Annotated in this window: 53 protein-coding genes (2 of these 53 only partly in view); 18 read left to right on the top strand and 35 right to left on the bottom strand. The window is 42.8% G+C overall.

Annotation, left to right across the window (positions count from 1 at the left end; translation table 11 throughout):
• Together pfkA and NST85_RS10465 are read right to left on the bottom strand one after the other, a co-directional pair.
• On the bottom strand, positions 1 to 772 hold the 5' portion of the coding sequence (gene pfkA, locus NST85_RS10470) for a 6-phosphofructokinase (protein ID WP_341189246.1). 200 nt of this gene lie to the left of the window's left edge; only the first 772 of its 972 coding nucleotides appear in the window; the start codon lies at positions 770 to 772; its stop codon lies off the left edge, out of view.
• Positions 773 to 883: 111 nt separating this feature from the next.
• On the bottom strand, positions 884 to 1,912 hold the full coding sequence (locus tag NST85_RS10465; protein WP_445671176.1) for a tetraprenyl-beta-curcumene synthase family protein: 1,029 nt from the start codon (positions 1,910 to 1,912) through the stop codon (positions 884 to 886).
• 245 nt (positions 1,913 to 2,157) lie between these two features.
• On the opposite strand from NST85_RS10465, the gene NST85_RS10460 reads away from it, so the two are divergent.
• Both NST85_RS10460 and NST85_RS10455 read left to right on the top strand, forming a co-directional pair.
• Complete coding sequence (locus NST85_RS10460; protein ID WP_341189245.1) at positions 2,158 to 3,348, top strand: MFS transporter; 1,191 nt, start codon at positions 2,158 to 2,160, stop codon at positions 3,346 to 3,348.
• 30 nt (positions 3,349 to 3,378) lie between these two features.
• Positions 3,379 to 4,026 (top strand): nitroreductase family protein, encoded by a 648-nt coding sequence (locus NST85_RS10455; RefSeq protein WP_341189244.1) that lies wholly within the window; start codon positions 3,379 to 3,381, stop codon positions 4,024 to 4,026.
• Positions 4,027 to 4,118: 92 nt separating this feature from the next.
• Here the strand turns inward: NST85_RS10455 and NST85_RS10450 are convergent, their stop codons facing one another.
• The gene (locus NST85_RS10450) at positions 4,119 to 5,141 is read right to left on the bottom strand and encodes a sugar phosphate nucleotidyltransferase (RefSeq protein WP_341189243.1); all 1,023 of its coding nucleotides are present in this window, start codon (positions 5,139 to 5,141) and stop codon (positions 4,119 to 4,121) included.
• Complete coding sequence (locus tag NST85_RS10445) at positions 5,142 to 5,960, bottom strand: DUF6492 family protein (RefSeq protein ID WP_341189242.1); 819 nt, start codon at positions 5,958 to 5,960, stop codon at positions 5,142 to 5,144.
• A 198-nt stretch (positions 5,961 to 6,158) separates the two neighbouring features.
• Between NST85_RS10445 and NST85_RS10440 the strand changes: the two genes are divergently transcribed.
• On the top strand, positions 6,159 to 6,914 hold the full coding sequence (locus NST85_RS10440) for a YheC/YheD family protein (protein WP_246054301.1): 756 nt from the start codon (positions 6,159 to 6,161) through the stop codon (positions 6,912 to 6,914).
• A gap of 92 nt (positions 6,915 to 7,006) precedes the next feature.
• On the opposite strand, the gene NST85_RS10435 is transcribed toward NST85_RS10440, so the two are convergent.
• From NST85_RS10435 to NST85_RS10415, 5 genes are all read right to left on the bottom strand, one after another.
• Positions 7,007 to 7,909, bottom strand: coding sequence for a hypothetical protein (locus tag NST85_RS10435; protein ID WP_127193804.1), 903 nt, complete (start codon positions 7,907 to 7,909; stop codon positions 7,007 to 7,009).
• Positions 7,906 to 9,012: a DNA glycosylase AlkZ-like family protein gene (locus tag NST85_RS10430; protein ID WP_127193803.1), complete on the bottom strand. Its 1,107-nt coding sequence runs from the start codon at positions 9,010 to 9,012 to the stop codon at positions 7,906 to 7,908. Before NST85_RS10430 ends, NST85_RS10435 begins: the two co-directional genes overlap by 4 nt.
• A 132-nt stretch (positions 9,013 to 9,144) precedes the next feature.
• A complete protein-coding gene (locus NST85_RS10425) occupies positions 9,145 to 10,098 on the bottom strand; it encodes a helix-turn-helix transcriptional regulator (RefSeq protein WP_127193802.1) in 954 nt (317 codons plus the stop codon).
• Positions 10,099 to 10,270: 172 nt separating this feature from the next.
• Positions 10,271 to 11,014 carry a YebC/PmpR family DNA-binding transcriptional regulator gene (locus NST85_RS10420; RefSeq protein WP_127193801.1) on the bottom strand — a complete coding sequence of 248 codons (744 nt, stop codon included), beginning with the start codon at positions 11,012 to 11,014 and terminating at the stop codon, positions 10,271 to 10,273.
• A gap of 252 nt (positions 11,015 to 11,266) precedes the next feature.
• On the bottom strand, positions 11,267 to 11,464 hold the full coding sequence (locus NST85_RS10415; RefSeq protein ID WP_127193800.1) for a cold-shock protein: 198 nt from the start codon (positions 11,462 to 11,464) through the stop codon (positions 11,267 to 11,269).
• 296 nt (positions 11,465 to 11,760) lie between these two features.
• Here NST85_RS10415 and NST85_RS10410 point away from each other — a divergent pair, with 296 nt between their 5' ends.
• From NST85_RS10410 to NST85_RS10375, 8 genes are all read left to right on the top strand, one after another.
• Positions 11,761 to 11,994, top strand: a complete 234-nt coding sequence (locus NST85_RS10410; RefSeq protein WP_127193799.1) for a hypothetical protein — start codon at positions 11,761 to 11,763, stop codon at positions 11,992 to 11,994.
• 49 nt (positions 11,995 to 12,043) lie between these two features.
• Entirely contained in the window at positions 12,044 to 12,220 is a 177-nt protein-coding gene (locus tag NST85_RS10405; RefSeq protein ID WP_170220246.1) for a hypothetical protein, read from the top strand.
• 253 nt (positions 12,221 to 12,473) lie between these two features.
• Positions 12,474 to 14,264: an oligoendopeptidase F gene (gene pepF, locus NST85_RS10400; RefSeq protein ID WP_127193798.1), complete on the top strand. Its 1,791-nt coding sequence runs from the start codon at positions 12,474 to 12,476 to the stop codon at positions 14,262 to 14,264.
• An 84-nt stretch (positions 14,265 to 14,348) separates the two neighbouring features.
• Positions 14,349 to 14,672, top strand: a complete 324-nt coding sequence (locus NST85_RS10395) for a LapA family protein (protein WP_127193797.1) — start codon at positions 14,349 to 14,351, stop codon at positions 14,670 to 14,672.
• 37 nt (positions 14,673 to 14,709) lie between these two features.
• On the top strand, positions 14,710 to 15,747 hold the full coding sequence (locus tag NST85_RS10390) for a M42 family metallopeptidase (protein ID WP_341189241.1): 1,038 nt from the start codon (positions 14,710 to 14,712) through the stop codon (positions 15,745 to 15,747).
• Positions 15,734 to 16,504 carry a hypothetical protein gene (locus NST85_RS10385; RefSeq protein WP_341189240.1) on the top strand — a complete coding sequence of 257 codons (771 nt, stop codon included), beginning with the start codon at positions 15,734 to 15,736 and terminating at the stop codon, positions 16,502 to 16,504. The genes NST85_RS10390 and NST85_RS10385 overlap by 14 nt, the downstream gene beginning before the upstream one ends.
• A 177-nt stretch (positions 16,505 to 16,681) precedes the next feature.
• Positions 16,682 to 17,122, top strand: a complete 441-nt coding sequence (locus NST85_RS10380; RefSeq protein WP_170220245.1) for a MarR family winged helix-turn-helix transcriptional regulator — start codon at positions 16,682 to 16,684, stop codon at positions 17,120 to 17,122.
• Between the two features lie 20 nt (positions 17,123 to 17,142).
• The gene (locus tag NST85_RS10375; RefSeq protein WP_341189239.1) at positions 17,143 to 21,354 is read left to right on the top strand and encodes an acyl-CoA dehydratase activase-related protein; all 4,212 of its coding nucleotides are present in this window, start codon (positions 17,143 to 17,145) and stop codon (positions 21,352 to 21,354) included.
• 353 nt (positions 21,355 to 21,707) lie between these two features.
• On the opposite strand, the gene NST85_RS10370 is transcribed toward NST85_RS10375, so the two are convergent.
• From NST85_RS10370 to hemE, 8 genes are all read right to left on the bottom strand, one after another.
• Positions 21,708 to 23,645, bottom strand: coding sequence for an ABC-F family ATP-binding cassette domain-containing protein (locus NST85_RS10370; RefSeq protein ID WP_341189238.1), 1,938 nt, complete (start codon positions 23,643 to 23,645; stop codon positions 21,708 to 21,710).
• Between the two features lie 46 nt (positions 23,646 to 23,691).
• Complete coding sequence (locus NST85_RS10365; RefSeq protein WP_127193864.1) at positions 23,692 to 24,507, bottom strand: DUF92 domain-containing protein; 816 nt, start codon at positions 24,505 to 24,507, stop codon at positions 23,692 to 23,694.
• A gap of 2 nt (positions 24,508 to 24,509) precedes the next feature.
• Positions 24,510 to 25,148, bottom strand: a complete 639-nt coding sequence (locus tag NST85_RS10360) for a fumarylacetoacetate hydrolase family protein (protein ID WP_341189237.1) — start codon at positions 25,146 to 25,148, stop codon at positions 24,510 to 24,512.
• A gap of 15 nt (positions 25,149 to 25,163) precedes the next feature.
• Positions 25,164 to 25,889, bottom strand: coding sequence for a glycerophosphodiester phosphodiesterase (locus tag NST85_RS10355; RefSeq protein ID WP_341189236.1), 726 nt, complete (start codon positions 25,887 to 25,889; stop codon positions 25,164 to 25,166).
• A 258-nt stretch (positions 25,890 to 26,147) separates the two neighbouring features.
• Entirely contained in the window at positions 26,148 to 27,467 is a 1,320-nt protein-coding gene (locus NST85_RS10350) for a CapA family protein (protein WP_307393402.1), read from the bottom strand.
• 334 nt (positions 27,468 to 27,801) lie between these two features.
• The gene (gene hemY, locus NST85_RS10345; protein ID WP_341189235.1) at positions 27,802 to 29,226 is read right to left on the bottom strand and encodes a protoporphyrinogen oxidase; all 1,425 of its coding nucleotides are present in this window, start codon (positions 29,224 to 29,226) and stop codon (positions 27,802 to 27,804) included.
• Positions 29,227 to 29,233: 7 nt separating this feature from the next.
• A complete protein-coding gene (hemH, locus tag NST85_RS10340) occupies positions 29,234 to 30,175 on the bottom strand; it encodes a ferrochelatase (protein WP_341189234.1) in 942 nt (313 codons plus the stop codon).
• A gap of 199 nt (positions 30,176 to 30,374) precedes the next feature.
• A complete protein-coding gene (gene hemE, locus NST85_RS10335; RefSeq protein WP_307393409.1) occupies positions 30,375 to 31,436 on the bottom strand; it encodes a uroporphyrinogen decarboxylase in 1,062 nt (353 codons plus the stop codon).
• Positions 31,437 to 31,645: 209 nt separating this feature from the next.
• Here hemE and NST85_RS10330 point away from each other — a divergent pair, with 209 nt between their 5' ends.
• Positions 31,646 to 32,857 carry an MFS transporter gene (locus NST85_RS10330; RefSeq protein ID WP_127195079.1) on the top strand — a complete coding sequence of 404 codons (1,212 nt, stop codon included), beginning with the start codon at positions 31,646 to 31,648 and terminating at the stop codon, positions 32,855 to 32,857.
• Here NST85_RS10330 and NST85_RS10325 read toward each other — a convergent pair.
• Positions 32,840 to 33,469: an O-methyltransferase gene (locus NST85_RS10325; protein ID WP_341189233.1), complete on the bottom strand. Its 630-nt coding sequence runs from the start codon at positions 33,467 to 33,469 to the stop codon at positions 32,840 to 32,842. The two genes, NST85_RS10330 and NST85_RS10325, sit on opposite strands and share 18 nt — an antisense overlap.
• A gap of 135 nt (positions 33,470 to 33,604) precedes the next feature.
• On the opposite strand from NST85_RS10325, the gene NST85_RS10320 reads away from it, so the two are divergent.
• Positions 33,605 to 34,750 carry a THUMP domain-containing class I SAM-dependent RNA methyltransferase gene (locus NST85_RS10320; protein WP_127195081.1) on the top strand — a complete coding sequence of 382 codons (1,146 nt, stop codon included), beginning with the start codon at positions 33,605 to 33,607 and terminating at the stop codon, positions 34,748 to 34,750.
• A gap of 135 nt (positions 34,751 to 34,885) precedes the next feature.
• Entirely contained in the window at positions 34,886 to 36,733 is a 1,848-nt protein-coding gene (locus NST85_RS10315; RefSeq protein ID WP_341189232.1) for an LTA synthase family protein, read from the top strand.
• Between the two features lie 123 nt (positions 36,734 to 36,856).
• On the opposite strand, the gene NST85_RS10310 is transcribed toward NST85_RS10315, so the two are convergent.
• The 4 genes from NST85_RS10310 to NST85_RS10295 form a co-directional block, all read right to left on the bottom strand.
• A complete protein-coding gene (locus NST85_RS10310; protein ID WP_127195083.1) occupies positions 36,857 to 37,090 on the bottom strand; it encodes a DUF1450 domain-containing protein in 234 nt (77 codons plus the stop codon).
• Between the two features lie 59 nt (positions 37,091 to 37,149).
• On the bottom strand, positions 37,150 to 37,452 hold the full coding sequence (locus NST85_RS10305; RefSeq protein ID WP_307393423.1) for an iron-sulfur cluster assembly accessory protein: 303 nt from the start codon (positions 37,450 to 37,452) through the stop codon (positions 37,150 to 37,152).
• 168 nt (positions 37,453 to 37,620) lie between these two features.
• A complete protein-coding gene (locus tag NST85_RS10300; protein WP_341189231.1) occupies positions 37,621 to 38,418 on the bottom strand; it encodes a hypothetical protein in 798 nt (265 codons plus the stop codon).
• Positions 38,415 to 39,341 carry an ABC transporter ATP-binding protein gene (locus NST85_RS10295; protein WP_341189230.1) on the bottom strand — a complete coding sequence of 309 codons (927 nt, stop codon included), beginning with the start codon at positions 39,339 to 39,341 and terminating at the stop codon, positions 38,415 to 38,417. The genes NST85_RS10300 and NST85_RS10295 overlap by 4 nt, the downstream gene beginning before the upstream one ends.
• Before the next feature lie 222 nt (positions 39,342 to 39,563).
• Here NST85_RS10295 and NST85_RS10290 point away from each other — a divergent pair, with 222 nt between their 5' ends.
• Both NST85_RS10290 and NST85_RS10285 read left to right on the top strand, forming a co-directional pair.
• Positions 39,564 to 40,304 (top strand): LytR/AlgR family response regulator transcription factor, encoded by a 741-nt coding sequence (locus NST85_RS10290; protein ID WP_341189229.1) that lies wholly within the window; start codon positions 39,564 to 39,566, stop codon positions 40,302 to 40,304.
• Positions 40,305 to 40,791: 487 nt separating this feature from the next.
• Positions 40,792 to 41,604 carry an ATP-binding protein gene (locus tag NST85_RS10285; RefSeq protein WP_341189228.1) on the top strand — a complete coding sequence of 271 codons (813 nt, stop codon included), beginning with the start codon at positions 40,792 to 40,794 and terminating at the stop codon, positions 41,602 to 41,604.
• A gap of 61 nt (positions 41,605 to 41,665) precedes the next feature.
• Here NST85_RS10285 and NST85_RS10280 read toward each other — a convergent pair whose 3' ends face one another.
• From NST85_RS10280 to htpG, 11 genes are all read right to left on the bottom strand, one after another.
• Positions 41,666 to 42,589, bottom strand: a complete 924-nt coding sequence (locus NST85_RS10280; RefSeq protein ID WP_341189227.1) for a M14 family metallopeptidase — start codon at positions 42,587 to 42,589, stop codon at positions 41,666 to 41,668.
• A gap of 13 nt (positions 42,590 to 42,602) precedes the next feature.
• Complete coding sequence (locus NST85_RS10275; RefSeq protein WP_341189226.1) at positions 42,603 to 43,232, bottom strand: TraX family protein; 630 nt, start codon at positions 43,230 to 43,232, stop codon at positions 42,603 to 42,605.
• Positions 43,233 to 43,396: 164 nt separating this feature from the next.
• Positions 43,397 to 44,215, bottom strand: a complete 819-nt coding sequence (gene racE / locus NST85_RS10270) for a glutamate racemase (RefSeq protein ID WP_211350325.1) — start codon at positions 44,213 to 44,215, stop codon at positions 43,397 to 43,399.
• Positions 44,216 to 44,400: 185 nt separating this feature from the next.
• Entirely contained in the window at positions 44,401 to 44,847 is a 447-nt protein-coding gene (locus NST85_RS10265) for a YtxH domain-containing protein (RefSeq protein WP_341189225.1), read from the bottom strand.
• A gap of 125 nt (positions 44,848 to 44,972) precedes the next feature.
• On the bottom strand, positions 44,973 to 45,401 hold the full coding sequence (locus tag NST85_RS10260; protein WP_307393450.1) for a DUF86 domain-containing protein: 429 nt from the start codon (positions 45,399 to 45,401) through the stop codon (positions 44,973 to 44,975).
• 26 nt (positions 45,402 to 45,427) lie between these two features.
• Positions 45,428 to 45,715 carry a Dabb family protein gene (locus NST85_RS10255; protein WP_127195093.1) on the bottom strand — a complete coding sequence of 96 codons (288 nt, stop codon included), beginning with the start codon at positions 45,713 to 45,715 and terminating at the stop codon, positions 45,428 to 45,430.
• A gap of 512 nt (positions 45,716 to 46,227) precedes the next feature.
• A complete protein-coding gene (locus NST85_RS10250; RefSeq protein WP_127194715.1) occupies positions 46,228 to 47,535 on the bottom strand; it encodes a 6-phospho-beta-glucosidase in 1,308 nt (435 codons plus the stop codon).
• Entirely contained in the window at positions 47,532 to 48,524 is a 993-nt protein-coding gene (locus NST85_RS10245; protein ID WP_127194716.1) for an N-acetylglucosamine kinase, read from the bottom strand. The genes NST85_RS10250 and NST85_RS10245 overlap by 4 nt, the downstream gene beginning before the upstream one ends.
• 91 nt (positions 48,525 to 48,615) lie before the next feature.
• On the bottom strand, positions 48,616 to 49,491 hold the full coding sequence (locus tag NST85_RS10240) for an AraC family transcriptional regulator (RefSeq protein ID WP_341189224.1): 876 nt from the start codon (positions 49,489 to 49,491) through the stop codon (positions 48,616 to 48,618).
• Positions 49,492 to 49,619: 128 nt separating this feature from the next.
• Entirely contained in the window at positions 49,620 to 50,495 is an 876-nt protein-coding gene (locus NST85_RS10235) for a dihydrodipicolinate synthase family protein (protein WP_341189223.1), read from the bottom strand.
• Positions 50,496 to 51,003: 508 nt separating this feature from the next.
• Complete coding sequence (gene htpG / locus NST85_RS10230; RefSeq protein ID WP_341189222.1) at positions 51,004 to 52,884, bottom strand: molecular chaperone HtpG; 1,881 nt, start codon at positions 52,882 to 52,884, stop codon at positions 51,004 to 51,006.
• A 255-nt stretch (positions 52,885 to 53,139) separates the two neighbouring features.
• Between htpG and NST85_RS10225 the strand changes: the two genes are divergently transcribed.
• Positions 53,140 to 53,976 (top strand): patatin-like phospholipase family protein, encoded by an 837-nt coding sequence (locus NST85_RS10225; RefSeq protein WP_341189221.1) that lies wholly within the window; start codon positions 53,140 to 53,142, stop codon positions 53,974 to 53,976.
• Between the two features lie 192 nt (positions 53,977 to 54,168).
• Positions 54,169 to 54,525 (top strand): helix-turn-helix domain-containing protein, encoded by a 357-nt coding sequence (locus tag NST85_RS10220; RefSeq protein WP_127194720.1) that lies wholly within the window; start codon positions 54,169 to 54,171, stop codon positions 54,523 to 54,525.
• 1 nt (position 54,526) lies between these two features.
• Here the strand turns inward: NST85_RS10220 and NST85_RS10215 are convergent, their stop codons facing one another.
• Together NST85_RS10215 and NST85_RS10210 are read right to left on the bottom strand one after the other, a co-directional pair.
• Entirely contained in the window at positions 54,527 to 55,477 is a 951-nt protein-coding gene (locus NST85_RS10215) for a hypothetical protein (RefSeq protein WP_341189220.1), read from the bottom strand.
• 120 nt (positions 55,478 to 55,597) lie between these two features.
• On the bottom strand, positions 55,598 to 57,671 hold the 3' portion of the coding sequence (locus NST85_RS10210) for a hypothetical protein (RefSeq protein WP_341189219.1). It continues 1,160 nt past the right edge of the window; the window shows 2,074 of its 3,234 coding nt (coding positions 1,161–3,234); the start codon falls outside the window, past its right edge; its stop codon occupies positions 55,598 to 55,600.

Genomic DNA, 57,671 nt, shown 5'->3' with positions numbered 1-57,671 from the left:
CACCGCGCTGAATATGTCCTAGAACGGTAGCACGTGGTTCAAGCGTAGGTTGACGCAATTTAATCGCCTCAACAACCTCTTCACCTTTGCCAACGCCTTCAGCCACGATGACAATACTATGTCTCTTACCATTATCAAAATTCTGTCTCATCCGGTCAGCCACTTCATTCAGATCAAAAGGCATTTCTGGAATAAGAATGGTCTCCGCACCTGAAGCAAGTCCAGCATGAAGCGCAATATCTCCGGCATGACGACCCATAACTTCTACGACAGAAGCACGTTCATGAGAGGACATTGTGTCACGTAGTTTATTAACAGCATCTACTACAATACTTACAGCCGTATCAAAACCGATTGTGTAATCGGTAAAAGAAATATCGTTATCAATTGTTCCAGGAAGTCCCATCGTTTTGATACCTAACTTACTCAGCTTTTCAGCACCATGATACGAACCGTCACCGCCGATAACGACTAAACCGTCAATACCGTGATCACGTAATATTTGAGCACCTTTTTGCTGACCTTCAGGTGTTTTGAATTCTAAACAACGAGCCGATTGAAGAATGGTTCCTCCACGTTGAATGATATCGCCTACACTACGAATATCCATTGAGAAGATATCGTTATTAAGCAAACCTTGATAGCCCCGTTGAATACCATATACTTCGAGTCCATAGTACAATCCACTACGAACTACGGAACGTACGGCAGCATTCATCCCTTGTGAATCTCCACCACTTGTGAGTACTGCGATTTTTTTAACTTCTGACATGATGATTCCTCCTAAAAGTTTTGTGAAGCAAAACTTAGCTTCGTAAGCATAAACCCAATTTTACGAAGTAAAATTACTTCGAAAGCATAACCTTGTTTTGTGAAGCAAAACTTATAATAATTGTTTACGAATCCATCGGCTGTTTATGAAAAAGAATACTCGCATCAACGGGCTTCTTCTCATTAACTGTTTGGACACATCTCTTATTTCCTGCTGCTGGCTAACTTTAGGATCCGATAAGTAAAGCGCCACTAATCCCTCAATAATCATTACATGAAACGACGAAGCAGGAAGACTTGCTACATCCTTACGTGCGCCATCTACAATCATAGCAATCCGAGTTAACATGGTCTCTTTATCCTCATAATAACTGCAGAAATTCAAATCCCCACCGATTTCATCTTCTTCCTGATCAATCAAGTAATCAAGCATGATATGAAGCCCGCATACATGAGGGAAATACGCATCGTGGATCACTTTAGCACTCTTCCCGTTCAATTCAGCATCACTTGCTGCCAGAAACAGCATAAATACGCCAAGAGTTGAACCGGTTGCGGCAGCGAATTCATTCCAGTGAAGCTCCGGAGTTTTCTCCTTATGTTGCTCCCACCAATCTAATAGCGCAGCTTCCCTAAGCTTTGGATCAATATGCTTGTAAACCTGAAGATCAGTATACAAACCGACAAGGTCGGTAATGTAAGGTTGTGCTGCGCTGTAACCAGGTAATTTGGAGATCCCTGAACGACAGGCTTTGACAAGAGCGACCAAATATCCTCCGTCATCCCGTTCATCTCGTAGGGCGTAATAATCTTTCAACTCAAATTCTGGATTCACAGCGTCAAGCATGCTTTGATGCAATAGCCGAAAATCCCCTGGGTCCATCGACGTACTTCTGTCACATAGGTTGTCCAAATAATCGCTAATAGTCTGAAAGGCTACAATCAAAGGAATAAGAACATGACGCTGCTCCAAATTAGCTGCAGCATAAACCGCGCCACCCTGACAGTGAAATTTCTTCGTCTCGATACTGGCAAGTGCTTGCTTCCTTAGTTCAGGGTCAGGAATATCTCCTGCAACCTTCTTCCAGCCGTCAAGTGCGTTCCGTACATCTGGCAAAATGAATTTGTATACTCGACTCATTAGCCTGAGCGGTTCACGCGGAATCTGATTTCGGCTTTGCACATGTTCAATCAATGGCCTGCCTCCACTACGTTGTTATACATAATTTAAACCATTCTATATTATAATATGTTCCAACTTTTTGCACAAATAAACAAAATCACAGCGTTTCCAATATGATATACTATCGTTGGCTCACTAGATGCGAGTTATACTCTTAGAGTCATTTCATGCTATAAATTACCTAGAACGGAGTACTGACAGAAATGAAGAAATCTTCCTTCTCTCGGCCTGAACTTACATGGCTGCGAGCTTTTACGTTCACAGTTTTTGGGACAAGCGTACTTGTAGCTTCTTATTTCCCGCTGTATTATGCCCAACTAGGATTCACCAACAGTCAGATTGGATTGTTATACGCTTTAGGTCCAATGATCTCTCTGTTCGCTAACCTCCTATGGAGTCTGACTAGTGACCGTTATCGTACAATCAAGAAGATTCTCATTCTCCTCCTCATCGGTCAAATTATAATGACAGTTGTTCTTTCAATGTCTTCTACATTTTCAGTCATTATGATCTCTATAACCATTTTCTATTTTTTCTTCTATCCTGTTTTTCCATTAACTGATACGATAGCAATTTCTACAGCTAAGCAATATGATAAAAGTTTCATCATGATCAGGATCTTTGGATCACTAGGATACGCTACATTCGCTATTGTCATCGGTTACGTTCTGACTTCTATCGGTTCTGAATGGACTCTTGCAGTATCTATGGTTATTACTGTGGCTGCACTGATTTTTAGTTTCTTTATAAAAGACCGTGTGAGTACCGTTGCAAAAGTAGATTTCTCAGGCATTTGGTCCATTCTGAAACAGAAGGAATTGTTATGGTTTTTTGGTTGTGTCTTCTGTCTTGCCTTAGGTCTACGCATGAATGATGCCTTCCTAACGATCTCTCTTCATGATCTTGGAGCAACCCAGGATCTTATCGGTTGGGCGATGCTCGCCTCGGCAATGACTGAAGTTCCTATCTTTCTGTTCCTTAGTATATATGGTGAGAAATTTAAAGAACTCCCCTTGCTAGTTTTCGCAAGTCTTATGTTCACGGTCAGATTTCTTCTGATGGGAATGACTACCTCTCCCTATGGAATCATTGGGGTGCAAATGATGCATGGCATCTCATTTGGCGTGTTCTATGTGACGGCGATCCGTATGCTTACCCGTTTGATTCCGGATGACTATCGGGCGACAGGGCTAGCCTTATTTACAATAATGTGGTCAAGTGCCTCCGGACTGCTGAGTGGAACGTTTGGAGGTATGTTATTTGAATATTCCGGGCGAACCAATTTCTATCTTGTGGCGATGGCTTTCTCTGCTCTAGCCTGTCTCGGCTTCGCTAGCCGTTATCTATACCGTAAACCTACGATCCAAAGACAGGACATAGATCTTCATTCATAAAAATATCTCAATTGAGAAAGGTGGGGTCCTATGGATTTCTCTTTATTCCGTGAAGTAGTTAAAACACGTCGAAGTATCCGTGAATTTACCGATGAAGCAGTCAGCATTACCGATATTGAGGAAATCATCGATTGCGCCCGCTATGCGCCTAGCGATACTAACTCACAGACATGGGAGTTTATTGCTGTCGTTAACCGAGATAAGATTAAGCATGTCGAGGACTTCACCTGGGAAAAGCTTCATGAAACGGCAGCGCGTGCGGAACAGAAGGGCCTCAAGCGGGAAGCAAAACTGCTCATAAAGTCGTTCGGCCCCTATGCCACCGCCTTTTCTGGTGCTCCTGTAATGATCGTATGCTTATCCACGCCCTATGCATCAAAATTCCGAGATAAAATTTTTGATCCCATTTCTTTTGTGGAACCAGAAGTGTGGGAAGAAGAAGGGTTAAAGAGCAGCTGTCTAGCCGCGCAGAACTTAATGCTTGCTGCGCATGCTAAAGGTCTTGCAACTTGTCCATTGACTGGACCTGTACTTCTAGCTGAAGATAAGCTGCGAGAATACCTCCACATCCCAGAAGATCGAGGGGTTACAATGGTCATCGCTCTCGGGTACCCTGCAATTTCACCTAAAGCCATTCCTCGCCGAGAAGTGGCAGATATATTACGAATCGTAGAATGATAACCTAACAAAAGTCCCGCCAGAATATGGCGGGACTTTTGGCATTTTACCCAGGTATCCAGGGGTCACTCCACGCCAGAACTCCTTCATGGTTATGTCGGCCCTTCGCCTTCAACTAGAATTTTTTTAATCTTACTTGCACTACTTTTCTTCGATATGAGGATCCCATCTGGACTGGCTGCCACAATAATATCAGGTACATCAATAACATGAACGGGAAATGGAAGCTCATTAACAATATGCGTATCAGGAGATAATCCCCAAATTTTCCCTTGACCTATGATACTACTATCTAAATGATCTGTTAATGCTGCCCAGCTCCCAAGGTCACTCCATTCTCCTTCATATGGGAGTACAACAGAATTGGATATGCGCTCCGCGACTTCTTGATCGAAGCTGCGTACGGGTAAACTCTCGTATACAGCCATTAAGGATTCATAATCCGTCGGCATATTTATTTGCTCCATATAGGTGAGGATTAATTTAAGGGGAAAAGCAAATACTCCGCAGTTCCATAATGCGCTTTGCTCAATAAGTGTTTGTGCCGTGTCTACATCCGGTTTCTCTATAAAACTTGAGACCTTGGAATATTCTAATGATCCTAAATTCCCACTAAGTTCTGGCAAGATATAACCATATTGCTCTGATGGATGTGAAGGCTTCGTCCCTAACAAGGCCAAATCTGCTCCTGAATCTCTTAGTATGCTAGTAAGTAACTTAAACTGATTAAAGTAGTCTTCACCCGCAAACATATCTGCTGGAGTTATCGTGATGATATCGTCGAGTTCCGCCAACCTATAGGTATGAAGATAAACCGCGGCAAGAGCGGTAGCTGTAAATGTGCCTCGTTTACATGGCTCAATAATTAGAGGCAGTTGCCCTTCAGTGTACCTGGTAATAAGATGTGCTTGTTCTTGGCTTGTAACAAAACTTGCTGATTCCCATAATCCTGACGCCGTAAGCTGTCGACACACACGCCCGATCATAGATTCTCTCTCCCCTTGAGGTGAAGGAAGAATCTCAAGAAATAACTTAGAGCGGATTTCATTAGATAATGGCCACAATCTTGTACCCGAACCACCACATAGAAATACAATGCGTATAGGTTTTGTCATTTATCTTGTCGACCTACTGTAACCCTTCCGTTCATGGAACGATAACGAACGATAGCTCAGGGCCAGCTTTTTCATTTGGGCTTGCGGTAGTGTAGATGCTTTGACTTTAAGTCCTTTATTTAGAGCATTCTTAAGAATCATTGATTTGGGGGTCGTACTGTATACATAATTGGCGTAGGTTTCATATTCAGAGAATCCGAATTGTTTCGTTTTATCGATACTACGGATGATTGCCCTATACCAAGGGAGATTGTGTTTCGCTTCAATCGTTCGTTTCAGTTGACTCAGTTTAGATTTATCAAACAGCATATAGTGGGTAACAAAAGACTTAGGTGAGGGTGCTTTTGATCCCAATAATTTTCTGTACGTGCGGAAGTATTCAGGTTGACTCCAATTGCGGCAGTAGTACAGTCCCTTGCTATGGGATAAAAAGCTGTGTGGCCGAATAAGTACGGTGTCTGCATCTATTACTAAGAAGTACTTGTGTTTACATATGGTGTCACCACTAAATTTGAGTAATTGTTGATATAACCAGCCTGAGCGTTCCCAACGTGCAGAACGATAATGAATATCTTTTTTGGAGATAGGGAGAACTTTTTTCTCATCAACGAAAATACATCCTTTGCGCTTACAAAGTGCACTAATTTTACTACCTTGAGGTGATACAACATAAATTTGACCAATCTTATGTTTCACATTACGGCGGAGACCATCTATTACATGAGGTAGTGTTGCTAAGTCCTTCTCAATCGTGGGAATGAGCACATCAATGGTGGACGAACTGTTCATCTCTTCAGCTCCACATAGAAATTTACGCATCTAGTTAGATCATTATTCGTATGCGTTTCTTTATGGTATGCAATAGTCTACTACACGGTCTGGGCGAGAACGGAGTCCATTTTTTTGTGATAATGAAGGCATTTGTTCTGTACCAAATCTATGGGTCTGCATAAGATGCATTACCTTGAAATAAGCTATTGCGTATTTATGGTGACTATGATAGGAGGGACAACAAAGTTGACAGCTAAAAGACTGATCGCAGTGCAGAGTAAATGGATCAAAACCAAAGTGTTGCTTACAAATAAATCGATAAAACCCTTCATCCCTGATACACGAAAATTTAATGCCAATAATTTAAGATCTATGATTAATCAGTATCGTATGATATACATCAAACCGGAGTGCGGGACGTACGGAAATGGAGTAATTCGTGCAGAAATCATTAACGAACAATCATATACCTACCAGATCGAGGAGAAAATACTGAAATTCAAATCGTTCACAGAGTTCCACAAGAGCCTCATAAAGCGGATTAAGAAGCGCCGGTATTTGATTCAAAAAGGAATTCATCTATTAAAACATAATCATCGTAGGTTTGATATCCGGGTTATGGTACAGGTAAATCCAAAGGGTAAATGGGAAACAACGGGGATTATTGGGCGTTTAGGACACGCACGAAAAATTGTTACGAATTACCACAGTGGGGGTAAACCTATGAGCATTGAAAGTTTACTCCGCACACATTTATCTAAAGGTGAACAGCACCATCTTCACAAAGAATTAGATACACTTGGAATAAAAATAGCTAAGCACCTTCAAAAAACTTACCCCAAGTTTCGGCAAATTGGTGTGGATGTCGGATTGGATAAAACGGTTAGCCCTCAGATCATCGAGGTGAATACAAGTCCAGATCCCTATATTTTCAACCAATTAAAAGATAAATCAATGTACCGTAGAGTCATGACTTGCCGACGCGCAAGTCTTAAGAAGTAAGGGCACTATAGGTTCCCCCGAGAAATATAAAAACGTCCACTAAATCCAAATATCGGATGGGTGGACGTTTTTATTACATTGTAACTTTTAAATTAAATCCGCCCGTAAGATCGAAGGGTTAATAGACGATCTACTGTAATCCGCCCTCTCCATTCCTGTTCAACCGCCTGACTAACCGTTGGCCATGAAACAGCCCAACCGCCGTCCTCTTGTTGACTCTCCACGACATAATTCAAGTGACTTATAATCTCTTCTTCCGTAACAAAGCGCGAAGCGTAACTTCCTGGAGCAGGAGCATAATCTAAAACCTTCTGAGAGTAACCTCCTGCGCTCGGATCCTTTTCGATAATGCCAGGTCCTTGTAACCAATCATCTAGGATCTGTGCAAAAGTTTTAGCGCGTTCTTGCTCTGGTGTGTTCTGTAAAAATTCGCTCCACTGTAAGTAATCGTGATAATCACCTGGAAGGCTGTTAGCCATGGAACGCCATAAGAATGAGATATGACTCTGGAACCAATCATCTTGGATAAAATCTCTCCGCGTCTTCTGACGGAGTAATAAACCTATAATAATCCCAGTGGGATTTATGGATGGAACTCCATCATGTTCCGTAGTCCACCATGGAGCATGAGGATAGTCGTTCACTTCAGTCGTAGCTCTTGGCAAACCTCCGTCAGGTATTGATATGGACTTCAAATATGCGATTACACCGTCCATGATCTCTGCATCAAAGCTCTCCATTTCATTCATAATACCTAACGCCATTTCCGTTGTCACCGGTTGACTCTGTGGACAACGCATGTCAGGCTCGAGTGCATTCCCGAAGCCTCCATCCTTGTTCTGATACGCGCTCAGTACAGCAAGTACATCATCCTTCGAGCCGTTCTCGAAATGGTATGCGAAGCGCATACGATCGATCAGACGAGCACTACTGTATATAAAAGTCCTAGCACGGTCCAATACGACATTCTCATTTTTACCGTATTCCATATTCATGATCTTTTACCTTCCTCTATTGGACATTTGGAAATCTCTGCACCGTTATAACGCAATATAGCACAGTCTTCTGGATTATAAATTTCTCGAACTGCGGCTAAGACTTCTGCTTGTCTCGCAGCCAACTCGGATTGATCCAAATCTAAAATAATGTCATCAACATCGTACGGACCGATCCGCCAATGTCCCAATACCACACCTTGGAACTTGCCATCTACCAGTAAGTACTGCAAAACTTCTAATCCTTTGTAGCGTGTTTTCAATTCATCCATTTGAGCTCTTACCAAAATGTCGGACTTGTCCAACATATATATTCCCTTTGGATATTCACTGGTATACGAAGATGTAGACTCGGCGTCCTCAATTGACATAACACCCTCATCTAGCCCTTCAACCTGAGTTCGTACTAATCGTCCAGATTCTACTAACCGCCGCACCATTTCTTTAATCGTCTTGGATGGTAAACTGCACCAACTTTTGATTTGGCTCTCCGTCACAAATACCATGGATACAACAAACCTTTGTATCACTTCTAAGAGTGCTTCTTCTTGGCTTTCTGCATCTGTGGGAATTTCGAACCATTCTTCAGCAAAATCAAGCCATCCCGTTTCCCAATCGGTATCAATTTGATCCTCTTGCAGTAGGAATGCACATTGCAGGTCCTGTAGTGCTTTACCAATATCTCCGGCAGAGTAATCAAGTTCTTGCTTCAATTGCTCTTTCGTCAGTCCCCCCGCTTCGCGAATCGTACTTAGTACATCCTCGTGAACCCGGTTGAATCGAGTAGGCATTTTGCGAAAAGCTGTAGCGTATAACTTCAGGTCATCTTCTAGCACATAGGCCACACGCCCACCTAGAAATCGTCCCTTTACGAGGATATGTCGCTCCCTTAAAGAAGAGGACATTCCTGTGTCGTCGTACTCTGTTCGATGAATTAACTTTGGAGGATCACCTGGTCGCGAAAAATGAACTGGAGCAACAGGCTGAAGCCTGCGAAACAATTCAGTGTATGACTCTTCATCCAAAGGGTTATCTAAGGGCTGTGTTAACCCCTGCCTTTTCATTCTTTCAGCAATAATTTCACTGTACTTCCATGGATTCATCTAAATCCTCCTAAAAGTTTTGTAAGCGTTACTTCAAAGATTAACTTCGTTCAAAACTACTTCGAAAGCATATGCTTAGTTTTGTAAGCGTTACTTCAAAGATTAACTTCGTTCGAAACTACTTCGAAAGCATTACATTTGTACGTGACTATATCTGTCCATTAAACAGCGAGCTCGTTCCCTTATTTCCTCTATTAACTGAGGGGGTTCTATAATCTGTGCATCAAGCCCCATGTTGAAGAAAAAAGTAATCGCCCAGTTCCATTCTTCCATGGGGCATTGAAAAGCTACCTCCCACTCCTCGTCCCCAACCTGGCTGACCATATGTCCCATATGAGTATCCTGCTCTGCTAACAACGCTCCACGGTAAGTGAGTTTAGCAAATATGTAAATCGAACCTTCCTTATCTGAATGACTCTGGACCGAGTTATCCTGTAGTATTTTCTTCTCCAACTCATGAATCGGATAATCAATTTCTTCCACGGTCTCCATTCGATCAATACGCAACGATCGTACTTCCCCATGTAACTGAGAATAAGCTTCACAGTACCAAAAACCATGGGCGGCATATACTCGCCGAGGTAAGATATCAAGACTGCGATGGTAATTTTGCGAACGATACATCACTTTTAACCATTGGGAGTTAGCTGTATAGGTCATCAATGCGTTAAGATGTGGCGTTTTAAAGTGACGTTTGGGTACCTCCATCTCAACAGTTTGAAGCAACGGACTAACCAGTTGAAGCGTCTGTTCAGGCAGAACCGCACGGATCTTATCGATTACTGTCCATCTTGCAGAGTGAAAAGGACCATCACTGTATTTAGCCATCCCATCGAGCGCCACCAGCACGGTCAAGACTTCATCACGATCCAAATGAAGCGGTGGAAGGTGGAATCCCTCCATTAAGCGGTATCCTCCTCCAGGACCAGCTAAAGCGTATAGAGGGACTCCCATTTCTGATAAAGCCTGCATATCACGCAATACCGTCCGCTTGGAAACTTCAAATTTATCTGCGAGAGATTGGGCTGTTTCTGACCTTTGCTGCAAAGCCATCAAAATCGCCATCATTCGGTCCATTCTCTTCATGTTGCTTCCTCCCTGTTCTCTTTCATCATAACAGCCATTTGGTGACAACAGATTGTCACCAATTATATCTAGAACCCATTTTCTTTATAAAAAAAAGGCTGCCCTTCAAGTTAGATTTGATCTACTTGTAAGGATAGCCTCTTCAAAGGTGTATATCTAGCCGATCGGCTACTTATCCGATACGCTCCATCTCTTCTTCACTAATTTCGAAGTTAGCGAATACGTCCTGGACATCATCGTTATCTTCGAATGCATCCATCATCTTAAGCAACTTCTCCGCGTTCTCACCATCGGCAGCCACTGTGTTCTGTGGAATCCAACGTACTTCAGCACTACTAAATTGCAAACCAGATGCTTCTAAAGCACTCTTAACAATCTCAAGTTCATGCGGATGAGTTAGCACTTCATAACTGTCCTCATGAACATTCATGTCCTCGGCTCCCGCCTCAAGTGCTTGCATCATCAACGTATCCTCGTCCAAGTCCTCGAATTCTTCCCGATTAATGACAAGCATACCTTTCTGATCAAACATATAAGCTACACAACCGGATTCACCCATGTTGCCGCCTCTTTTATTAAATATCGATCTAATATCAGCTGCAGTACGGTTACGGTTATCCGTCAGGCATTTTACCATAATGGCTACTCCGCCAGGGCCGTATCCTTCATAATAAATTTCTTCGTATTCAACGCTATCAGTTGATCCGGATGCTTTTTTGATTGCTCGTTCGATGTTATCAGCCGGCATTTTAATCGCCCTAGCATTAGCAATCGCCGTTTTCAATCCAAAATTGGCTTCCGGGTTGGGTCCACCTTTACGTGCTTGCATATAAATATCGCGGCTCATTTTAACCCATTGGTTGTTCTTAGCCTGATCCGCTTTCCCTTTGCGATCTTTAAATAGTTTGAACTTCATAACTAAACGCTCCCCACCAAATGTATTACTGCAGAAATCAACCTAGTTAATTTCCCAGAAAAAAGTAGTTACCACATTAGTTTATCACTCTCACTATAAATAGGTCAAAAGGAAAGAGCTCCTAAAGTGAAAATAGTTACATAAGGGCCACCCTGCCCATATGCCAAAAAAAGGCACAGCCCTTTGGGAGCTGTGCCTTCCATATCATGCTTGAAACCAAACTTTATAAGTGATCCGTTACCGGAAGTGATCTTATAATTTGATTACGTTAGCAGCTTGTTGACCACGGTTACCGTCAGTAATATCGAACTCTACGGCTTGGCCTTCATCTAATGTTTTGAATCCTTCGTCTTGAATTGCGGAGAAATGTACAAATACATCTTCGCCACCCTCAACTGAGATAAAACCATAACCTTTTTCTGCGTTAAACCATTTAACTGTACCTTTCAAATGAACAACCTCCTAAAAATAATCGCCATCATGGACGAATAATTATATTATACTCTATGGAAAGAGACAATGCAATGTGTCATGATTTCGTAAATTTATTTGGAACATAAACATTCCGCTTTTTATTTGCTTTCCATTGGGGCGTGCGTTATCATTTTAACATAAAAATACCTTCTATTAGATAGATTGAACTGAAGCTAATTCTGGCGCATCCCATATAGCCTTAATATGAGTTTGAAGGGTGTCATCTTCTTTCGTTCATTTCTATATAGATGTAGAGACTGGAGTAATACAAAATGATAAAAAAGCATGAAATATACAAGAGAGACAAATGGAACATGTTGACAGTAGAGGTGCAAGGAAAATATATCGTTGTTCGGGAAATTTCAGACCAATGGGGCGAAGAAACACAGACTTTCCTTAGCCGTCCTGCCTTGATGCATTGGGCGAAAAACCACTTCCCTAAGGAAGATTTTGTAGGCCGAGAAGAAGAATGGACCGAAATCATGAACGCCTTCAAGGAGGTTTAATCCGCTCTGCACGAACAGGATTATAATCTAAAAGAGTTGGGGTGATCTCATGGATAGTAGTTCAAATATTCTAATTTTTATTATAGCGGCATTTGCGCTTGGTGCTGTTGTGGTCATGTCCAAGGCTAATATTCCTCCGCAATTAAAACGAGGTCTAGCCATTGCGTCGCTTTTTATGGTCGTAGTTGCCTTTTGCTTGATCGTTTATAGTTTCTGGACTTTGTAAAAACACTAAACTGTAGTGGAAATATTTCGCAGTATAGAGGGTCATACTAGGAAAACGCCATTAGCGTAAAGATCACAAGCAATTCCGATCCGTACGCTAGCGGTCTCCAGACATGAAAAGGAGGTCCTGTATGAAAAGAGTTCCATTGCTCCCCCTCCTATTATCCTGCTCCCTGCTACTTGCGGCAATACCAAACGGGACAACTGCTAAGAATGAACAGCCATCATTTTCCCCAAAACAAAGGAGGATTCCAATGAGCACATTACCGAAACGTTCTGAGGTGCCAACTGAGAACCGTTGGAAACTAGAAGATTTATTTGAAAATCAAAAAGCTTGGGATAAAACATACGATGAATTGAAAGTGATGAAGAAGAAGGCTTCCGAATTTGAGGGTAAACTGAATACCGCGGAGAACATCAAGGCTATTTTTACACTTGAAGACAAACTTTCACTAGAAATCGAACGGTTATATGTATATGCCCATCTCAACCATGATGAAGATACAACAAACTCTACATACCAAGCACTTGTACAAAAAGCAAAGAAACTTAGCGTTGAGATCAGTGAGGCACTCTCTTACATTACACCGGAGATTTTATCTCTACCTGAGCAAGAACTTGATCAATTAATTGAACATCCTGATCTGGCACCTTATAAATTCACTCTGCAAGAGATCAAACGCGAGAAAGCACATGTACTTAGTAAAACTGAGGAAGCATTACTAGCACAAGTTGGTAACCTATCTCAAGCACCACAACAAATTTTCGGTATGATCAATAATGCGGATATCAAGTTTCCAAAGATTAAAGACGAGAACGGCAACGAAGTTGAGCTCACTCATGGTAGTTACATTCAATTCCTAGAGAACCCAAATCGTGATGTGCGCCGACGAGCATTTAAAGCAATATATGAGACCTATGGTAAGCAAAAAAATACGATTGCTGCTACATTAAATGCCAATGTAAATAAGAATATCTTCTATTCACAAGTTCGCAAATACCCTTCCGTACTGGAAATGGCTCTATATGGCGATAACATACCGAAGGAAGTATACACTAACCTAATCGACACGATTCATGAGAGTCTTCCACTCTTACAACGCTATATGAAGCTACGTAAGAAACTGCTTGGCGTGGATGAGCTTCACATGTACGATCTATTTGCTCCACTGGTAGAGGAATACAAGTGGGACATCACCTATGACGAAGCTAAGAAGATGGTTGAAGAAGCTTTGAAACCACTCGGTGAAAATTATCTCACAGCACTTCGCGAAGGTTTCGACAACCGCTGGATTGATGTCTACGAGAATGAGGGAAAACGTACAGGAGCTTATAGCTGGGGGGCTTACGGCACCCACCCTTACGTACTACTGAATCACAATGAGAATCTGAACAGCATGTTTACGCTAGCTCATGAAATGGGTCATGCTCTACATTCCTATTTCTCAGACGAGAACTTGGATTACCGTGATGCACAATATACCATCTTCCTCGCCGAAGTAGCTTCGACGACGAATGAGGCTTTATTGATGGATTACCTGTTGAAGAAATCCACTGATCCGAAACAAAAGCTGTATCTTCTAACTTACTATGCAGATCAGTTCCGGACTACCGTATTCCGTCAAACTATGTTTGCTGAGTTCGAGAAGATTATTCATGAACGGGCTGAAGTGGGTATCTCCTTAACCCCACAAGAGTTATCGTCGATTTACTACGACCTCAATGTTAAATATCATGGTGAGCAAATGGCTGTGGATAAAGAGATTGAAATGGAGTGGGCAAGAATCCCTCATTTCTATAACAGCTTTTATGTGTACAAATATGCTACTGGATTCTCAGCGGCAACCAGTTTCTCGAAGAAGATTCTTGAAGAAGGTCAACCAGCAGTAGATCGTTACCTGAGCTTCTTAAAGAGTGGTGGTAGTGACTATTCCATCAACATTCTCAAAAAAGCTGGGCTAGATATGTCCTCTCCTCAACCGATTCGCGATGCGATGAATATCTTCGAAGAACTGATTGAACAAATGGAGAACTTGACCAAGTAACTGCCGCTCTGTAAATAAATCCCTTGCTCCTTAGAGTAAGGGATTTTATACTGTCATTAAAGTATAAAGGAGGTTTTTCCTAAGGTGAAAATTCAATGGTCTCTGATCCTTGCGCTAATCTTTGCATTAATCACTGCCGTATTTGCTGTCATGAACGTGGACCCTGTACATGTGAATCTGTTTGCCGGTTCCGTGGACATACCGTTAATTCTACTCATTCTCGGTTGTACGTTACTTGGTGGTATCATTGTCGGTTCCTTCGGAATTTACCGTGGATACCGTCTGCAAAGAGAAGTTAAAGCCTTAAAGGCCCAACTTCTACATATTCAAGAAGCAACCGGATATACTGCTCCGGAAGCCATGGCATCCGAAATTCCCGCTCCCGAAGAAGAAATCAACACAAAATAACAAAACACAAGCATTTAGAATTAGGAGGCTTTTCGATTTGGACATACAACTAAATGAATCTTATATTTTGAATCTTCTAACAACCCTACTTCAAACTCCTAGCCCAAGCGGATTCACTCATGACATTATGAAAGTGATTCAAGCTGAAGCGGAATCACTTGATATCCCTTTTTCCCAAAATGAAAAGGGTGGTGCGATTCTGCGTGTGAAAGGGAAAGATTCCTCCCGAGTTATCGCACTCAGCGCACACGTGGATACACTTGGTGCCATGGTCCGCTCGGTTACATCGCGTGGTACACTTGCTATCACTTCTGTGGGTGGATTCATGATGCACAGTATAGAGAATGAATACTGTACCATTCACACCCGCAGTGGTAAGACATATAGTGGAACTATTCTGTCGACCCATCCATCCGTTCATGTATACAGTGACGCACGGGACTTTAAACGTATTGAAAGTAACATGGAAGTACGTATCGACGAAGTAGTTGAAAATAAAGAAGACGTGCTGAAACTGGGGATTTCACCAGGAGATTTCATCTCGTTCGATGCACGTGCTGTGATTACACCTAGTGGCTATGTGAAATCTCGACATTTGGATGATAAAGCAAGTGTTGCCGCTCTATTTGGACTGCTTGAATCAAGTAAGCGTGAAGGTTGGGTTCCACGCCATGATCTCGTGTTCCTTATCTCTAACTTTGAAGAAGTAGGACATGGAGCTTCATGGATCCCAGAGGGTATTCATGAAATGATCGCTGTTGACATGGGCGCTATGGGCGACGACCTTAGCTGCAAAGAAACCGATGTTTCAATTTGTGCCAAAGACTCTAGCGGACCTTATGATTATGAAATGACCGGTAAGCTCATTGAGCTAGCTAAAGAGCTGAATATCTCTTATGCGGTGGACATTTATCCGCACTATGGATCCGATGCTTCTGCTGCGCTGTCTGCAGGTCATAACATCCGCGCAGCACTCATTGGTCCTGGTGTTCATGCATCCCATGCCATGGAACGCACCCACAAACAGGCTATCTTGAATACAACGCGACTGCTAGCCGCATATGTTAAAGACTGAACTACATCGATTAGGTATAGCCACTGCTTCAGCGTTGGCCATTACCTTCTGCATTGTGCTCATGTTGTTATGGGGGCGAACCAACCTTCTTCCCCATCCTTATACTTATCATGAAATAGAAGCTCGCAATGGCGTCAAGGTTCATGCACTCGCTGTAAAGCCGGAGCATATTGAACTAAGAGCAGCTGATAAACCTCTGAGCGAATACCATTTATACGGAATAAACGGTGGATTTTTCTATGAGGATTCCGTATTGAATATCGCAGTGAACAATGACATTCCTGTCAAAGGAACAGCCGGAGAATTTGGCTCTGGATGGTTTAATACCAAATATGATCGAGGTACACTGGTATGGGACGAAACAGCAAGCCGCTTCTCTATACAAGTTGTCTCCACAGTTGAAGAGATTGAAGTTATGGATAGAAGCCACTATTTTGCCCAAGGTGGCGTGAGCATGAATTTACAGAACGATGACCTATGGAGTGCTGCTATTGAGCGTGAGCACCTTCCAAACCCGGATGAGCAACGCCTCCGTTCCGGCCTCGTCTATGACGATTCAGGAAAGCTTTGGCTCATCGTTACACCCACTCGTTGTACGGCTGCGGAATTTAGAGATGCTGTACAAAGCACGATTGCTCCAGGCTCCAAGAAGGAAGGGATATTCCTTGACGGCGATGGTTCATCCCAGTTGAACGCAGCAGAGATCATGTTACCCGGCGATTCACGGGATCTTAAGCAAATCATAGTCATTAAATAAACACGTAAGAAGTAGCCAAAACCGGCGCTTCTTACGTGTTTTTTTGGTGAATCATATGAATTTTTTTCCATATAGTGTTACATTTCTCACAGCCTTTCAGCCCGTATGTCATGATATGGTTTGATTATAAAGCTTTATCATAAAACCTTTTACGAAGTGTAAAGGATGTGGCAATTTATGAACCCCAGTACTGAAGTTATAGAGAACATATGTGAAACTACGCTTGAGATAGCACATAATATGGGTCGATTATTTTTTAGCGACGGCGACAACATTCTGCCTAGTAAATTCTTCATCCTTCTTGCTGTCTACAGAAGTCAGAAATGTATGGTCTCCCATATCGCCGATGTCGTCGGGCTCTCTTCGAGTGCTAACACCATCGCGTTGAACAAATTGGTGGCTGAGGGCCTCTTGGAACGGATCAAAGACAAAGAAGACAAGCGAGTTTGCTGGATTCAGATGACACCTGAAGGAAAGTTGGCATTAGAGGAGATGGTCCACAAACGCAATGCGATGTTTGAGACCATGCTTCACGATTTCTCCAAAGAACAACTCTGTTTGTTCGTTCAGTCACTGGAATTAATTCGCGAGAAATTCTCCGGGATAGATCAAATTTAAGCAGGGATAGGTGAACAGCCATGTTACTTCATATTGGAATGGACATTGGATCAACAACTGCCAAAATCATTGTCATGAACGAGTTAGAGATCGTATATCAAGAATACGTTCGACATTATAGTGATATACAAACTGCAATTATCTCCTTATGGGACAATGTAAGCCATCAATTTCCGAATGCAGAGGCCACCGTATGTATCAGTGGATCAGCAGGACTAGCATTATCCAAGTTAGGTGGTATCCCCTTCCTCCAAGAAGTGGTCGCTTGTAGTAAAGCGATTAAACATATCGCTCCTGAGAGCGATACAGCTATTGAGCTTGGCGGTGAGGATGCGAAAATTATTTATTTCACTGGTGGCATCGAACAACGGATGAATAATGCTTGTGCAGGGGGAACAGGTGCGTTCATTGATCAAATGGCGGCGCTACTTGAGACCAATCCGGCAGGATTAGATGATTTGGCAAGTCGCCATGAAACGATTTACCCTATTGCCTCGCGTTGCGGGGTTTTCGCTAAGACAGATGTTCAGCCACTCCTTAACGAAGGAGCTCGGAGAGAAGACATCGCAGCTTCTATATTTCAAAGTATCGTTAACCAGACGATTAGTGGATTAGCCTGCGGACGACCTATCAAGGGTAAGATCGCTTTCTTAGGTGGACCGCTGACATTTCTTCCACAATTACGTGAGCGTTTCATTGTAACGTTAGGTTTATCTCAGGACGAGGTCATTTTCCCAGCAAATGCTCATTACTTTGTAGCAATTGGTTCTTGCTTGCACGGAACGGAAGGTCCTTCCCTAGGTTTATTGGAGTGGCAGCAAAAGTTAGCAGGTGTCAACTTCAGTGCAGATCAAAATTCAGATGCCCTGCTCCCTCCCCTTTTCGCGAATAACGAGGAACTTGAAGCCTTTCAGCTTCGCCACAGCAGCGCAGCAGCACCACGCTCCGAACTTGCTACTTACATTGGTCCGTGCTTTCTAGGTATTGATGCGGGCTCTACTACAACCAAGCTGGTACTCATCGGATCAGACAATCAAATTTTACATACTTTTTACGCAGGAAATAAAGGCAATCCACTAAACTCTCTTTCAAGTGCTCTACAGGAGCTCTACGAGCTATTACCACAGGGCTGCTTCATTGCTAACTCCTGTGTTACAGGATACGGGGAGGGTCTAATTAAGACCGCTTTCCGTATCGATGGCGGTGAAGTTGAGACTGTTGCTCATTATAGAGCAGCCGCGCATTTCATGCCGGATGTTGATTTCATCCTTGATATCGGTGGTCAAGATATGAAATGCATCAAGATTCGTGGTGGAGCGATAGATAGCCTTATGCTAAATGAGGCTTGTTCAGCGGGATGTGGATCATTTCTTGAGAGCTTCGCCAAAGCGCTCGGAGTCGACATTATTGAGTTCGCTAAGCAGGCTCTTCTATCTACCAAACCTGTGGATCTAGGATCCCGTTGTACGGTGTTCATGAATTCCAAGGTAAAGCAGGTTCAGAAGGAAGGGGCCTCCCTTCCCGATCTCTCCGCCGGACTTGCTTATTCTGTCATTAAGAATGCGCTACAAAAAGTAATCAAAATCCGCAATCCCGAGGAAATGGGCCAACATATTATCGTTCAAGGCGGTACATTCTGTAATGATGCTGTGTTACGCGCATTCGAGAATCTGACGGGTCGGCATGTTATACGGCCTGATATTGCGGGCATAATGGGAGCCTACGGTTCGGCACTTATTGCCAAAGAGCGGAGTAACGAGAATAGCACTAGCACCCTCCTCCCACAGGAAGAACTAGGTAGCTTCGCTTACGAGGTGTCACAGGCCAGATGTAATCTCTGTAGTAATACATGTGCTTTAACCGTTAACCGCTTTCCAGATAAAAGCTTCCATGTCACAGGCAATCGCTGTGAACGAGGGGCGAATCAGAAGAAGGCGAAGAGCGATCTACCGAATTTGGTGGAGTACAAATATGAACGGATTTTTAATTACACTTCACTAGAACCTGCACAGGCTATTCGGGGAACCGTCGGGATACCACGAGTACTTAACATGTTTGAAAATTATCCGTTCTGGCATACCTTCTTTTCACAGCTAGGTTATAGGGTTGTTCTGTCGCCTAAATCTAGTAAGAAATTGTATGAGCGCGGGATGGAGACGATTCCCTCAGAATCAGTCTGCTACCCTGCCAAGCTAGCTCATGGTCATATCGAAAGTCTCATCCGTAGTAAGGTGGATTTCATCTTCTATCCTGCGGTCATTTACGAGAAGAGAGAAGACGAGAAAGCAGACAATCATTTCAACTGCCCTGTTGTCGCCTCCTATCCCGAGGTGATTCGCACCAATATGGATGGACTCAAGGAATCGGGGATTCCGCTAATCAGTCCATTTCTGAACTTCGATAACGTCTCTGTGCTCAAGAAACGACTACAAGAAACGTTCGCAGATATCCCAAAAGAAGAACTACTATCTGCGGTTGATGAGGCGCTCACTGAATCCTGGCAGGCTAAAGAAGATATCCGCAACAAAGGTGACGAGACGCTAGCCCATCTAGAACGAACCGGCGGAAAAGGGATCGTACTCTGCGGCCATCCTTATCATGCCGACCCTGAAATTAATCACGGCATAGCCGAATTGATCATCGGGATGGGGGTTGCGGTCCTTACAGAAGATGCTGTGACCCATCTAGGCATTGTGAAACACCCTCTTTCTGTCGTCAATCAGTGGACCTATCACGGTAGAATGTACCGTGCTGCCTATTTTGTCGGCGAGCGGGATGATCTTGAGCTTGTACAGCTTACCTCGTTTGGATGTGGTATCGATGCTATAACTGCTGATGCTATACAGGAGATTCTGGAAAGTCACAACAAGACCTTCACATTAATAAAAGTAGATGAGATCAGTAACTTAGGAGCGGCGCGAATTCGTCTGCGTTCTTTACTCGCAGCGATGAGAGAACGAGAGGATCGTCAAATCACAGCTCAACTTTCCACCGCACCCGCTGCCCCTGCTTCATTTACTAAACTTATGAAAGAAACCTATACTATTCTCGCACCTCAACTGTCTCCTATTCATTTCGAACTGTTTGAGACGGTATTTCGTGAAGCAGGATATAGGCTCAAGATACTGGAAACTGCTAGTAAAGAGGCAACGGATGAAGGATTAAAGTTCGTTAACAATGATGCATGCTATCCAGCCATTATGACCATCGGACAAATCATGAAGGCTTTGCGAAGTGGTGATTACGATCACAATCGAACTGCTGTAATCCTATCTCAGACGGGTGGAGGTTGTCGGGCAACAAATTATATTGCCTTACTACGTAAAGCACTCAAAGAGGCGAACATGGAGCAGATCCCTGTCATTTCGCTGAATGTTTCTGGGATGGAGAATCAACCCGGGTTCCAATTAAACTTAAAAACAATCAATCGACTCATCGCCGCTTCCTGTTATGGGGACCTGTTAATGCGGCTTCTCTATCGATATCGTCCTTATGAATCGAACAAGGGTGATACAGAGATCTTGTTCCGTAAATGGATGGAACTAAGCAAACTTTCGCTGCAAAGTTTCTCCTTCCGACAATATAAAGAGAACATACGTAGTATGGTCAAGGAGTTTCAGTCCCTGCCATTAATCTCAGTAACCAAACCACGTGTGGGCATAGTCGGGGAGATTCTTATTAAATTCCATCCCGATGCCAATAACAAAATCGTAGAAGTAATCGAGGCCGAGGGTGGCGAAGCAGTTGTTCCTGACTTTCTCGACTTCATGTTCTATTGTCTATTCAATCCAATCTATAAGGCCGATCAAATGGGTAAGAACAAAATGCTAGGTTTTCTGAACCCCATGCTGATCGGATACTTGGAATTGTATCGCAAGCCAATGAAACAGGCACTTGAGGGAAGTCCGCACCTAGACCCTCCTGAGAGTATCTACAGCCTCGCTGACAAGGCAAGCCGATTGGTCTCCATCGGTAACCAAATGGGCGAAGGTTGGTTCCTCACTGCCGAGATGATGGAGCTACTCGATCATGGAGTGAATAACATCGTATGTATTCAGCCGTTTGCATGTCTGCCCAACCATATCACGGGACGTGGCATGGTTAAAGGACTGAAAGAACTATATCCTGGTGCTAATATTACAGCCATTGATTATGATGCCGGTGTAAGTGAAATGAACCAAATTAACAGGATCAAGTTGATGATGTCGATAGCGAGCGGGGTTCTGTGCTGACCAGAATAGTAGGTATTGTGGGAGACGCTGCGAGAACGGACCGCCCGTTTCAATCGCTGTTGTCTCCAAATTTATTGAATTATCCTTAGCGGAGTAAATTTGGAGACAAAGGCGACCGCTTACGCTTTTACACAATCGTTCCGTCCTCTCCGCTACTTCCAGCATAGGCCACTGAACCAACAATACAAAAAGGTCAGGTCAAGGATAATCACCTTAACCTGACCTTTTGTCTACTTCTCTTTTTAATTACAAAGAAAAGATTCAGTCATGTTCAAAATGTTCTTTCAAAGCCTTCTTATGAACATGATCATAGCGGTAAGAATACCGCCTGCGGTGAGCAAGCGAACCACAACTTACCCGTTACGTTGACTCTCTATTTTCTCAGCCATTTCATTTAAATAAGTCCAGCGCTCTAGTAGTTGTTCTAGTTCATCTTCTGCTGCCTTCTGTTCGGTCATCAGTGCTTGGAGTAATGAAGCATCGCTTGCCGCGGATTCCATGTTGCTCGCTATATCAGCGATCCGTTGTTCCGCCGCCTCAATCATCCCATCAATCGCTTCGTATTCCCGCTGCTCTTTATAGCTGAATTTAAGCTTTTCAACGTTGGATTCCTTCCCCGCCGTTCCGGTAGATGCAGTAGTTGTAGTACTAGTATTCTGTGTCGCATCACTCTTCTCTTTATTCGCCTCAGTGATACCTTGATTGCGTTCCTCATATTCACTGTAATCTCCAACATGAACAGCAACAGCACCCTCGCCTTCGAAGGCCATAATTTTATCCACCGTCCGGTCGAGGAAATACCGATCATGAGATACAACGAACACAGCGCCTGGGAACTCGTCCAAATACGCCTCTAGCACGGTCAATGTTCCGATATCGAGATCGTTTGTAGGTTCATCAAGTAAAAGGACATTCGGAGCTGCCATCAGCACACGGAGCAAATAAAGCCTTCTCTTCTCGCCGCCTGATAACTTCTCAATCGGAGTCCACTGCATCGCAGGCTCAAAAAGAAACCGCTCCAACATTTGTGCTGCCGTGATCCGCGATCCATCTGCAGTCGTTATTACCTCTGCCTCGTCTTTAATATACTCGATCACACGCTGCTTTCCATCCATCTCCTGATGTTCCTGCGTGAAATAGCCTAGCTTAACAGTCCCACCTAACATGACCTCGCCTTGATCAGGCTCTATAAGACCGGCAATCATATTCAACAGGGTCGACTTACCACTACCGTTCGGACCAACGATGCCAACCCGATCGCCAGGAACTGCAATATAAGTCAAATCGTCAATGAGTAGACGATCTCCTATCGATTTGCGCAAGCCGGATATTTCAACAATTTTGCGGCCTAACCTTGTTGAAGTAACAGAGATATCAAGCGAATCATTTTTGTAAATGTTCTTCGCACCTTGTAGCTTTTCAAATCGATCAATACGCGCCTTCTGTTTCGTTGATCTCGCCTTAGCTCCACGACGAATCCAAGCAAGTTCCGTGCGCAACAGATTTTTCCGTTTCTGTTCTGTCGAAGCTTCTCGTTCCTCTCGCTCGCTCTTAAGCTCTAAAAATCGGCTGTAATTGGCTTCATAACGGAATAAACGGCCGTGATCCATCTCAAGCATTACATTACAAACCCGGTCTAGGAAATAACGATCATGGGTAATTAGTAGTAACGCCCCGCGTCGTTTCTGCAAGTACGCCTCCAACCAGGCAACAGAATCATTATCAATATGGTTTGTAGGCTCATCCAGAATGAGTAGCTCAGAAGGAAGAATCAGCGCCGATGCCAAAGCAACACGCTTACGTTGTCCCCCTGATAAGGTCCCCATTTTTTTACTGAAATCAGGAATTCCAAGTTTAGATAACACACTTTTGGCTTCACTCTCAAGCCCCCAGGCCTGCAACCGATCCATTTCTTGGCTCCATTTAGTCATTTGTTCCTGGTATCCAGCCTCTGTCGGATGTTGCTCCAACAGTTCCGCCGCTTCCAGATAAGAAGACACAGCCTGAAGCTCTGGACTACCACCCTGGAATACAGCTCTAAGCACTGTTATGTCGGGATCAAACTCAGGATTCTGAGCCAAAAAAGTAATTCGAGCATCATTGTTCAATGCCACGCGTCCACCATCAGGTTCATCTAATCCAGCGATCACGCGGAGAAATGTAGATTTCCCCGTCCCATTCACACCGATTACGCCGATTTTGTCGTTCTCATCCATACCAAAGGAGACATCTTCGAACAATATCTTTTCCCCGTAACTTTTACTTAAATGTTCAACTATCATTATGTTCATTCAGGTTCCCTACTTCTCTATATAGACTTTATACAAGCTATAAACCTTATATCCAGATCATCCCGAGCGCCCATGCAAGGCATCCAGCAGCTAGAGCACTGATCAAATTTACCATATCATTATTTAGCCAATGTAATCCCCGCTCATGAACCGTACTTCGGTCACAATGGACGCTTACTTCGACACTCTTACCGCAAACGACACAGCGGTTCATTTTTTGGAGAGTTGCACCAAGTAGTGAGTCAGCAAAGGCTCCAACAAACCCAGATAACCCACCTATTATAACCCATTTCACTAGTAAAAGAGAGGAAGATTCGCCGTCACCTATCCAGTGTAACAGTATCCAAGCCGCACCGCCAATCATAATAGCTCCTGCTAATGCAGCTGAACTTCCTAGCAGAGACACTCCACCCGACGTTCCGGCAGGAACTCTTTTCCAGGTCATAATCGATATTGGCGCTTTCTTGCTTAAACCTCCCCACTCCGTCGCCCATGTGTCAGCCGTAACCGCGGCCATCGAGCCCACGAAGAAATATCCCCAAGCTGGATCTGGCCAAAAGAAATTACCTAGACAGGCCAGCATCCCCAATCCCCCATTGGCGAATACTTGCATCATATCTCTTCGCCCGCTTTTGGCATAGGATTTCTCCAGTTCCAGCTTTCGGTCTCCGCGGAATTTAGAGAATACTGATGAGGTCACGAAAAACAACAACAAAATACCGAACCAGAAGCTATTTCCGGCACCATAATACACCGTTCCCATCACGATAGCTGCCAACATCCCGGATAAGGAAAGGGAGCCCTTCCTATATGCAGCTACTGACACAAAGAGGGCGCAGAGCGCCCCAATAATCCAATTGATTATCATAATGATAAGCCGTATTGAATGCTACAGCTTCCCAACTCCCTAGTACCATATGCGATCTCCAGCTTGTCCCCTGCAAACACTGGACCAACACCCTCAGGGGTTCCTGTGAAGATATGATCTCCTTCATCTAGCCCGTATCGCTTTGCTATAAAGTCCACTATCGATTGTAACGAGAATATCATGTTATTAATATTGCCTCGCTGTACGATCTCACCATTCTTGGAAAGTGTGAAGTCTTCTACTGCAGTCTGAGAACTCCCAGGAAAAGCAATATAAGGAGTCATCGGTGCTGAATTTCGAAACCCTTTAGCTGCCGTCCAAGGATGTCCCTTCTTCTTCAAATCACTTTGCACATCTCGTAATGTGAAATCAATACCAAATGCCATTACATCAACGAGATCATCTACTGAAATACCCGGTTCATAGGGACGAGCTATTCTTAGTACCAGCTCTGTTTCATAATGAATCTCTCCGCGCCCTTCAGGTAAGTACAGTGTATTTCCATCCATTGCGACGATCGCATGTGAAGGTTTCATAAATATCATAGGCTCAGATGGTACTTCATTTCCAAGCTCTTCGGCATGTAAGCGGTAGTTTCGTCCAACACAATATACGTTCTGAATCAATCTATTCATTAATTAAGTCCCCCTTTAAAACATAGCTTGATACCAAATATCCGGTTTATTCGTGCAGATTAATATTCCTTTATGCATGGCAGCAATCGATTTTATTGCTCCGATATTATCCAATGTCCAAGCCATGATGGTTATTCCATAGTTGGTTACCTGGGTAACTAGATCAGCCGTCAAATATCGATAATTGATCGAAAGGAAAGAGCATCGAAGTAATTGCAACCGTAAGAGTAAGTCACTCGGATTACCTTCTATTATGAGACCCGTTTGGATGTCACGACTAATTTCCTTCACCCTTGCTAGGATCAAAGGATCAAAACAGGTCAACACCACGTCATTTTGCATCTGACGCCGTTTTACAGCGGATATCACCTTTTCCTCAATCCCCGGGTACATATCCCCCTGTGTCTTAATCTCAATATTGGCTCGGAGGCGGCCACATATAGTGTCTAGAAATTCATCGAGTGAAATCAAACGTTCCCCTTTATATTCTTTGGACTTCCAGCTTCCCGCATCCAATGTTCTAAGCTCGGCCCAGGTTTTATCTTTGACGAGTCCTCGTCCGCTTGTTGTTCGATTTAACTTATAATCGTGGATCAGAAAAGGGACCCCATCCTTGGATAATTGGACGTCGACCTCTACCCACTGCACATAAGACTGTTTCATGGCGAGCGAGATCGCTGCCATCGTATTCTCAGGAGCCCTACTAGAGAACCCTCGATGGGCTACGCAAAGATTATGCATGTCATTAGCGCCTTCTTCCTTCAGCAAATCACTTAAGGGGATTGTTCAAAAAGTCATCTTTTGACCACGAAGCAAATCAAGAGGTATATTCGACAGCGAATCTTGAATTCAGCCGGGACCTCCGGTGCTCACGTAGGTTTTGCCTACGCTCCGCTCCTCTGTCCCTAGCTTTATCCAACCTTCTGAAGCGTTTTGAAAAAACGCAGCATCGTAAGCATAAGCTCTTGGTGCTGAAAACCTGACTTTTTGAACTCGCATTTAAGGGGATGTTGAGGTCACTTCACCGGCATCCGAAATTTTTACACCTTCGGATAAACTCTCTACTCTTCTGAGTAACTTCGTTCCGTCTTCTGAATTCATTGGAACTGGTTGCCCCAGTTCAGTTAAATAAGGGATTAATTTCAAGTCACATGCGCCTTCCCGGGTACACTTCGTCTCAAAAACAGCCGTTTCCCAAGTATCTGGCACTTTAGCATTCTTTGTAAAAATAAAGTTACCCGTACTGTACGCAATCCATTTGCCTTTGTATTGTTCTATACCTTGCATGACATGTGGATGACCACCGATCACAAGGTCTGCTCCGGCATCGATGTAGTCGTGCGCAAGTGAGGTTTGGTGCTTCTCAAGAATCGTCGTGCGTTCCTTCCCCCAATGAACCATAACTAATACTAGATCAGCATGTTCCTTCGCCGTTTGAATCGCTTTCAGGGCACGAGCGGGATCATACGTAGTTGCAACCCCTGGTTTTCCTTTACCCGCTGCCCAATCTACCTTAGGTATCACTCGACTGAAGCCGCAAATCGCAATCTTTATTCCTTTACGCTCAATATAGAGAGGTGCATAAGCCTCATCAGCATCTTTACCTGCACCTACATATTTAATATCATTTTCCTTCAAATGCGAGATCGTGTCTAGCAATCCCTCTACACCTTGATCCAAAATATGATTGTTCGCTAAATTGACCGCATCGATCCCTGAGTTAGCCACGAAGGGCAATATCTCAGGTAAAGATTTGAATACAAATGTCTTGTCTTCGGCCTTCGTGCCGAATGACGTAACCGGAGTCTCTAAATTCACCATGCTCAGGTCATCTTTTTGAAACAATTCACTGATATGTTTGAAGGGATATTCATAGCCTTCTATTTTCAATGTCTGCGCTACTCGATCAGAGAACATCGTATCTCCCGCAAAGTGAAAGAGCAATGTTTCATCCGCCTTCGCTCCTTCGTCAGGTTGCAAATCTTCCTCACCTTGATCTGAGCCCGAATTAAGCTCTGGCTCTTCTGCTACCGATCCATTCTCCGCAACATTAGGCGCTCCCTCTTCACTCTCTTGAGTCTCAGAAATGATCGGTTCGGATGGAGTGTTGTTTCCTAGGTTATCACTTGATATATCTCCCTGCGTTGTCTGTTCGCTCCCCTGACCGAAACGTTCCTCTACATAATAATATGTCCCAAGGACTAAAATGGCCGCAATTAGTGTAACGTTCAGCAAGACCCAAACGCGGTTTTGTAGTGGTCCTTTTTTTCCTTTTTTCTTTTTCCTACGCTTGTTCTTTTCCGTTCTGGATAAATACATCGGTTACTCCTTCAAAGACTTATTGATTAAATCTACGGCTCATGACACTGAGTACGCTATTTACTGATAAATACCCTGTTATTCACATTTGGCGGACATTGGTTCCGTTATTGACCTAAATTTCGGATAAATCAGTACAATAACAACGAATAACGTATCCTATGTCCGCTATTGCTCCGATATCCATGCTTTTGAACAAAATAAGGCATCTCATGTCCGTCTTGGCAAACGAAGTATAGCTAACATAGAGCATGATTCATTTTATTATATCAGCTAACCTAAAATAAATAGAACCCCTAACCTATTTTTGCAGGGAGGGGTTCTGGACTTCATGTTATTTACTATGGGCCTTATTAGCCATACGTTGAGCCAGTTCCTTGGCTTGCCTAATACAATCTGGCAGTCCCACACCTTCAAATGCTGCACCCGTAATGTACACACCGGGAAGAGAAGATTCCATATTTTGACGTAGTCCGGCAATGTGCTGCAAATGATGGATAGGATATTGCGGCATTGATTTGGGCAACCGAGTAATCTCAGTAAAGAGCGGCCGAGCCGTGATCTTCATTAGCTCATGAAGATCTTTAAGTACCAGTTCGGTAAGCGATTCATCCGAAAGGAACACCTTCTGCTCATCACCAGAGCGCCCTACATAACAGCGTAGTAGCATTTTGTCATCTGGGGTAGTATGCAACCATTTGACACCTGTCCAGGTACAGGCAGTTATGCTCATCCCTTCATTACGCGGAACAAGAAAACCGGAACCATCAAACAGCCCTTTCAAATCTTTCCTATCAAAAGCCAGAACAACATTGGCAACCGAGACATAGTTGATAGCCTCCATTGCACTAACGTCAACATGAGGGCGTAATAACTCCGCTGCTGCAAAAGCTGGGGTCGTTACTACTACTTCATCCGCTGAAAGACTCTCCCCGGAAGATAATACGATCTGATAACCCGTTCCCGCTCCATCAACTTTACTTATGGATGAAACTTCACTTTCTAACAGCTGATCAACATCCTCCAATTCATGTACCAATGCGTGAATCAGACTCTGCAACCCCTGACGAAACGTAAGAAAAGCGCTGCGTTTAGTACCCGTATGGGTTTCAACTGGCTTCTTACCAGTCATCATCCCTTTGATCAAACTACCGTATTTCCGTTCCAGCTCCCCAAATTGCGGAAAGGTGGACTGGAGACTCAGATGGTACGTATCTCCAGCATATATACCAGCAAGCAAGGGTTCTGTTACATTCTGAAGTACTTCGGCACCAAGTCTACGTTCAATGAATTCACCAAGAGATTCATCTTCCTCACTCTTCCTTCTTGGAAGGACGAAGTCCAACATTGCCCGGGCCTTCCCCCCCCAAGAAATTAAACCTGTCTTGAGAAAAGGACCAAGCTCAGTGGGAATACCCAGTACAAGTCCCGAAGGCATGGGATGAAGCTCCCGCTTTTTGACAATATAAGTTTTCTTGGCCTCTGGATTCATGGACACCAACTCATGGTCTAACTCTAGTTCCTTAGCAAGATCGATCATGGCTGTTTTACGTGCCAGAAAAGAGTCGGGACCTTTCTCAATAACAAAACCGTCCCGGTGAAGTGTCTCAATTTTGCCACCCAATCTGCTCTCTTTATCCACAATCGTAATTTGCGGGGTGAGTCCCTTATCCCTGTAAAATTTACGTATGTAAAAAGCAGCGCTTAATCCAGTCAAACCACCGCCAATAATGACGACTTTGCGATTTGTATCACTCATAGATTACTTATTCCTTCTCCCATGTCTTGATAATGACATCGCTCATCGTCTCCATATAGAGTGGATCACTGTTTAGCGAGTCAATCCGTTCAAGCCGCATGTCCAATTCTTTCGCAATGGTTTTGGCCTCAATGTCCAGATCATACAACACTTCAAGATGGTCTGACACGAAGCCTATCGGTGCCACAAGAATATCTTCAACTTGTTCCTGACTTAAGGTGCGTAGTGTGTCCAGAATGTCTGGACCAAGCCATGGTTCCGCCGTACGTCCGGCACTTTGCCAAGTGAACTGCCACGAAGTTACCCCTGTCTTCTCAGCTACCGCTCTTGACGTTTCAAGTAATTGATCTTGGTAAGGATCACCCATTTGCAGGATTTTCTCCGGCAAACTGTGCGCACTGAATAGTACCCGTACCTTGTCTCGCTCCGCACCTGCTTCAACGAATTGATCCAGCTTACTTGATACTCTAGCTGCCAACGCCTCAATGAGACTTGGATGTAGATGATAATTCTTAATGAATTTCATCGAAATCCCTAGTTCCTCTGACTTAGCTTCAGCCCGTTTAATATAACTACCCACACTCATAACTGAGTAATGAGGTGCCAGTACAATTCCGATAGCTTCCTTGATTCCGTCCTCAGCCATTTTGGCTACGCCATCTTCAATAAACGGATTAGCATGCTTTAATCCCTGATAGCATATAAACTCCACTTCAGCATTTGTACTTCGCGCATTCAATGCTTCTTGTAAGGAGGCCACCTGATTATTCGTATTGGCACGCAAAGGGAAAACTCCACCCACAATGGCTTCATAACGATCCTTTAAATCTTTAAGCTGTTCAGCTGTAGGAGGATGACCACGGCGAATGTGCGTATAATAAGATTCTACTTGCTCCAAGCTTTCTGGTGTTCCATATGACATGACTAATACACCAACTTTAGTTGCCATGTTTGCCTCACCTCGATATTGTTATTTGGATTTCTATCCAAAAGACTATGCTACTATAGTGAAATGTTCTTACGATCGCTGTTGTCCCCGAATTTCTTAATTAAACTGTTTTATTTGGTTGAAATTCGGGGACAAAGGCGAACGCTCCGCTTCTTCAGAATCATTTCACTCTAGTAGCAAATGTCATTTTTCTTTTAATTCACTTTTGCAATGAACCCTGTCGTGCGATTGCTTCAGCAGAGTATTGATGAACATATTCTGTCAGTTCACGCAGCTTCTCAAGTGAAGCTTCTGGAAATAAACCGTGTCCCAAATTGAACACAAAACCAGGTTGCTTGATACCCTCGTCAATAATATCTTTTGCATGCTGTTTAATTATATCCATTGGGGCAGTCAAGATATAGGGATCCAGGTTACCTTGAATTGCAAACTTTCCGCCCGTCCGCAGGCGTCCTTCCTCAATGGACACGCGCCAATCAATCCCGATGACATCCGCTTGCAGACCTGTAAGCTTAGGGAGTAGTTCTCCAGAGCTCACCCCTGGAAAATATATCTTCGGTACATCCAAATCCTGAAGTTCGGCAAAAATACGAGTAATCGTCGGTAGTACGAACTTTTCAAAATCTCTTGGAGCCAAAGCACCTACCCAGCTGTCAAATAGTTGGAAGGCTTTACCCCCGCTCTTCACATGAGCGCGCAAATACGTAATCACCATGTCACCGAGTTTGTCCATTAATGAGTGCCACAACTGCGGTTCACTGTACATCATACTCTTCGTGCGGATATAACTTTTGGATGGACGACCTTCAATTAAGTAACTGGCAATCGTAAAGGGAGCACCAGCAAAAGTTATTAGTGGAACGTCAAGTTCACGATCGAGAATAGCAATCGTTTCAAGAATATGTGACAGGTCTTTCTCCACATCAATTGGCTTTAAGCGATTGATATCTTCCGCGTTACGAATTGGATTGTGAATGACAGGTCCAATATTCTTAACGATATCAAAATCAATGCCAATCGAAGCAACCGGATTCATAATATCCGAATATAAAATAGCCGCATCCACACCAAGTTTCCTAACTGGCATTAGCGTTACTTCAGCCGCCAGTTCCGGCTGCTGACATATTTCAAGCAAACTATAATTTTCTTTAATCTTACGGTATTCCGGATCGTATCTACCTGCCTGACGCATGTACCAAACCGGGAGACGGTCCACTTCCCGTCCTTGACAGGCACGAATAAACCGGTCGTTATAAGCCATGAAAGAGACCTCCAATAATTTAAATTTATCCAACTTATATTATGCCCTTTTTAAAAGTAAGTAACAACTGTCATAGACACAATACCCATGACAATAGTATGACAAGTCCTGTTAGAGTTCCTCAACGGGTCCAGATCATTCCAGAAACTGTGATATACTGAGAAGATTGCGCCTACAACGAGACTACTAGAAAAGGAAGTGAACGCACTTTGAAGACATGGAAAGTCAATCTCATTGTGCTTTGGTTCGGACTGTTCCTGGTCAATGCAGGAATGACTATGATTACCCCGTTCTTATCGCTCTACTTGGCAAGAGATTTGCATGTTCAGGGAGAGCACCAAATTGGGCTCTGGGCTGGAGCCATCTTTGCTGCCAATTTTGCAACTTCATTTATTTTTCAACCGTTATGGGGGAAATTGGCCGATAAATATGGGCGGAAGATTATGCTACTACGTTCTGGTTTTGGAATGGCCATCGTTATTACCCTCATGGGGTTTGCGACACAGCCATGGCATTTACTTGCTCTTAGGTTACTTAATGGGACGATTTCCGGATTTAATCCAGCTGCGGTATCGCTCATATCAGGAACTGCACCCGAAAAGCGAATGGGCTTCGCCATGGGAACGATTCAATCTGGTAATGTCGCTGGTACTATTCTCGGTCCGCTCATTGGGGGACTGTTAGCTGAATGGGTTGGTTTTCGGCCGATATTTTATATTACTGGCACCTTGTTGTTTGTTGCTTCTATCCTTGCATTACTATTCGTTCGCGAGAAGTTCGATCGTAAAGAAGCAGCCCAAGCACCGCAAATCTCTGTACTTCAGGGTTTTCGCGAGTTGAACAAAACTCCACAGCTTACAGCGTTGTTCGCCGTAACCTTCTTACTGCAATTTGCTATGCTAAGTCCGATGTCACTCCTTCCTCTATATGTAGAGAAACTTCACGGAGTAGCTACTAACGTGCCATTCTGGGCCGGGTTTGTCATAGCTGTTACAGGTATTTCCAACATGATTACCTCACCGCTGCTCGGTAGGCTCAGCGATTCAGTTGGTGCCCATCGCATCTTAACCTTCTCCTTAATAGGTGCGGCGGCTACACTAATACCTCAAGCGTTCGTTCATACGGTGTGGCAACTCATTCTCATTCGTTTTCTAATGGGGATATTCATGGGAGGGTTACTACCCAGTGTCAATGCGCTGATCCGTTTCTATACACCTAAAGGCATGGAGAGCCGAGCTTATGGTTTCAACGGCAGCACACTCGCGCTAGGAAACATGCTCGGCTCACTCATAGGTGGATTTCTATCCGGGTATATTGGAATCGAAGGTCTCTTTATCGTCTCTGGTGTTCTTCTATTCATCAACACCATTTGGGTAAGAATGAAGCTATATAGTAAGCCTAAATCACTTAACCCTGGCTAAGGCAAGTCCATCGTAAGAGGGAAGGAAAGCACTGATCAACCGCTCGTCCCTAGCAATCATTTCATTGAATTTACGCATGGCCAATACGGAAGGCCCATTTTTGTCACTGTTTAACGTTCTTCCACGAAGAAACGTGTTATCACCAATGATGAGTGCTCCAGGATGTGACAATCGTATGGCGTACTCTAAGTAGTTTGGATAGTTCTCTTTATCCGCATCAATAAAGAAGAAATCAAACCGATCGCCTCGGCTCTCCAGTTCCTCTAGGCTGTCTAGTGCCGGGCCGATCATGTAATTTACCGCATGTCCGAATCCCGCATTCACTAGGTTATTCTTCGCCAATTGGGCGTTAGCTTCCTTGAGTTCAAGAGACAACAATTTCCCGTCCTCACGTAGTCCTCTTGCAAGGCAGATCCCACTATATCCACCAAGTGCACCGATTTCTAGTATGGACTTGGCTCCAGACGACATGACCAGCAACGTTAATAAGCGTCCATAACCTGTTTCGATGGATACGTCATTTAAACCACTATCCAGAATGGATTGCCTTACTTGCTCCAATACCTCGTCCTTCAAATATAAATCCTCGCTATATTGTTCAGGGGTTTGCATAAGTTATTTACTCCTTTCGTAAGCTACCTGATTGTATCTAGCTTCACATTGTCCTATACTGAATTGTATGGTTTTTGCAGCTTTCTCACAAGTAAGAGCCACTTCTACAAGTTTAAATGGAGTTGATATGCTAATATGCCAGGACAATTGAATCTAATCGCTACTGCCCCAATGGGACTTGAGGCTGTTGTAGCGCGTGAACTAAATGAGTTAGGTTACCGTGATACCGTCGTCGAAAATGGCCGTGTTAACTTTACTGGAGATTACATTGATATCTGTAAATGTAATCTGTGGTTACGGACATCCGACCGCATTCTAATTAAGATGGGCGAATTCACAGCCCAAACATTTGACGAATTATTTGAAGGAACCAAAGCCTTACCATGGGAAGATTGGATTCCTGCTGATGGAGAATTCCCTGTAGAGGGTAGATCACATAAATCTCAGCTTAGCAGCGTTCCAGCTTGTCAAGGTATCGTCAAGAAGGCGATCGTCGAGAAGCTTAAGCTTTCTTATGATACGGAATGGTTTGAAGAGACCGGACCACGCTACGTCATTGAGATCATTTTGCTGAACGATAAAGCTTTACTGACGTTGGATACTACCGGACCTGCATTACACAAACGGGGCTATCGTAAACATGCAACGGAAGCACCACTTAAAGAAACGATGGCTGCGGCCCTCATTCTCTTAAGTCGTTGGAATCAGAACCCTTCCCGTCCATTCTATGACCCATGTTGTGGATCAGGGACGCTTCCTATCGAGGCTGCGATGATTGCTTGGAATATCGCTCCAGGGCTTCGCAGGACCTTTAATTCCGAGTCATGGCCTGTTCTGCCTGAAGCCTTATGGCAACAAGTTAGAGAAGAAGCCTATGATGCGGTGACAGATGATATTCCTTTGAACATTACCGGAAGTGATATTGACCCAGAAGCGATTGAAATATCCATCGCATCAGCTAAAGCCGCAGGGTTCTCGAAGGAGATCAAATTCCTCCAAGCACCAGCCATACAAATTCAACCCCAAGGGGATTATGGATGCCTTATCACTAATCCTCCTTATGGAGAACGGATTGGGGAAGAGAAAGAAGTACGGAAGCTTATCGCCCACCTTGGTCGCTTATCTGCCGAACTTCCAACCTGGTCATTCTTCGCAATTAGCCCCACTGAGCGGTTTGAAGAGATCTTCCATCGCAAAGCAGACAAACGACGCAAGCTTTTTAACGGCCGAATCGAATGTCAATATTATCAGTATTTCGGACCCCTTCCTCCGCGTCATTAATTGACCTAGAGGGAGGGTTTCTCCCATTCTAATTGGAAAAGGGGCTGAAGAATGCTAAGGTACCTTATTTTTTTATTTGCCATTTTTTATAAACTCAAATTCCTCCACGGGAATTTGCATGCCAGATATATTGATATGACTCGGCTGGATGATCTCATTGCACTAGGTTCCATCATGCTACTATCATTCTGGACCTTCTGGCTGCCAAAAGGGGCAAGATCCATCGCTTTATGTGTGTTAAATGTATTGCTTACGGCACTTATTTTCTCTGATCTAGTGTATTACAGATATTTCGGAGATTTCATTACGGTTCCGGTGTTATTACAGGCTGGACAAGTAGGAGAACTTGGAGAAAGTATCAAATCGCTGATTCATCTCTCAGATCTTTGGCTCGTTGCTGACTGGGTAATATGGTTCATTCTCGTGTTTGCCATCATCTTGTACCGCCATCATTATAAAAAAGGCACTCGTTCAACGTTCCCCAGCAGCTTTTCAAACCACATGTCATCACACAAGAAGCTACGGCCGCATTTACGCCGTTTCGCTACCGGTATTATCGTTTTTATTTTAGGATTTATTATGACGATAGGACCGATCAAATCATATGCAAATACCTGGGCTAGTGAATTATTTGAAGGTAATTGGTGGAATCTTTCTCTCTACAATGCCACTGGATTACTTGGTTTTCATTATTATGACATCTATCAATACAGCAAGGAGCATCTGGGTAATAAGCCCGTTCTGTCTACGCAGGAAAGCACCGAGATACAGCAATGGTTTGATGCTGCTAGCGCTAGCCGTAACGTTAAGAATGATACCTTTGGTGCTTATGCGGATAGTAATGTGATGGTCGTCCAAGTAGAAGCGTTTATGAACTTCATGATCGGCCAAAAGATCAATGGACAAGAGATCACACCGAACTTCAACAAACTGATGAAAGAAAGTATGTATTTCTCTAATTTTTATCATCAAACAGGACAAGGCCGTACTTCAGATGCTGATTTCTCGGCCCAAAGTTCACTACACCCACTGCCAACCGGTTCAGTATTTGTCCGTTATCCCGATCATACATTTGACGTTATGCCACAAATTCTTAAGAGTCATGGTTATGAGACTGGTGCCTTCCATGCTTATGAAGGTAGCTTCTGGAATCGTTATAATATGTATAATGCAATGGGTTATGACCACTTTTACACCAAAAAAGACTATGTGATGGATGAATCACTTGGCTGGTCGCTTGGTGATAAATCGTTCTTCCGTCAATCACTTGAATTTATGAACAAGGCTAGTAAGCCCACCTATTCTTTCCTAATCACATTAACGAGTCATCATCCTTACTCTCTTCCAGCCTCTGTACAAAGTTTGGATGTTGGGGAATTCGAAGGCTCTATCTTTGGCAACTACCTCGAGTCGATCCATTATATGGATGAGGCATTAGGTGAGCTAGTCGATGGAATGAAAAAGGATGGGTTGTGGGACAACACGATTCTCTACCTTTACGGAGATCATGACAATTCGCTTCCTGAACAAGTGGATTACGAAAAGTTCCTCGGGAAATCCTTATCCGATCTTGATATGCAACAAATCATGAATCAGGTGCCATTGCTCATTCATTTACCAGATGGACAACAAGCCGGTATCTATGACGAGCCGAGCGGTCAACTGGATATGGCCCCTTCATTGCTCCATTTACTTGGTATATCAACCGAAAAATATTACATGATGGGCAATAATCTATTCGATGGTGACCTTAATGACAACTTTGTTGTGTTGCGTTCAGGCGCCTTTACAGACGTTAATCAATATTATGTACCTTCACCCGACAATTTGTTCGAGAACGGCACCTGTTACGATCTAGGTACTCGTGAGACGGTTGCTGCCCAGCAATGTCGCATTGGATATCAGGAAGCTAAGAAACGACTAGCGCTCTCTGACAAGGTGATCTCAGACGATCTTATTCCGGAATTACGAACTAAACAATAGATTGAGTAAAACAGATTAATTGAAATTCAAGTAAGTTTCCGATCCGCACACGAAAAAAAGGCTGCTTATATCCAAAGATATAGGCAGCCTTTTGCTGTAATATACTATTATTTCCGAAGAGCTTTATACCTTTGGTTTCTTCACAAATGGTGCAACTTTGGCTAGCACCTCATCTTCAGTCGGTGCGCTTAAATACCGACCGTTGATGTATACGAAGGGACGTTTGCCGCAAGGGCCGCAATAAGATTTGCACCCAATTGTAATTTCCGCATCCGGTGCTAGCTTTTGCAACTTGGGTATAAACGTCTTCATACGTATATGATTACATTTTTCACATATGCGAATATCGTTAGCCATTGTAAATCCCTTCTTTTTGTATAATGATATAAGGCTACCCTTACACCTACACTGTTCTTCTAGTGATCTCCGTGATTTCCTTTGGAAGGATTAGTTATGACAAAGCCTTCTTCTGGGAAATACAGATAATCAATCTTTATACCTTCAAGTAAAGGCTCGTTTGGATCAATGATCACATCGATTTCTTTATCTGTTGAGACAACATTGTCTTTATCGGTTGGCTTGGTCAAATCTAGACCGTAATGAGCATGATCTCCATGCGCATGAGTAATGAACACCTTCAGTGCATGTCCCTTGTTCTCTTCCTTGTCCAGCTCTTTCTTTATCACCTTAGCCGCATTGCGGGTAATTTTGACACTCATATGATCTCTCCTATCGCGTATGAACTATCTAACATTCCTATTGTAAAGAAACATGTCGCATCGTGCAAGCAGCAGCAAAGCCAAGCTTACCACTTCACGAGCCATATTTGAAGGAATGTCTGGATCTAAAGTTCACACACGCTTGATGCCGACAAAAAGCACAGCTTATTAAGTATGAATATCTCTTTTCTCAAAAGAAATGACGGTAACGGTTAAACAGATGGCTATGATAATCAATGGGATAAGGCCTACGTGAACATAATCGTTCATGCTTGTTAACAACACTCTCTCTGAATCTTTAACATACATGCCGGAAAACTTCAAAATCTGAGTCATTAGTGTATTGTCAGAAACCATGCGCAAAAAAGCAGAAGAAGAGTCTTTAAGATACCCGCTTAGTAAAAAATCACCGAATATGATGACAAAAGTGATGATTATCGCGGAAGCCGTTTTTCTAACGAGCATCCCCACCATCATGACGATGGCAGAGTAGGCGGCCAGATACATAATATTGAAACCAAGTGCAGTAAATCCGGCTATTGCATCTTCTCTTAGACTGTCATCTCCAATATGAGCGCCTGAAATTAGGGTTACAATCATATACAAAACATAGAAAAGGCCTGTAAATTGGAGCACACACCATATGATGACTTTGATCTCCGAAAGAAACTTCCCCATAAAATAAGACGTCCTACTCTGTCCTGAGGCGATAATATTTTTGACGGATCCATATTCAAATCCCTCTGTTGAAAAAAAACAAGCTTGCATCGGAATAACAAAATACAGAAAAAGTGAAAAAGAAGCAGCCATGCTTAGAGGTTTCATTGGGCTACTAATATCCAATCCGCCTTTTGATACTGTCAAAACTAGCAGCGCAATGCTTCCAATAAGAAATATGAAGCAGATGCTTCGAAAAGTTGTATCCTTTTTCAAATAAAAAGTTTGGCCATTCAGAAAATTTCTCATGAGTTAGCCCCTCCTATTAGATCCATGTAGTAGTTTTCAAGATTAGGGGTAGATACGTTGATTCCTTCCATTTGAATTCCTTTCTGTAGAAGAATAGACATCAGTTTTTCTAGGTCCGTATTTTCTTTAGGAATTTGAATTTCTCCAGCTTCAGTAATCACTATGGATTCCAGTTGAAGTTCATACTTCAGGATTTGGGCAGCTAGGTCTGGATTTGGTGTTTGAATACAGATCCGTGTTTCCGCCGATTTCAGCAATTCAGCTGCAGAGATTTCTTTGATTAACCGCCCATGATGGATAAAACCAAATTTGGTAGCCAATAGTTGCAACTCATTTAAAATATGGCTCGATATTAAAATAGTAACTCCTCTTTCTTTGACCAAATGCTCCAGAATCTTTCGCACTTCTACAATCCCAGATGGGTCAAGACCATTTATAGGTTCGTCTAGAACCAGAAACTTTGGGTTATTAAGCAACGCAATTGCTAGTCCTAAACGCTGCCGCATTCCAAGAGAATAATCACTCGTTTTCTTACTACCAGCATCTGACAAAGACACAGCCTGCAACACATCGGCTATCCTTATTCTGTGATCATCCTTAATGCCATAAGTACAGCAATAAAATATTAGATTTTCTTCTGCATTTAAATGAGGATACAAGGCTGGCATTTCAATTAGAAATCCAACCTGACGTCTAGCGTAATTGAGATCTTTCTTGTCACTTTTCCCAAACAACGATATTTTTCCATCGGTCGGATGGACCAGGCCGCCTATCATTTTCATGAGGGTGGTTTTCCCGGCACCATTTTCTCCAACAAAACCATATATATCACCTGGATCGATTGTCATATTGATATCCTGCAGTGCAAGTGATGATCCATACCGTTTGGTTAATCCTTTTGCTTCGAAAATCGTTGTATTCAAATAAAGGCCTCCTCTATTGTGTTACTGCGTACTTACTAATTAGCATAATTTCACTGGATCAAGGCACGGTTTGTTAAAATTAGGGTAGTTTATGTCGTTTTTAAGGTTCGGCAAATGAACTTTCTGGGTTCGCTTGATTTTCCCAAAAGTGTCTATAGAATAATGCATATAACATACAAATTCCGCCAATTGAGGTCGAGGATTGTTGAACGGAGTGTTGAAATGATTCATATCGCTATTTGCGATGATGACTTAAAGGTAACTCAGCAGATTGAGATGCTAATCATGGATACTCAGCATAACTTTGCTGAACAAATAGAGGTTTATATTTTCTACTCAGGAGAGAGCTTCTCTAACGCAGTTCGGAGTGGTTGCCCGTTTGATATTATTTGTATGGACATCGAGATGACAGGCATGGATGGGATCACGGCGGGGCACACACTACGGGCGAATGATGAGAATGATGCGGTGCAGCTTATCTATATCTCTAGCCACGAAGAATATCATCTACAACTTTTCGATGTTCAACCATCGGGGTTCATTAAGAAGCCTATTGATACGGACAATTTTAATAACAAACTGATTCCTAGCATTCACAAAGCCATTCGTAAACGCCAACAAGGCACAATAAACTTCCTCCCCGTACATCAAAAGGGTAAAGAATTTTTAGTTCCCTTTCGGGATATCATGTATTTGGAGAGTAATATAAGACAAGTTATTCTAAACACTAGAGTTGATAGAATCGAATATTACGGTACATTAAACGAAGAAGAGAAAAAACTTCCTATCAGAGAATTCATCAGAATACATCAGTCGTATATCGTGAATTTTTACTTTATTAAAGAAATACTTAGTAGGAAGATCATACTCACAACAGGGATAGAATTACCTATCAGTGAGAAGAACAGTTCCTCTGTCAGAAAACATTATTTGAAGTTCAGGGGGGATCTTATTGGAACTTAGCGATGTATTCTATGAAGAACTCTTTTATCTAGCTACACTCCCATTTCTGTCCGTCATCATTCACTATTTCTACAGTCACTGTTTTGTGTGCCGGGTGGAAAGAAAGATCCATTTGTACATACTCTATTCTATATATTTCGCATGTAGCGCTGCTCTGCGCTTGTGTCCAATCCCTGGCATAGTCATGCTTATGCTAAATATAGGTTTAGTTGTCTTGTTAACTTTTTTCTATAGGGGCAGTCTTAAATGGAGGGTATGTGCCGCTTTTTTTGTATTTGCTCTTATACTACTTAGTGACGTTGTAATGCCGGCTGCTTATTCATCAAAGGGCTATATTATTAACCTGTTTCTCTCAAAGCTCCTGATGTTTATGTTGGTGTTAATTTCAACGCGAATAGCTACATCATATGGTGAGGGAAGTTTGTCCAGTTGGTATTGGGGCCTCTTGTTCTTTTGTCCACTTATCAGCATTATGGGAATAGCCTTATTGACGTCTAACATGTTTTTCCGGACTTATCCAGTCCTATTCTCCATCACTTCCGGTGGATTGCTTATCATAAACTTCTTATTATTTGTCTTATGCGATCGGGTCTTATGTGTGCAATCTGCGAAGAATAAGAGCCAATTATTAGAGCAACAAAACGCTTACTATGTAAATCAATATCTTATGACCAAAGAAATGCAAGAGGAGTCGTTCAAGTCTCAACATGACTTCAAAAATATTCTGGTGGGACTACGTGCAAAACTACAATCAGGTGTAGAAAAAAAGGACCTACATGAATTAGATAAACTACTTGGTAGTATGGAACACCCCGCAGGAGTCTGCCATAGTGGAAATATTATTATCGATTCCATTCTCAACTACAAAAGGCAAACCGCTGAAAAGTACCACATCCCTTTTACTTTCGATTTAAACATCCCACCACAGATGGAGCTTGATACAACAACAATCAGTGTTATTCTAGGAAATACATTAGATAATGCAATTGAAGCGTGCAAAGATAAAGAGAATCTAGAGCGTTACATAAAAGTACATATGCAATATCTTAATGAAAGCTTGTTCATTCGAATTCAAAATCCGTATGTACATGAAATTCGTACAAATATGAAAGGCGAGATCGCATCTACGAAATCTAACAAGCAAGTCCATGGCATTGGCTTGAAAAATGTAAAAAGGACCGTAGAAGATTGTAACGGGTTATTGGATATTTCTTATGACAACAGCTTATTTCAAGTTGAAATTGTTCTTTTTAATATCGAAAGAGAGGCAGTGACACAGCAGGTTCTACCCTCATTCTAAGGATGTTTCCGTTCTGCCCGAGTGAAGAACCCATTTACATTTGAATTGAAAAAATCCGGGGTTACCCCCGGATAAACTGAGCCAATATAGGCGCCACTTCCTTATAAATTCCTTCGAACTGTTCCGGTGGGAGTGGGTTAACCCCTTCCCCTGCCTCTAGCGTAAATCCTGGGCGCCTAAACTCGCTGATGAACCAATCTTTATATCCGGCATCGCTTCCAGATAATTTAATAGCCTGATACTCCCCCGCAGCTGCTATCCGTGCAGCCATTTCTTCTGCTCCAGACGGCTCCATATCCCTGTAATTCCAATACAACTCTCTTCCCTGCGTATGAAGCGACATCACTCGGTCGAAACTCCGCGCTCGCGTTAATTCGGCTAGACAACTCGCCTCAGGTTCACAAAGGGGCTCCAACCCTCCATAATCCTGTGAAGCTGGCCCTGACGTTCCCCTGCGGGCAACTTCCTCTTCCCAGCAAGCTGGAAACTGGTCATTCAAATCTACGCCACGAATGTTAGCTTTCCAGCGACTGAAATCGTGATCCCCACCGTTCCACTTCTCCAGTTCATTCGCGAAGGGGCAATCATTCGGTATCCCGTCCTGCGACAAATCAACTCCATCAGGATTCACCATCGGGACAGCACATATCGTCACCTTTTCCAGCCAGTCTTTGCCCTCCCACTCCTTGTTGACGTTCCCCTCTAAGCTGATATCCTGAGCTAACTCTTCAATAAACCGCAGCAACAGCGGGGTAGTGATCCATTCATTGGCGTGGACCGCTGCATTGAGATGTACCTGCTCATGTCCAGTACCCAGAATCAGCGCAATAATAGGTTTGCCCAGCACACTAGTGCCAATCACCTCTTTATTCAGGAAATCGTATTTCGACAGAAGGTGTTCACACTGATCCACCAAATCAGCATATCGATACCCGCCCTTTACGGATACGATCGACTGAGGAGCGTCATTGGCTGTAGAAGTCAATTAAATCCCTCCTTCATTTTCCGATAAAATAACCCACGATCATCAATATCACAAGATGAACCGGGTAAAATGCCCGCCATATCCAGCTTGGCAAAGACCTAGTTTCAAGCCTACTCCATATCCCCGGACCATATACGATGACTAAAGTTGGTATAATACTTACGAATTGGATCACCCAGCCGTAAGAGAACATATAAATTAGATTAAGTAACAGATGCATGATAAACAGCTCGTGAGACTTCGCATATTTGAATATAAGCACAAGTAGTAGTCCATATGCCCCATATTCAAAAGGAAATACTTCAAGAAACACACATATCATAGCTATGAGCATCGTTGCCAGAATCCCCGACCGTATCTTGCTTAGCAAACGAAGTGCCAATATGGCTACAAACAAGGATGCAACTACATTCAACCTGTTTGTATTAAATGCCAGTTGATAGGGAATTTGCGATAAAGCTGCAATACAGAACAGCCGAAATACATATTTCGAATATGAAGATGTATGGACATATCCTTGAACAAGCGCATAGGCATAAAGGGGAAATGCAATCCGACCAACCACTCTCCAGAGCATTTGATCTGGGAAGAATAAGAGTCCGATATGATCGATCAACATGGTAAGCATGGCAATTAATTGCATACACATGCTCCTTTCATTATTTTGTTCGCACTAAAAGAAAGCGTATCCATGAAACCACAAAAGTCCTCTTGGCCTAGGATACCCTGAAAAGGGTAAGAAAAGAATCTATTTCTTTATAAAAAAACCTTTGGCGGAAGACCTCCGTCCAAAGGTGGTTTGTTATGTTAATCATGAAGAACAGGGGTCTGCCATACGATCGGCGTTAATTCAATCTGTTCTCCTAACCACTGACAAGCGATCTTCCGAAACATTTCGGCATCACCACTACAAAAGAACTGGTGGATGGGAATATCATTACCCCGTGCTAGTTTCCCTTTTTGATACAGGACGGTGCTGATCTCCCTAGCCGTTTCGTCGGCAGAACTGATCAGTTTGACTTTCGGCCCCATTACCTCTTTGATTCTATTCTTTAGAAAAGGATAATGCGTACAACCCAAAATAAGACAATCAATTGGCTGCTGCTTCATCTCTCTGAGGGAGTCTTGAACCACCACCAAAGCCTCTGGTGTCTCAAACAAATCTTGTTCTACAAGCGGGACAAATGCAGGACACGCTTCACTATAAATATCAATAGCCGGGTTCAATTCCTTCAACGCCGCAGAATAAGCGCCACTTTGAACTGTTCCGATTGTTCCAATTACCCCTACCTTCCCTGTCTTGGTCGCACTGATCGCAGCACGAGCACCGGGATGAATAACACCAATCACGGGAATTGTTACCTTCTCTTTAATATAATTCAGTGCAAACGCCGTTGCCGTGTTGCAGGCAATAACAATCATTTTAGGATTAAACTGAATTAGATAGTCTACGATTTGCTCGGTAAATAAGGCCACTTCTTGCGGAGAACGAGGTCCGTAAGGAGCACGGGCCGAATCTCCAAAATAAATAATCTTCTCTCGGGGAAGCTGTCTCATGACTTCCTTTGCGACAGTAAGGCCCCCTACTCCTGAGTCTAATATTGCGATGGCTTGCTGCACGAACATACCGCTTCCTTTATTATTAGTTTAGAAATCTCTCCGTTACTTTATGTCTGTACAGCATAAAGCGTACCTAAATCTTAACTCAATTCATAGGATGGCACAAGAAACAAGTCCTTTGCCTATATCCCCGCACCGACAAAAAAGACCCGATTCACCGGGTCTTTTCCGCTCTTCTTTTTTATTCCAAATTAAGCCTTGCTCTCTACTTCGGGATCGGAACTAGATTCAGCAGCTACATCTTCTTCTTCAACCTCGGCAACTACTTCTTCTTCCGTAGAAATTCCGATCACAGCCGTTTCAACATCTTCCTCAGCCACGTTCTCATCAGAGAAGGAGGATACAATTACTATCTTCTCTTTATCATCATCTTCTTTAGCAGCACGCCAGCTTTGAAAGTCTTGAATCAAGCCTTCTGTAGTATCCTTGACTTTTCCTGCTAATTGAACACTTTGTTCGCTGACTTTCTCAGCCACTTCTGCTGTTTTTTCGCCAACTTGACGAGCACCTTCAGCTATATCCTTACGAATCTCGCGGCCTGGTTTTGGAGCGAACAGTAATGCTGTTACCGAGCCCACAACCGCACCGATTGCAGCGCCCCATACCCAACCTTTATTTCCTTTGTTTTCTTTGCTCATGTCCCATCTCTCCCTATTCGGCAATGCCAAGTAACAACCAGGGCTAATGCCTATATAATTAATTCATTATAAGCAACTATAGATTGTCCCGACACAATAACTAAACTATAAATTTTGAAGGCCTGTCAGACTTTGATTCCTTCGTTGTCTAGGTAGTCCCGAACCCGCTTAGCACAAACCTCCAAGCATTCCGGTAGACGGTTAATTAATTCTCTCGTCCCTTGCCCATTCCAATCGATGTAATCCTGTACCAATGGTTTACGTAAGCGTACCAATTCAATCAATACTAAATGTAAGTCGTCATCAATGACTCCTTCACCGTATATGATGTCAACGATATCTTCGTAGCTACTGGCATCCCGCATGATAAACCCATCGATTAAGTAACTCCCCACATCCGTGACAACCTCGATCGCCAAATGAAGGGCACGCCCCTCGGCATAATGTTCTATCAAGGTCTTCTCGTTCAGGGAATTAGTAGCTCTCAGGACTTGTACAAGTTCGGGCAGCATATTCAGCCTGCGCTCTATTTGTTCACGATTCACATAGTACACAGGGCTTCCTCCTCTATCCTAGAACATTAAAATTCATAATCGACAGCGACAGAGCTTTCGCGCACCTGATTCATATACTCAATTACTTTCTTATGCTCTGGATGAACCTGATATCCTTCTAAATCTTCAAGTGAATCAAAAGTTGCGACCAAAGCGATGTCGTAAGAACGTGGAGATTTGATCACATCGACCCCAATCTCTAGACTACGTAACTGTTCAACTTTACCATCTAAACCACGTAATACTGTAGCTGTTGTCTCAACATTTTCCAGAGAAGCATCCTTTAATTTGAAAAATACGATATGTTTAATCATTGCCAGCGACCACTCCTTTGCATCATTAGTAATACAATTACAATGACATAATATAGTATCTATCAAAATATATCATATTGGCTAGCAGGGTGGAAGCTTAACCCCTATTTTAAACTTTTAACAAGATGAGCGAATAGTAACCTTGGGAAAAATAGGAACAAATAGCTGAGCGGACATGAGGTACCTTATTTCATCCAAAAGCACCCATTTAGGAGTACTCGCGGACATACGATCCGTTATTCGTTATTAATATCCTGATTTATCGGAAATTTCGGTTAATAGCGGAACCAGTGTCCGCCAAAGTACGATATTGGGTTATTTATGAGCAATTAGCGTACTCAGTGTCCGTCAACGGAAGTTGGTGGTCGTGAGTTGTGAGTACCGCATTTAGTGCATCATCTAGCACAGTATCCAATACAGCTCCGCGAAAAAAGCAGCATTCTTAAAGGAAAAAAAAGGCCCCTACCAGGGCCCCATTATCGAACATTCTATCTTTAGATTAACAAGCCATTTTATGAGAAAAAGTTAGGAAGATATTTCTTGTGTGCTTCCAGCATTTCGTCTAAGATTACTTTCGCTGTGGAAACAGATGGGATGAGCGGATGATGTGCTAATGCCTGAAGTGCTAATCCCCGATCGCCACTTACCGCTGCGTCGATAGCAGTGCTTTCGTAAGTTTTAACAGCTTGTAATAGACCTATAATATGTGCAGGAATATGCTGAGGAACTAAAGGAATAGGTCCCAATGCAGTCACAACACAGTTTACCTCGATGCTAGCATCCGCAGGTAAGAAGTCAAACACTCCTCCGTTAGGAACATTCAGCGTCTGGATATCATTACGTCCAAGATATAACGACTGCATCAAGTTTACCGCGGCCTCAGAATAATAAGCTCCACCACGTTGTTCCAATTGTTTCGGTTTGTCCTCAAGGGTTTCGTCTTTGTACAGTTCGAATAGTTCTTTTTCAACCCGGCTTACGATATCAGCCCGAGTTCCATCTTCTTCTAACGATTTCTTCATCTCTTCGAACATCTCTGTCATCATATAGAAGTATCTGAGGTAATAAGTAGGTACAGCGCCTAATGATTCTAGAAATCCAGGTTCCCAACCAAGTGTAGGGACGTTTTTAGCCGAATACTCTGCTTTACCACCCAACAGTTCTGGTAGTTTTTCCTGTCCATCAACCAAAGCCGACGTTACCCAGTGCAAGTGATTGATACCGACAAATTCTGGTAAAACTTGTTTCTCATCAACACCATAAGCTTCAGCCAAAAACTTCTTAAAATTAACTGGTGAATTACAAAGTCCAACGGTTTTGACACGGGAATATTTGGTTACCGCTTCAGTAATCATCCCTGCTGGATTCGTAAAGTTAAGCATCCAAGCATCTGGCGCTAGTTCCTCGATATCACGGCAAATATCCAAAATGACCGGAATTGTTCTTAAAGCCTTGAACATGCCCCCTGGACCTGTTGTCTCTTGTCCAATGACACCATGGGAAATCGGAATATGCTCATCCAGTTTCCGTGCTTCTAGTAGACCTACACGCATTTGTGTTGTTACAAAATCCGCTCCCTTGATTGCAGTGCGGCGATCCAATGTAAGATGAACTTCCATTGGCAATCCAGATTTACGAACCATACGCTTCGCTAGATTTCCGACGATCTCTAGTTTATGTTTTCCTTCTTCGATGTCGACCAGCCATAGCTCGGAAATTGGCATGTCCTGATAACCTTTTATTAGTCCTTCTACCAATTCAGGTGTGTAAGATGAGCCTCCACCAATAACCGTCACTTTAATTGCTTTTTTTTCACTCATTGTTCGATATCCCCTTTCAATTCAGAAAATGAAATTTCTCTTAAATTGTTCATGACATCAGGACTCGCCTCATAATTAGCACAATCCATTGCACTTAATACCGCTCCAGCTACCGGTTCCATTGTAATCCGCGTTACCTTCACTTTAGGGGCCGTACGTTTTACTGTTTCCTCAAGTGCGTCAACCATTGTCGTGTTCTGACTTTTGGCGAGTATACTTCCGCCCAGAACTACCTCAAAATCATCATCTTGCATACCGAGTCTCTTAATCAGCGCCGCTACAGCGTTACCATGTTCGGAACCTTGCTCGGTAAGAATATCAATAGCGACTTCATCGCCCATATCCGCCGCCTCAAATATCAACTTGGCGAGATCAAGCGGAGGACGATAATTGTCGTCCAATGCGGCATCTAGCATCTGTGGTACACTTTCGAATCCAGCTGCCTTTGGCACGATTTCACTCAGTACGGTTTTCGCTCCGCGCCCGTCCCAAGCTCGAATAGCCGAACGGAAGGCAAAATTGGCCATATCTCTTCCAGAGCCTTGTCCATCTCCAAATAAAAATCCGAATCCACCATATAATAGTTCTTCCCCAGCCCGATTACGTGCTGCTGCGTTAAAACCGGTACCGCTTATGACGACAGCTCCAAATGGGCTTTTTGTTCCAGCACGCATGGCGATCATTGTATCGCATGCAATAGAATATCTGGGGAACCCTAGTTTGGCTATCATAGGTCGCAGCACTTTATAATCCGGCTCACGATCTGCCCCTGCTAGCCCAAAATACGTATAAGTTAAATCTTCAGGCGAAACACCTGCCTCATCAAGTGCTTGTTTACAGGCTGATGCTATATTCTTCTCCGCCTGTAGCGGATCAATTTGGTGATTTCCATTGCCACTAGCTCCGCGGCCAAGTGCCTCACCCTTTTCATTTACTAGCAAACTATAAGTCTTACTGCCTCCTGCATCTACTCCAAGAAAAAGATTCACTTACGCATCACTCCTTCTACTTAAGAATACAAAAAAAAGACCTTGCTTTCTTCTGCAATAGTCCTCTCTTCTGATACTATCTTACTAATTTTTAATTCCCGCGAATTTTCCGCAACAGACCCGTTGGAGATACTCCCACATGTTGTAGGAATAAACGATTAAAATTAGATAAATTACGGAAACCACTGGATTCGGCAATGTTAAGAATACTCTGTTCACCTTGCGTAAGTAGCTCAACCGCGTATTCCAACCTAAGTTGAACTAAATAATTCATTGGGGAAGTACCCACAATCTGACTAAATAGAGCACTAAACCGAGACGGACTCAAATGGATCCGGTCGGCCAACTCCTTTAACGTCCATGGATATGACAGTTCCGCCTCCATGACCCCGATCACATTTCGTATCTGCTCCAAATGCTTGGTATTGGCTCGTGACTTTTCCCCTTCTTCATGTAGGAAATAACGGTTAATCTCTGTGAGGAACAGCAATAACAAACCATGAAGTGCTGAACTATAGCCACGCTGAGTAGCCTCGTATTCCTTACGCATATCCGCAATATACTGAACCAACGCGCTACTTCGAGAATGCTGGTGAGAGATCTGATTAGAGAATTGTGGACCTGTTCCTCTGAATGGGAGTAGGATTTCATGATCATATCTTTGCTCGGATACAAGCAGAGAAGGTTCAAACATGACTATGACCATTTCTAAGTCTTTACCTTCATATGCCCGGTGCAAATCATCGGAATCAATTAAAAATAAATCTCCCTGCTCAAAAGGATATTCTCTGCCGTTTATAATATAAATTCCGCTTCCCCTCGTGATCCAATTAATCTCCAGCGCTCGGTGCCAATGCAATCGCTGAAATGAGGGAGATACTCCCTCTGTCATCGACACAGACATCGGAAACAAAGCAGGAAGTTCAATATGATCACGTTGTATGGATGAAGGAAATGATGATTTCATCAAAAGACCTCCCCTTGAATATGCCTGAGACGACCTAAAATCGACTCACCCGTTGTATTTTTCACTCCTTTATTGAACCATATCGAGCGATCGTATTCTACCCTTACCAGCCTACTTGTGCAATCTGATCAAGGCCAGAAGGTCCTAATTACCTGTTCCTGCTCATCTAGGGTCAACTTACCGAGCGGTTCTCTGCAATATCCAGCGTTAATTCCTTGGCGTGTTAAAATAAATTTGATCGTCTTGATCGCTCCGATTTGGAATATTAGATTGATTTTTTCACTTATTTTCTTAAGTTCGATAGTCGCCTGATCCCTGTTCTGATCATCAAGCAACTTTATGATATGTCTCATTTCCTCCAACATAATGTTCCCCATGATGCTCGTGATACCTTCATAACCTTTTTCATAATAATCAATAATCGAAGCATCGAATCCGGAAAGAACTTTAAAGCCCTCCCCCAGCTGCTCTTTCGTAGACTTCACATGATCTGGGTTTCCAGCTTCTTTCAATGCAACGATTTGCGGGAATTCATGAGTTAACTTCAATAACGTATCTACTTCTAAATCAAAGCCATTACGGGGCGGATTATTATATAGCATAATAGGTAATGTTGTAGCCTCACATACCGCTTTAACATAGTTATAGACCTCAGCTTGGGTAGGTCGTACATAAGGAGGAAAGCCCAGCATAATCGCATCAAGCTTTGCATGCTCCGCTTCACGCGCCAGAATAACCGCATCTTTAGTCACTGTGGCGGCAACTCCCCCGTATAAGAGCAAATTACCCTGAGCATGCCGTTTCGTTTCGTGATATAATTCCGCTCTTTCCTGGATCGTCATGGAGTGCTGTTCCCCCGTTGAACCACTTATCAACAAGGCTGGAGCCTGTTTGCTCACATAGTAATCAACCAGCTCTTGAATACTTCCCTTGTCCAAGTCACCATCTTCGTTAAACGGCGTAACCATTGCAATGCTATAAGATAAAAATGGATTATATATCATTCCGCACTTCCTTTCCATATTAGTTAGAATATCAAATTATGTATCCCTTTTCATAGCTCAAAACCAAAATCAGTGGTTGACTTCGCTAAATTGAGTCGCTACGGGTTCGGAGGGTTCTTGCGATCGCTGTTAAAGCCCTATTTCTTGATTATAAAAGGATTATTGGTCGAAATAGTGCTTTAAAGGCGAACACTACCGTTTCTTCAGAATCCCTCCGACCCTTCGCTCTGTTCGCTCGTACAATCAACCACAGATTTCTAATTTGAACCCTTTTTATTGTAACAAAAAAATCACCGCATTTGACTAGTGAGTCAAAATGCGGTGATCTTCTATTCCTCAGCTAATTAGATCTGCAGATCATAGCGGAGAGGACGGAATTGTCCTGAAGAAGCGGAGCGGTCGCCTTTGCCTCCGAATTTATACTGCTCTAAGCAATATATTCAATAAAATTCGGAGGCAACAGCGATCGTAAGGATAATCCGTCCTCGCAGCGGCCTGTTGAGCCTAATTACACCATGATTTTGCAAATATCATTAGTAAACTCAACCGGATCCTGAAGTGGCAATCCTTCAATCAGAAGGGCTTGATTATATAGAAGAGCTGTATACAGACCCAGCTTTTCCTTATCCTTCTCGAACGAATCTTTTAAGGATTGGAACACAGCATGATTTACATTGATCTCTAATACCTTACTAGCCTTCACATCTTGGCTGTTCGGCATAGCATTTAATATTTTCTCCATCTCGATCGTTACTTCACCTTCAGTTGAGAGGCATACCGGATGACTCTTTAAGCGTTTGGATGCTTTTACATTAGTGACTTTATCAGCCAATAGAGTTTTCATATAATCGAAAAGCTCTTTCGTTTCGTTCTCTTCGGACTCCGATTTATCAGCGCTCTCGTCCGCTTCAATTCCCAAATCGCCACTTGATACGGATTTAAACTCTTTATCTTTGTAATTCATAATCATTTTAATTGCGAACTCATCAATATCATCAGTGAAGTACAGAATTTCATAACCCTTTTCGGTTACAAGTTCAGTCTGTGGAAGCTTATCAATACGCTCCATCGATTCCCCTGTAGCATAATAAATGTATTTCTGATCTTCCGGCATTCTAGATACATATTCAGCTAACGTGACCAACTTCTTCTCCTTCGAGGAGTTGAACATCAATAAATCCTGCAATTCTTCACGATGGCTTCCATAATCGCTATAAATTCCGTATTTCAATTGTCGGCCAAAGGATTTGTAGAACTGCTCGTACTTTTCTCTCTCATCCTTTAACATACTTTGCAATTGACTCTTAATTTTGCTCGAAATGTTCTTGGCGATCATCTTCAACTGTCGATCATGCTGCAACATTTCACGCGAAATATTCAGTGATAAACTTTCCGAATCGACCATCCCTTTTACAAAACTAAAGTAATCAGGGAGCAAGTCAGAACATTTATCCATGATGAGTACGCCACTTGAGTACAATTCCAATCCCTTTTCAAATTCCTTGGAATAGTAATCGAACGGAATGCTTTCTGGAATATATAAGATGGCTTGGTATACTACCGCTCCATCGGCGTTAATGTGGATATGTTTGAGCGGTTTGTCATAACCGTAATGTTTCTCAGCATAGAATTTCTCATAATCCTCAGTCGTGAGTTCGTTTCTATTCTTTCTCCAAATCGGGATCATACTATTGACATGCTGTTCTTCCTGATACTCTTCGTATTCACTTTCACTACCTTCCTTCAAACGCTGTCCGGTAATGTCCATTTTAATCGGGTATCTGATGAAATCAGAGTATTTCTTAATAATGGACTTCAATCGGTACTCGTCCAAATACTCATCATAAGATTCATCTTCGGTGTTCTCTTTAATCTTCAGTACAATTTCTGTACCCACCGAATCCTTTTCGCATGGTTCAATCGTATAGCCATCTGTACCTGTGGATTCCCACTTGTATGCGACATCGCTGCCCAACGCTTTACTCGTCACTGTAACAACATCTGCTACCATAAATGCCGAGTAGAATCCTACACCAAATTGACCGATAATATCATGACCGTCTTTCGATTCATTCTCCTTCTTGAAAGCCAAAGATCCGCTCTTAGCAATAACTCCAAGGTTATTCTCTAATTCTTCTTGGGTCATACCAATACCGGTATCACGAATGGTCAAAGTTCTGTTTTCTTTATCAGCACTTACCTTAATATAGTATCCATCACTGTCAAAAGCCAGATTCTCATCGGTTAAAGCTCTATAATAGATCTTGTCGATAGCATCACTGGCATTTGAAATCAGCTCTCTAAGAAATATCTCTTTTTGTGTATAAATGGAATTGATCATCATTTCTAATAATCGTTTGGATTCAGCTTGAAACTGTCTTTTTTCCAATTGGATCTCTCCCTACAAAAGTTTATTTATGCCATCTAATCCTGTTTATCTATTCCAGATTAGCACTCTTGTCCTCCGAGTGCCAACCTATATTTTTTATAACACTACTCAATTTCAAAGTCAACCTGGGTACACTGGATCCACCACGAGGTTGAATATAAGGATCTATATCGTTAGACTATTACATAGGATTGTTTATCTATAATAAGATGAACTACAGAACGTAGCACAAGTAAACCTGAGGGGAGAATTTACATGCCGAGCTTAATTTTAGAGGGTGGAACCCTGCGTCCCATATTCAGTGCTGGTGTAATGGATGCACTGCTAGAGCAGGATTTGATGTTCCCCTATTGTATTGGTGTATCTGCAGGAATCAGCAACGGATTTTCCTATATTTCCAAACAAAAGCGTAGAAATTTAGAGATATTAGAGAAATACCGTCATGATAATCGTTACATAGGATACCAAAATTTTGTGCGTTGCCGGAGCTTATTTGGTTTGGAGTTTGTGTTCAAAGAGATCCCCGATAAACTCATTCCATTTGATATGGATGCATTTCGTAGCTACGATGGACGCCTTCTAGTTGGTGTGACCAATGCACGAACCGGATTACCTGAATATATGGATGGAATGGAAACAGAGGAGCATTGGAATATGCTCCGTGCCACCTGCGCACTTCCCGTATTCTTCCCTGTGATTGAAATGAAAGGGTCTGAATATTATGACGGGGGATTATGCGACCCGATTCCTATTCGCAAATCTATTGAAGACGGTAACGACAAGCATCTCATCATCTTGACCCAACCAAAGGGTTACACCAAGCAATTCAGCAAAAAAAATGCCCTGATCGGGAAGCTATTTAAACGTAAATATCCTCTGCTTGAAGAAATCTTGTTAACTCGTCACGAGCGATATAATGAAACGGTGAAATTTTGTGAACAGCTTGAGCAAGAAGGTAAAGCCATCATCCTTCGTCCTGAGCAACCTCTTGAGAGCTTTGAGAAGGATATTAACAAACTGCGCGACTCCTATCAGCATGGGTACGACTTAGCCATGAACAATATGAACGAAATTCGCAAGTTATTTGTTTGATAGATACACGAATAATCTCAATCTACCAACTCTATGACGCTATAATTTGAAAAAATGAAAATATTTGTCTATCTGGCTTTGTGCACACCATTAGTGAACATGCTATAATTATGGTTGCATTTACTAGGAGTGAATACAACCGTATCTCACTTAAGGAAAAATAATAGTGGGATTTGAAAGGGGAGCCTGAGGATGTTTGCAAAGCGACTGAAGCAGTTGCGTAAACAGAGGAAATTAACCATGCAGGAAGTGGCTGATTACGTTGGGGTTGCAAAGAGCACTTATGCTGGGTATGAATCTGGATACCGTGAGCCCACATTGGAATCCATTCAAACGATATCTCGAAAACTACATACTTCTGCGGATTACCTTCTCGGGCTCACTGATTATCCTGAGCCATCAGCTGAACTTAATCATAATGCAAAAGAATATCTAAATTACGAACAGCTCCACTGGGACGGGGTTCCTTTGGAAAAAGACGATGTAGAATTAATTCGTATTTTACTTGAACGAGTGCTCCGTGACCGAAACTTTCCAAAGGACGAATGATTTACCCACCCATTATTTCCTTCAACTTCGCTTCTGACTCCTCCTGAAGTTTCACCCTTAGATCATTATAAGTTTGCTTCCATTGCTCAACAACACTAAGAGATACCTGATCATTTTCTGCGGTTTGAATAAGCTCTTGAAAAGTACCTTCACAGGTGGATTTTGCAGTTGCAAGCTCCGTGTCCAAATTATCTCTCCAAGCTAGTACAACACGGGGATCTTGCTTATCCATCTGCTGAGCATTACTTTCCGCTTTACTTAGAACCACCTTCGTATCCTTCGTACACTTCCCTTGAACATTTGTAAATTCTTCTTCGTATTTTTCGACTTTGGATACTACGGGAGACGTTTGAGTAGTACTTGATGAACCCGTCTCTAAAGGTGCCGAGGAGTTTGACTCTGTTGGACTTTGGTCCTGTTCGTTAGGTTTCACCGAGACTAAGGTTTCTGACTTGGTTGAACCTGACTCGTTTGGTTTGGACGAACTATTTGTTTCCGGCTTCATTGAACTAGATGATGTATCTGGTTTCCTCGTATCTAGCGTATCCGAGTCGTTTATTTTCCCTATCTTAGGGACAGTTGTTTCCTTTTCCTGAGTTTGAGATGATGCTTCTTCTTTGACTACAGATACAGAGCCATCAGAGTCGTCAGCGACATCAGCATTTTCACCCCCCAAATCAGCTGCCTCTTCTATTGTTTGTAACGCGTCACCTGTCTCTTCATACGAATTATTATCAGCTAGAAGCGGCAGCCCTTCTTCCCCTTGTGAGATTTGCTGGCCCTGATCCTGTGCACTGGCATTCACCAATTGATTCTTATTTGAAGACTCCTTCCAATACAATCCTCCCCATACAAAAAGCAAAATTATTGTGATACACGTCAAGAGACTAACCGCAACATTCGGTTTATAGAATCGACGACGCCTTCTCTTTCGGATACGTTGTTTTCCCATGTGATATCGAAACCACCTTCCAAATATTTTTCTCTCTAATGTCCAGATTAAGCGCACTATAAGGACAAGAAATAAGCCAGCCCTTCTAACTCCAAAGAGCTAAGAGAGCTGGCTATGCATTTAAAACTTCATTAAATCCTTGAGAATTAAGTTTGTCATCTGAGTAACTTGATTCTTCACATCCTTAATCGCTTTATTCTTGATTGACTTCGATACATCGATTTCATTAATCTGATCATAACTATCATTTCCAGCTTGAACAACATCAAGAATCAACTGTACTCTTTCTGAGTCATTCGTTGCAGCTTGAAGTCTCACTTTGATATCGGCAAGCTCAACTTTAAGTGACTTGATGATATTATTAATCATCGCTTCAGGGTCTACCACTCCATTAATAAGCGTAATCTCTTGCTCAAAGATTACCTTCGAACTTCCCCCTAAGTAGTTAACCAGCGAAGCTTGAATAACAGCGGTTCCTTGCTGTACCTTTTTCGAAATGGATACTTTGCCGTTCGAATCCACCTTAACATCCTTACTTCCGGAATCTTTCTTCCATTTCACGCTAGAGGATGGAATTTCTACGCCTAGAACCTTCAAAGTATATTGATGCTGACGTCCATTATCCGTAATCTTCACACTCGATTCCGTCTCGGTACGGATATATGCTGCACTCAAAGCTTTAATAGCCTGCTCATCATATTTGAGTTTGTTCTTAAATTTCTGTACCACGGAAGCTACATCAACTGGTTTAGCACCAAGATTATATAGCACCTCACTTAACACATAATTATCCTTATCAGCTAGCACTGCTGCCAAGGCGTTTGACTTCACCGTCTCCAACCCATTTTTATTACTTAATACCTTAGCTAACTCTTTGGAGCTCATATTCGCTATGGTGTCATGTACTCTTCCTTGGACTCCTTTGTTGCTACCACCATCACCAAAGAGCAAGATCAGGAAATCATCTATCTTAAGATTAGAACCCCCACCCGCATCCGTTATCGTATCCAGTGTTGCTTGAAATTCTGAATTAGACAAAATGCTCTCGAGTTGACTAGCCTCCACATCATATGGAACAGACCCAACTGCTTTGATAATATTAAACAACCCCATCTTCAGTTGATTCTTATCAACGGAAGCCGGAAGCTTGGCCGCGATAGGTTTCCAAATCGGATCAATTAATTTCTGGTCCTTGTTGAAATTAAGTCCGATAAGCTCATCTCGAAGCTTCTTAACATCTTTGACATCAGAAGTACCACCTTCAATAAGTGCGTTACGCAGCGTATTCATTTCCTCTAGGAATAACTCCACTGGGAATACATTTCCTTCTTCAGCAGCAGCCGTTAGTGTAACATCACGTTCGAAAATTACCTTCCCTGCTCCGCCGTAAGGATTAATGAGCTCCGCTTGAATAACGGCCGATGCACTTGCAACCCTTCTTGGGATTGTAACAGTACCATTTGGCAATACATTTACATCATCACTTCCGGAAACTTTTGACCATTGAAGTGCTATAGCAGGAATATCCACCCCCAGCACCTTCAGGCTGTAAATGTGCTGACGACCATCCTCACTTTCGTTTACAACCTCCGACGATTCTGAACGCATATAAGCAATTGTCATCGCATGAGTAGCTGGCTCTATATTTTGCAATCTAGCTTGGTATTTCAATACTGTGGAGCTTAGCTCTAGTGACGTAATATCTAGTTTCGCTAGAATTGAACTAAACTTATAAGCTTCTGTTTCACTAAGCAATTGATTGGTTGCTTGTAGGACGATTGCGGTTATGGCTTGGTTATTTCCAAGCAAACCTATTAACTCAGAAGAACTCATGCTCGCAAGTAAATCTCGAACAGTTCCTTCGATCCCTTTGTGAGAATCGCCATCGCCGAACATAAATAGTAGGAAATCATCCATTACGATATTAGCATCTCCGCCTGCTGCCGCAATTGCCTTCAACGTAGCACGGAATTCAGGATTTGTCCGAATTGCCTCGAGTTCCGATGCATTTGGATCGTATTGAAATGAGCCTACAGCGGTAAATATTTGGAACAAACTTGCTTTTAATGCATCTGGGTTTACGTTCGCAGGTAGTCTTGGTTCAACTTTCGCCCAAATCGGATCGATTAATGCCTGATCCAATATTGGATCTAACCCTGCGATTTCATCTCGTAAATTCTGGACATCTTGAATA

Origin of the sequence: Paenibacillus sp. FSL K6-2524, from assembly GCF_038005525.1 — a bacterium.
Classification (GTDB): Bacteria; Bacillota; Bacilli; order Paenibacillales; family Paenibacillaceae; genus Fontibacillus; species Fontibacillus anaericanus.
Note: the sequence above shows the minus strand (reverse complement) of the source record. Positions and strands in the feature narration are given on the sequence as shown.

Bases quoted from the DNA above. Each gene is read 5' to 3' on its own strand.
- hemY (WP_341189235.1), bottom strand. From the start codon at position 29,226: ATGAGTGATACAAATCGCAAAGTCGTCATTATTGGCGGTGGTTTGACT.
- NST85_RS10250 (WP_127194715.1), bottom strand. From the start codon at position 47,535: ATGAGTGAAAAAAAAGCAATTAAAGTGACGGTTATTGGTGGAGGCTCA.
- NST85_RS10215 (WP_341189220.1), bottom strand. From the start codon at position 55,477: ATGGGAAAACAACGTATCCGAAAGAGAAGGCGTCGTCGATTCTATAAA.
- NST85_RS10380 (WP_170220245.1), top strand. From the start codon at position 16,682: ATGAACCCCAGTACTGAAGTTATAGAGAACATATGTGAAACTACGCTT.
- NST85_RS10275 (WP_341189226.1), bottom strand. From the start codon at position 43,232: ATGCAATTAATTGCCATGCTTACCATGTTGATCGATCATATCGGACTC.
- NST85_RS10240 (WP_341189224.1), bottom strand. From the start codon at position 49,491: ATGAAATCATCATTTCCTTCATCCATACAACGTGATCATATTGAACTT.
- hemH (WP_341189234.1), bottom strand. From the start codon at position 30,175: ATGGCAACTAAAGTTGGTGTATTAGTCATGTCATATGGAACACCAGAA.
- NST85_RS10430 (WP_127193803.1), bottom strand. From the start codon at position 9,012: ATGAATCCATGGAAGTACAGTGAAATTATTGCTGAAAGAATGAAAAGG.
- NST85_RS10290 (WP_341189229.1), top strand. From the start codon at position 39,564: ATGATTCATATCGCTATTTGCGATGATGACTTAAAGGTAACTCAGCAG.
- NST85_RS10355 (WP_341189236.1), bottom strand. From the start codon at position 25,889: ATGCATAATCTTTGCGTAGCCCATCGAGGGTTCTCTAGTAGGGCTCCT.
- pepF (WP_127193798.1), top strand. From the start codon at position 12,474: ATGAGCACATTACCGAAACGTTCTGAGGTGCCAACTGAGAACCGTTGG.
- NST85_RS10305 (WP_307393423.1), bottom strand. From the start codon at position 37,452: ATGAGTGTCAAAATTACCCGCAATGCGGCTAAGGTGATAAAGAAAGAG.
- NST85_RS10375 (WP_341189239.1), top strand. From the start codon at position 17,143: ATGTTACTTCATATTGGAATGGACATTGGATCAACAACTGCCAAAATC.
- NST85_RS10435 (WP_127193804.1), bottom strand. From the start codon at position 7,909: ATGAATATGGAATACGGTAAAAATGAGAATGTCGTATTGGACCGTGCT.
- NST85_RS10255 (WP_127195093.1), bottom strand. From the start codon at position 45,715: ATGATTAAACATATCGTATTTTTCAAATTAAAGGATGCTTCTCTGGAA.
- NST85_RS10420 (WP_127193801.1), bottom strand. From the start codon at position 11,014: ATGAAGTTCAAACTATTTAAAGATCGCAAAGGGAAAGCGGATCAGGCT.
- NST85_RS10350 (WP_307393402.1), bottom strand. From the start codon at position 27,467: ATGTATTTATCCAGAACGGAAAAGAACAAGCGTAGGAAAAAGAAAAAA.
- NST85_RS10405 (WP_170220246.1), top strand. From the start codon at position 12,044: ATGGATAGTAGTTCAAATATTCTAATTTTTATTATAGCGGCATTTGCG.
- NST85_RS10410 (WP_127193799.1), top strand. From the start codon at position 11,761: ATGATAAAAAAGCATGAAATATACAAGAGAGACAAATGGAACATGTTG.
- NST85_RS10445 (WP_341189242.1), bottom strand. From the start codon at position 5,960: ATGCGTAAATTTCTATGTGGAGCTGAAGAGATGAACAGTTCGTCCACC.
- NST85_RS10360 (WP_341189237.1), bottom strand. From the start codon at position 25,148: ATGAATAGATTGATTCAGAACGTATATTGTGTTGGACGAAACTACCGC.
- NST85_RS10310 (WP_127195083.1), bottom strand. From the start codon at position 37,090: ATGGCTAACGATATTCGCATATGTGAAAAATGTAATCATATACGTATG.
- NST85_RS10300 (WP_341189231.1), bottom strand. From the start codon at position 38,418: ATGAGAAATTTTCTGAATGGCCAAACTTTTTATTTGAAAAAGGATACA.
- NST85_RS10235 (WP_341189223.1), bottom strand. From the start codon at position 50,495: ATGATATATAATCCATTTTTATCTTATAGCATTGCAATGGTTACGCCG.
- racE (WP_211350325.1), bottom strand. From the start codon at position 44,215: ATGTTCGTGCAGCAAGCCATCGCAATATTAGACTCAGGAGTAGGGGGC.
- NST85_RS10320 (WP_127195081.1), top strand. From the start codon at position 33,605: ATGCCAGGACAATTGAATCTAATCGCTACTGCCCCAATGGGACTTGAG.
- NST85_RS10460 (WP_341189245.1), top strand. From the start codon at position 2,158: ATGAAGAAATCTTCCTTCTCTCGGCCTGAACTTACATGGCTGCGAGCT.
- NST85_RS10370 (WP_341189238.1), bottom strand. From the start codon at position 23,645: ATGAACATAATGATAGTTGAACATTTAAGTAAAAGTTACGGGGAAAAG.
- NST85_RS10385 (WP_341189240.1), top strand. From the start codon at position 15,734: ATGTTAAAGACTGAACTACATCGATTAGGTATAGCCACTGCTTCAGCG.
- NST85_RS10315 (WP_341189232.1), top strand. From the start codon at position 34,886: ATGACTCGGCTGGATGATCTCATTGCACTAGGTTCCATCATGCTACTA.
- NST85_RS10455 (WP_341189244.1), top strand. From the start codon at position 3,379: ATGGATTTCTCTTTATTCCGTGAAGTAGTTAAAACACGTCGAAGTATC.
- hemE (WP_307393409.1), bottom strand. From the start codon at position 31,436: ATGGCTTATAACGACCGGTTTATTCGTGCCTGTCAAGGACGGGAAGTG.
- NST85_RS10265 (WP_341189225.1), bottom strand. From the start codon at position 44,847: ATGAGCAAAGAAAACAAAGGAAATAAAGGTTGGGTATGGGGCGCTGCA.
- NST85_RS10220 (WP_127194720.1), top strand. From the start codon at position 54,169: ATGTTTGCAAAGCGACTGAAGCAGTTGCGTAAACAGAGGAAATTAACC.
- NST85_RS10450 (WP_341189243.1), bottom strand. From the start codon at position 5,141: ATGACAAAACCTATACGCATTGTATTTCTATGTGGTGGTTCGGGTACA.
- NST85_RS10225 (WP_341189221.1), top strand. From the start codon at position 53,140: ATGCCGAGCTTAATTTTAGAGGGTGGAACCCTGCGTCCCATATTCAGT.
- NST85_RS10465 (WP_445671176.1), bottom strand. From the start codon at position 1,912: ATGAGTCGAGTATACAAATTCATTTTGCCAGATGTACGGAACGCACTT.
- NST85_RS10325 (WP_341189233.1), bottom strand. From the start codon at position 33,469: ATGCAAACCCCTGAACAATATAGCGAGGATTTATATTTGAAGGACGAG.
- NST85_RS10425 (WP_127193802.1), bottom strand. From the start codon at position 10,098: ATGAAGAGAATGGACCGAATGATGGCGATTTTGATGGCTTTGCAGCAA.